This window comes from uncultured Gilliamella sp., assembly GCA_945271295.1.
In the GTDB taxonomy this organism is placed as follows: domain Bacteria; phylum Pseudomonadota; class Gammaproteobacteria; order Enterobacterales; family Orbaceae; genus Gilliamella.
In genome coordinates, this window is sequence record CALYPG010000024.1 from 1 (window position 1) to 42,542 (window position 42,542).

The following is a 42,542-nucleotide window of genomic DNA, read 5'->3' on the forward strand; positions in this document are numbered from 1 at the left end:
CAGGCCAACATGAAATATAAGGAATATAAGGAAAGAAAACAATGAAAAATCCTTACGCTGCTTATTATCCACTTTTTTCCGGTTAAGTCAACGTTTTTATTTTCCCACTATTTATTGACTAAACATCCAATCTTAATAAATAAATTAAATAAAAACAATGCACAACAAAGAATTTAGTACTTTTTTACAGCAAAAATATCATTGAAAAAAAATAAAACCGAAAATAAAAAAACGCAAAACGTTTAAAAATAAAACAATACGTCATGTAAAACAGAAACATATTAGCAGAAAAACAAGAAATAAATAATTTTAAAAACCAATATATCTACATTTTAAAACGTGAAATACCTCAAAATACTCAAATATAAAACGAATGACCACGCAAAAAAAAGAAAAATCCATACTTATATCCGTTTTTCAGCTAATTGATTTGTACAAAATCTATTAAATATGCACTATAATTAACCAATGGATAAAAAAGGAAAAACGAGTCAAAAAATGAATATGATCAAAAACAAAAATGTTAAAACATTTAAAGATAGATTACATAGCTCGATGCAAGGCTTGTCTGTTTCTGCTTTTGCTAAAAAATGTGACATGTCTGAGACAGTTATTAGAGATTATTTGTCTGGCAAAACCTATCCATCACTTACCCGTTTAGAAGTTATTGCCGAAAAATGTAATGTCTCTTATAACTGGTTGGCTACAGGTTATAAATTAGAAGTGCTAACCCCAAAAGATGATGACAATATTTATAACGAAAATATCTATCGCATTCCGGTTTATAAAAAACAGTTACCGACTAAAGAAGAAGCGCAAACACTACATTACATTCGCGAAACGCCATCAGTTATGAATTACCCAATTGTTGAAGGGTGGGCTGCTCACCGTGGATTAGATATAAAAAAATTAATTATCTATTGGGCTAAAGGTGATCTCATGTCGCCTGAAATAAAAAATAATAACGGTCTTATTATTAATACTGAAATAGCCGATATTGTTGATGGTGCAATTTATTTAATTGAATATGACAATATTACCTTACTAAGGAGAATTCGTTTAACTCTCGGTGGTTGGATATTAATTTGTAATAATAACCAATATCCCACTCTTGAAGTACCGAAAACTGATTTTGAAAAATACCATATTGTTGGTCGTGTTGTGCAAATTATTAAAGATGTTTTTTAGCCTAATTAATAGCTATAGATCACCTTTCAATATATAATCAATCGAGTGAGGGAAAATTAATCTAACATTTCCCTCCAATCCTTTTGGATAACTTCAGCAATAACAGGTAGAAATACAAGTGGCTAAAATTTAAAATTTTTACATAAATTTTTTGGTGCTAATAAGACATTAAGCTTTGTGGCACTCCCCCTCGCTTTTTAATGTCATTGATAAAATTATCAATGAACAATCTTTAATAATAAATTAGGTATGTTATGTATCGATTTTTTGAAAAAATGGTATCACCTTACCCTAAAGATGAGCCACAACCGACAGCTAAAAATATCTTTAGCTTTATTTATCAATCAACTAAAGGTATCCGCCTTTTTATATTTTTACTAATAATACTGAGCGCTATAGGTGGCGCTTTTGAAGCGTTTTTATTTGCCGCGCTCGGTAAAATTGTTGATTGGCTTGCTGTTGTTGAACCGGACAAGTTTTGGCAACAAGAAAAAGGCACACTAATGTTATTAGCATTAGTTATCTTAGCGAGCACATTAATAGTTGGATTACAAACGATCATTAAACATCAATGCTTGGCTGGAAATTTCCCCATGCGGATGCGATGGAATTTACATCGATTAGTACTTAATCAAAGCATGCGATTTTTTCAAGATGAATTTGCTGGAAGAATCTCAGCCAAAGTCATGCAAACAGCATTAGCTGTCAGGGATACCTGCTTTTTAATTGCTGATATTTTGATATTTGTACTTATCTCATTTATCACTATGGCTACTATAATCGGTCAATTAGCGTCTTGGTTATTACTCCCCTTCATTGGTTGGTGCGTTATTTATGGTCTTGCCATGTTTTATTTTATTCCTCGCCTTAGTGAAGTTGCGAGTATGCAAGCTGACGCTCGTTCAACTATGACCGGACGCGTAACCGATGCTTATACTAATATTATGACCGTAAAACTATTTTCCCATGCAGGTAATGAAGCTAAGTATGCACAAGAATCAATGGATGATTTTTTAGTCACCGTCAATAAACAAATGCGACTGGTGAGCAGTTTTGAAATAGTGAATCACTTATTAACCATTTCATTAATATTAAGTACCACCGGTGTAGCATTGTGGCTATGGACGAATCAATTAGTACAAATTGGTGCAATTGCCACAACAACAGCGGTCGCACTGCGACTAAATGGTTTATCACATTGGATCATGTGGGAAATAGCCGCCTTATTTGAAAATATTGGTGTAATTAAAGATGGTATTAATACTTTTTCAGTTACTAAAGCTGTTGTTGATTTACCTAATGCTACGCAACTAAAAGTTAACCAAGGTAAAATTGAATTCAACCATATCTATTTTAATTACGATAAAAAAACTCACAATGGTGTGATTGACGATCTAGATTTAACCATTAATCCCGGTGAAAAAATTGGTTTAGTGGGCCGTTCTGGCGCGGGGAAATCGACACTTATCAGTTTATTACTGCGTTTTTATGATTTACAAAAAGGGCAAATCAGTATTGATGGACAAGATATTTCCACAGTTACTCAAGAAAGTTTGCGAGCTCAAATTGGAATGGTAACTCAAGATACCTCTCTATTGCATCGTTCTGTGCGAGAAAATCTACTCTATGGCAACAATTCTGCCACTGAACAAGAGATGATAAAAGCGGCACAAAAAGCACAGGCAGATCACTTTATACAATCATTAGTCGATGCCAATGGTAGAAAAGGTTACGATGCATTTGTTGGTGAGCGAGGTATAAAATTATCTGGAGGACAACGGCAACGTATCGCCATTGCTCGTGTCATTTTAAAAAATGCACCTATTTTACTTTTAGATGAAGCAACTAGTGCTCTTGATTCTGAAATTGAACAAGCAATCCAAGAAAGCTTGTACACCTTAATGGAAGGGAAAACCGTTATTGCTATCGCCCATCGACTATCGACTATTGCTGCAATGGATAGATTGATTGTACTTGACCAAGGTAAGATTATTGAGCAAGGTAGTCATTCAGAACTTCTAGAGAAAAATGGATTGTATGCGCAACTTTGGAAGCATCAAAGTGGTGGTTTTTTGGGTAATAATTTATAAAAATCGCTTCTATTGTCAAAAAGTTTCAGGTCCGGTATATGTTTCAGTATAAAATATCTGACCTGAAAATATGTCATTAAGTATGATTATTTATTAATTAATAAAATTTTTATAAAACTCTGATTCAAATTGCATAATTGCACTATTTTTCGGTTCGCCTTGTCTATCAGCATGATATCCGGATAATAGTTGCACAAATGCAACATATTTACCATCGGGTTTTTGAATAAATCCGGCTAAATTATAACTACCTTGTATATAACCCGTTTTTGCTCGGATTACTTCTTTAAATGGAGGCTGACTAAAACTTTTACGATATTGTAAGGTACCATCGACCCCAGCTATAGGGAGTTTTTCAATAATTTTTAGTCGAGAATTATTATTTGAAATATATTGTAAGATCTCCATCAATTTCTCAGCACTGACTAAATTTAATCGAGATAATCCTGAACCATCAGCAATCACCAAATTTTCAAGATTTATCCCCGCCTTTTTACGTAAAATTTGTTTAACCGCATCACCACCATTACGCCATGTACCGGAAATATTATAATAATGAGCTCCCAATGTTCTAAAGATAGTATCGGCATAAAGATTATTCGATTTTTTTAACATTACAGTTAATAAATCAGACAGTGGTACTGATTGACTTGATGCTAATAAAGTTAATGATGTCGCTTTTTTTGAATTACGCTCAAAAATATTACCAGTGTAAGTTATTTTTTGCTGTATGAGTTGCTTCTTTAAAATTGAAGAAAAATATGCGACCCCATCAATTACTGCAAATTTTAAAGGTGTTTTTTGAGAACTAGCAGCAACACAACCAGATAAATGGTAATGATTTTTTTGTAAATAACTTACATCGAATTCACAATATTTATCAATTAAATCTTTACTATTCCCTGCAATGGTTTTGATATCACTTGTTAGTACAATTGGATAGTTTGAACCTATTGAAACGGTGGCTTTACCACCTACTTTACCTGGTGTGATTGTGGCATAAAAGCAATTATCATCAATACTCGCTGCTGATGGTGGAGCATTATAACAAGCAGTTAAATTATTCCAAGACCAACCCGATGCTTTATCATGGCTAGTAAAAATTGAAGTATCTAAAATTATATTTCCGACAATTTTTTCAACTCCTTTTTGACGCAAAGATGTCAACATATTTTTCAATCTTTCACGATTAAAAGTAGGATCACCACTTAATTGAATAATAAGATCGCCTTTTAACCGTTTATTACTAATTGAGCCATTAGTTTGCATGCGAGTGACAAAACGATAATCATTACCCAACTCAAGCTCAGCAGCTAATGCAGTAATTAACTTCTGGGTACTTGCTGGTTGTTTAAACTGATCACTTTTATATTGCGCTAACGTCTTGGGATTCTTACCCACTGACTTTATTAAAATTGATAAATCACTACCTTTTGGTAAAGAACTAATATAATGTTCAACAGATTGTGCAAGTAATGAACTCGAAAAAAGAGAAAGAACAAATAAAATAAATATTCTGAAATTTGTCATGAAAATTTGCTCAAAAAAGGATGATATTAAAACCGTTGTATAAAGGCATCAAATATATCTTTTTTTGTTTCCCCTATCAATATATACTCAATCACTTTTATAATCATGTTCTTTAAAAAGGTTGATATTAGTAGAACCAACTAGTTAAATTATTTTATAACGAACTATAAATTAGGTGGCTAAATATGATTCAAAGCTCATTGGGTTTTCCGCAAGAAACAGTGCTAGTGTTTATTATATTAGCATTTGTTGCAATAATTATTGATCTATATGCACACCATAATGATAAACCCATAAGCTTAAGTAATGCTATTGCCTGGTCACTTTTTTGGGTTGCTATCGCTTTAGGATTTACACTTTATTTATATTTACATCACGGCAGTGAAATAGCTAGTTTGTTTATTACAGGTTATGTGCTTGAAAAAGCGCTTTCTGTTGATAACTTATTTGTAATTATGGCGCTCTTTTCTTGGTTCGCTATCCCTAATAATTATCGTCATCGTATACTTTATTGGGGAATAATTGGTGCTATTATATTCCGTGCTATCTTCGTTGTTATAGGAACCGGACTATTATCTTTAGGGGCATGGATGGAGTTAGTTTTTTCGCTGATTGTAGCTTTTACCGGAATTATGATGTTAAAAAAACAGGATAATGATGAGATAACAGACTATTCTCGCCATTTGGCTTATCGTATAGCAAAACGTATATTTCCAACGTACCCTAAAATAGTCGGTAACCATTTCCTATTAAGCCAAAAACAACTCAATGCTGAACTTGCCAAATCGGAAAATAACAATTTAACTAATACAATCCCCAAAAGCGTTTTATATGCAACCCCTCTGTTTTTATGTACTATGGTAATTGAACTAAGTGATGTCATGTTTGCTTTCGATTCAGTACCGGCTGTAATAGCAGTTAGCCGTGAACCATTAATTGTCTATAGTGCCATGATTTTTGCTATTTTAGGGCTAAGAACAATGTACTTTGTACTAGAAGCAATGAAACAATATCTTGTTCATTTAGGAAAGGCTGTTATCTGCTTACTATTTTTTATTGCTATCAAATTAGCTTTAAATGCTAGTTACCATCTGTTTGGTTACGGCATCGATATTAGCCCAATTACCAGCCTTTACATAGTATTAGGCATATTAATGCTCGGAATCATCGCTAGTTTTATTTGGCCAGAAAAGAACAATTAGTAATGTTAACAAACCACTGAATATAATTTGGCAGGGAATGCCCTGCCATTATTTATTAACTTTTTTTACGTTTTAATGAACGAAAATAATAGTTTATACCTAGAATAACAAACCAAATTGGTGTTGCCATTAAAGCTTGGCAAGTATCCGTTTCAAAAGTAAGTAATACAATTACAAAGACAAAAAATGCCAAACACACCAAACACATTAAAATACCACCGGGCATTTTAAATTGGGATTGCTGATGTAATTGTTTTCTTTTAAAGCGGTAAACAATATAAGAGATAAGAATCATCGACCAAATAAACATAAATAAAATTGCAGATATCGTAGTTACTATGGTAAATGCTGCAATTACATTCGGAACTAAGTAAATCAGAACAACGCCACCTAAAAGGCAAGAACAGGAAAATAATAAACCATTGGCAGGAACTGAGCTATTTGATAGTTTACCAAAACGCGCTGGTGCATCTTGTTTTTTAGCTAACCCAAATAACATGCGACTGGTTGAATAAATCCCACTATTTGCCGACGATGCAGCCGATGTAAGCACTACAAAATTAATAATATTTGCAGCAGCGGGTAAACCTATTAATGTAAATAAATCAACAAATGGGCTATTATTTGGTGAAATAACATTCCATGGGGTTACACTCATAATGATAATTAAAGAAAACACATAAAAAAAGATGATACGTGCTGGCACAGAGTTGATTGCTCTAGGTAAGTTTTTATTAGGATTTACTGTTTCGGCAGCGGTTGTGCCTACTAACTCAATACCTACAAAAGCAAAAATAGCTATCTGAAAGCCAGCAAAAAAACCCATACTACCATGAGGAAAGAAACCGCCATACTCCCAAAGATTCGAAAACGCTGCTGTAGTATTAGTTTGTTCAGAATGAAATGAGGTAAAAATTAATCCAAGACCAATAATAATCAACGCCAAAATCGCAATAATTTTAATCATTGAAAACCAAAATTCTGTCTCACCGAACATTCTTACGGTTAATAAATTTAATATTAATAATACCGCAATTGTCAAAAACATGGGGATCCATGCTTGTAAATCGTCAAACCAATGTTGTGCATAACCAGCAATAGCTATTACATCAGCTATACCAGTAATAACCCAGCAAAACCAATAAGTCCAGCCGGTAAAAAATCCAGCCCAAGGCCCTAATAAGTCAGTGGCAAAATCACTAAAAGATTTGTAGTGTAAATTTGAAAGTAGGATTTCCCCCATTGCACGCATAACAAAAAACAAGATAAAACCTATAATCATATAGACAAAAATAATAGATGGTCCAGCTAGACTAATTGTCTTACCAGATCCCATAAATAAACCAGTACCAATCGCGCCACTAATTGCAATTAACTGAATATGTCGGTTGGAGAGATTTCGCTTAAGATCATGATTTGAATTTGTAACGCCCATCTTTATTATTACCTTTCTTTTTAACATTTCTCAAGTTTATATAAGAATATAGGACTATAAAGATTAAAGTATCAAATCGCAAGCTGAATTGTTATGAAAACTTTTTATAGTAACATACTAATTATTGGTAGTTTCTTATAATAGAAGAGTGTAGCATAACTGCCTAAATTCAATTATTTATTTTATTAACAACTAATATGAAAGAAAATCACCTTTATTCTCGTTTTTATGTTTTATGTATATTATTGATTTTATCGCTATTAACCGGTTGTCAAAGCAATTTGGCTAAGCCTAATAAGCAAGGTCAACAGTACATAGACGGGCGTCTTTCAGCTCCATTGAATATTAACTATCCCCAACTCACTACTCCTATTAATATTTCAGATTATATCATCCAAGTAGCAAAAATTAAGAGTGCATCACCATCTTTATATGTTAAAAACGAGCATATCTATAATGCAATAGATACCTGGATTAATCGTGCATTGGGTACAGATGAGTTTAAAAAAGTTGGATTAAATAGTTATGAAATGTCAGGACAAGATGACTTTGGTAATGTACATTTAACCGGTTATTATACCCCAATCATCAAAGCTAGATATCAACCAACTGCCGAATTTAAATATCCCATTTATGCAATGCCAAACCAAACTAAAAAACGCTTACCAACCCGTGAACAAATTTATAATGGTGCTTTAGCTAACAAAGGACTTGAACTAGCATATACTAACTCTTTGATGGATAATTTTATCATGGAAGTACAAGGTAGTGCTTACATTGATTTTGAAGATGGTAACCCATTAGTTTTTTTCAGTTATGGTGGTAAAAATGGTCATAGCTATTCAAGTATAGGACGATTGCTTGTTGAACAAGGTGAAATAAAAAAAGAAAATATGTCAATACAATCGATAAGAGAGTGGGCGAAAAATAAAAGAGAAAAGCAACTCAAAGCATTATTAATTCAAAATCGTTCATTTGTGTTTTTTAAACCGCAATATAACGCCGAAGTAAAAGGTGCGGCGGCAGTACCTTTAGTGGCAAACGCATCGCTAGCATCTGATAAATCATTGATTCCAACTGGTTCAGTGGTATTAGTTGATGTGCCACTTTTAGATAACGATGGTCGTTATCGTGGTAGACGAGAAACACGTTTAATGGTCGCGCTTGACGTAGGTGGCGCTATTAAAGGTCAACATTTTGATCTTTATCTGGGTGTCGGTGATAAATCAGGAAAAGTAGCTGGTTATTATAACCACTACGGTCGTGCATGGGTAATAAAGCCTTAAATCAACATCATCGACGCCATTAATATAACCTGCTAAAATGAAACGATAAAAGCAGATTTAAGGATAATTCATGAGACTTTGCGATCAAGATATTGAAGCCTATTTACGCAGTGGTAAACTGAAAATAACACCTCAGCCGGCATCAAGTTGTATCAATGGGGTGACTGTTGATGTACGATTAGGTAACCAATTTAGAACTTTCAAAGAGCATACTACCCCTTATATAGATTTAAGTGGACCAAAAGAAGAAGTATCTGCAGTTTTGGAACGCGTAATGAGCGAAGAAATAGTGCTTAGTGAAAAAGAGGCTTTTTATCTCCATCCAGGAGAGTTAGCTTTAGCGGTGACATTAGAATCAGTCACCATTCCAGATAATTTAGTTGGGTGGTTAGATGGTAGATCCTCCTTAGCACGACTTGGTCTTATGGTTCATGTAACAGCGCATCGGATTGATCCTGGTTGGCAAGGTCAAATTGTGTTAGAATTTTTTAACTCGGGTAAAATTCCATTAGCTCTTAGACCCGGTATGACAATTGGGGCTCTGAGCTTTGAAACACTAACCAACCCTGCAATCAGACCTTACAATCGTCGTCTGGATGCAAAATACAAAGACCAACAAGGCGCTGTCGCCAGTCGTATTGATAAAGACTAAAATAGTTTATTACCTTTATAAAGGAACATTAATATGATCAAAAAAATATTGGTTACCCTCTTTGTTTTAATTCTATTAATAACTATCTGTATCGTCTCATTGATCGTTTTTGTTGATCCTAATAATTTTAGAGGATTTATTTCTGATACGGTCAAAGACAAAACCGGTTATGAGTTAACGATTGAAGGGGATTTACGTTGGCATATATGGCCACAAGTGAGCATACTAACTGATTCGGTTAAACTTTATGACACAGGTGCGGAAAAACCAATTTTACTCGCTGATAATATGCGACTTGATGTTGAGTTATTGCCTTTATTTTCAAAAAAATTATCCGTCAAAAATGTCTTTGTTAAATCTGCGGTGATTAATTTCACTAACAACAGTAAAGGAAAAGTCAGTAAAAATAACGAAAATAACACCACAAATACGACAAACAATCAAAATCCAAAACCAGATGAACAAAAAAAATCATCAGATTGGACTTTTACATTAAACAAATTTGAAGTTAGTGATAGTACTGTTGTACTACAACATAATGACGATCTAATTAATTTTAGAGACATTAATCTAGTAATTGAACAAGATGCGAATAAGAAAGTTACCATTGATTTGAATGGGAATATTGATCGAAATCAACAAGATCTTTTTTACTCTGTAAAAGCTGATGTCGATTTAGCTCAGTTTCCGGCAAATACAAAAATTACAATAAACAAATTTGATTATACCTATAAAGCACCGTCTATAGCTACAGGGAAACTACAAGGGACTATAAATGGAGTATTTGATTATCAGCAAAGTCCATCTATACTAAAAAGTAAAGATCTGACTTTTTCAGTTAATGATAATAATTTTTCAGGTATGATTAATGTCAACCTCGATAAAAAACCTTATGCCGATTTACAACTTAATTCAAATAACATTGACTTGACTCCGTTTTTAAAACCAAAAGAAAAATCGAATGACAATGTCACTATTCAGCAAACTAAACCAGTGGTATCGAATGTTACCAATACAGCTAATGAACTTAGTTTTCTTAATAGTTTTAATGCTAACACTAAGTTAAACATCAAACAATTAACTGCCAACAAAATCGTATTAAACGACATTAACATTGACATCGTTAACAACGATGGGATAGCAACATTTAATGACATGAGTTTCAACTTTGCCAAAGGACATATTGCAACAACAGGATCAGCCAATGGTAAGCAAAAAAATGCTCAAATTAAGTTGAACACTAAAATTACTAATATCGATTTAAATGATTTTTTTAGCAAAATAGAAGTTTCAAATGATTTAGAAGGGTTATTTAATGCAACAGGAAATCTCGTCCTAAATAACTTGACAACATCTAAATTATTAGAAAATTTGCAGGGTAATATGGCTGTTACAGTAACAAATGCCAGATTAAACAATATTAATATTCCCGATATCATTGAAAATGCTGCCAAACAATTTACCAAAGATATCGCGACAGCTGAAGATCGCAAAAAATATACTGAATTTCATAAAATTGCGGCTAATGCCAATCTATCTAATGGCAATATGCAACTCACTTCATTAACCGCCAATTCCGAAACACTCGATGTGATTGATGGTTCAGGGCATGTTGGTATGATTAAAAAGGACCTAGACGTCAACTTAAACATTAAAATGTTAGGTGGTTGGAATGGTAAAAGCGAAACTATTGCAAAACTTCAACAATTAACTATTCCACTACGTATTTATGGACAATTTACTAATCTTAGTTACCAAATTGACATGAATAAATTAGTCAAGGATTTATTTGATAATAAATTGCAACAAGGTTTAGATAAACTACGAAATAAACTTGAACATCAAGATTCTAAAAATAATTCAAAATCTAAGTCTAAACAAAAAGCTATCGATATTTTAGGTGGACTGTTAGGTAAATAGGTAATTATTAATTAAAATTAATATACCTATATTAATCGGATATCAAAATTCGTTAACTTGTAAATGATTATAAAAAAAGGTGAGTTTAACTCACCTTTTTACTTTATTAATGTGGATGTTTGAAGGAATTATAAAATAAATTTACTCAGATCCTCATCAGCTACCAGTTTATCTAAATGATCACCAACATATTTAGCATCTATAGTAATAGTTTGTCCGTCAAGCTCACTGGCTTCAAATGACACTTCTTCCATTAACCGTTCTAATACTGTATGTAATCTACGAGCACCAATATTTTCATTTTGCTCATTAACCTGCCAAGCTGATTCGGCAATTTTACGTATACCATCTTGAGTAAAATCAATATTTACCCCTTCAGTTGCTAACAGTGCTTTATATTGAACTGTAAGTGAAGCATTTGGTTCAGTTAATATGCGCTCAAAATCTTCACTAGTTAATGCTTGTAACTCAACTCGAATTGGCAAACGCCCTTGAAGTTCAGGAATTAAATCTGATGGGCTTGCCGTTTGGAACGCACCAGAAGCAATAAATAGAATATGATCTGTTTTCACCGAACCATGTTTAGTTGATACAGTGCAACCTTCGACTAATGGTAATAGATCGCGCTGAACACCTTCTCTAGACACATCTGGTCCGGATGAGTTACCACGTTTACAAACTTTGTCTATTTCATCAATAAAGACAATTCCATTTTGTTCAACCGCTTCAACTGCTTCACGTTTGAGATCATCAGGATTAACAAGTTTAGCTGCTTCTTCTTCAATCAATTGTTTCAAAGCATCTTTAATTTTCATTTTACGAGGCTTAGTTTTTTGGCCGCCAAGATTTTGAAACATAGATTGTAACTGGTTAGTCATCTCTTCCATGCCTGGAGGAGCCATAATTTCTACACCTATATTTATGCCAGCTATTTCAATTTCAATCTCTTTTTCATCAAGCTCGCCTTCGCGTAATTTTTTTCTAAATGCTTGTCTAGCGGTAGAGTCAGTGTTATTTTCAATTTGTCCCCAACCATCTTTTGCCGGTGGAACTAGTACATCTAATATGCGATCTTCAGCGAGTTCTTCAGCGCGATTACGATTTTTTTCGATTGCTTCTTGTCGAATCATTTTTACGGCCGAATCAGTTAGATCGCGAATAATTGAATCAACTTCCTTACCTACATAACCTACCTCAGTAAATTTTGTTGCTTCTACTTTAATAAATGGTGCATGAGCTAATTTTGCTAAACGCCTTGCTATTTCTGTTTTACCAACACCTGTTGGACCAATCATGAGTATATTTTTCGGGGTAACTTCATGGCGCAAAGCTTCATCAAGTTGCATACGACGCCATCGATTACGTAATGCAATAGCAACAGAACGTTTCGCTTTATCTTGTCCAATAATATGTTGGTTTAGTTCGCTTACAATTTCGCGAGGAGTCATTTCAGACATAATTTATTTTCTCTTAATCGGATTAATTAATAATTGAGTTCTTCGATTGTTTGGAAATTATTAGTATAAACACAAATATCACCAGCAATCGATAAAGATTTTTGCACAATATCATGTGCAGATAACGACGTATTATCAAGCAGAGCTCGAGCTGCGGCTTGTGCATATGGACCACCTGAACCAATAGCAATTAAATCATCTTCTGGTTGAATAACATCACCTGTACCAGTAATGATTAATGATGCACTTTCATCTGCTACAGCAAGTAAGGCTTCTAATTTACGCAACATTCTGTCTGTTCGCCAATCTTTAGCAAGCTCTACTGCTGACTTAGTTAAATGCCCTTGGTGCATTTCAAGTTTGCGTTCAAATAATTCAAAAAGGGTAAAAGCATCAGCAGTTCCACCGGCAAATCCTGCAATCACTTTATTATTGTATAAACGGCGAACTTTACGCGCATTACCTTTCATAATAATACGTTCACCAAGGGTGACTTGACCATCACCGCCGATAACAACTTGCCCTTCACGACGAACACTAACAATTGTTGTCATATTCTGCTCCTTCTCTTACTAAATAACTTTATTGGGAATGAATAGAGGTAATATTGGGATGATTAACCTATTTTCAACATATTTATTCAAATATATTGAGGATTTTTTTTATTGTAAAGCCGTGTTAGGTTATTTTGATATTGTCGTTTCAAAAATGAGATAGACTAATTATTAATTTGGTTGAAATTCAATATTCATTATTTTAACTTCGTCATAAAAAGCACTTGATGGTTTAGGAATAATTGCCAATTTAGTAGCAGAAATAGCTTCCCGACATAAAGCCGGATCGCCACCTTGAGCTACCACATCTAATAATAAGCCATCAGGAGCAATCTGAATTTTTAAATAGCAAACTTTACCACTATATAATTTATTTGGATTAATGAATTTATTACTTATTGCGTTTTTTACCAAAGATTGATATTTGTTCAACTCTCCATCAGATACACCTTTCCGACTGGCGGTCTTGCCTGAAGAGTTAGGTTTGCTAGACGTTAATCCACCTAAAAGATCATTAATTACTTTATCATTTTTTGCACTCTCTGCCGCTTTTCTTTTGGCTGCTTTTTCTTTCGCGGCTTTTTCAGCGGCTTCTTTAGCCGCTTTTTCGGCTGCTTCTTTATCTATTGCAGTTTTTTCAGTGTCTTTTACTTCTGTTGTTTTTTCTTTCGCAACTCTATCTGCTGCTTCTTTGGCGGCTTTTTCTGCTTTTTCTATTGCCGCTTTTTCTCTCGCAGCTCTTTCTGCTGCTTGTTTAGCTTCTTTTTCTCTCGCCGCTTTTTCTCTCGCTTCTCTATCAGCCGCTTGTTTAGCTTCCTTTTCTATTGCCGCTTTTTCTTTTGCGGCTTTATCTGCAGCTTCTTTTTCTCTCGCGGCTTTTTCAGCGGCTTTTTCAGCGGCTTCTTTAGCCGCTTTTTCGGCTGCTTCTTTTTCTCTCTCCGCTTTTTCAGCGGCTTCTTTAGCCGCTTTTTCGGCTGCTTCTTTTTCTCTTGCTGCAATTTCAGCGGCTTCTTTAGCTGCTTTTTCGGCTGCTTCTTTTTCTCTTGCTGCAATTTCAGCGGCTTCTTTAGCCGCTTTTTCGGCTGCTTCTTTTTCTCTCTCCGCTTTTTCAGCGGCTTCTTTAGCTAGCTTTTCCTGCTCTTGTCTTTGTTGTTCAGCCAATTTTAAACGTTCTTTTTCTAATTCTTTGAGACGTTGCTGCTCTGCTAGCTGTTTTTCTTGCAATTGTTTAGTCTGTTTATCTAACTGCTGCTGTCTTTGCTGCTCTGCCTTCTGTTGACTCACTTTATTCTGTAATTGTCGCTGATATTGCTCTGTCATGACTGATGGGTCAACCATAATAGCATCAATAGATTGCCCATTTAAACTACCATAACTTGCATCATTATTGTGCATTGCTTTATAACTCAAAATAGCAATTAACACTAAATGTAAAATAATAGATACAGTTATTGGCAGACTTAACTTTGAGTTTGACTTGTAAGACATTGCTGACATTTTTAATATTTGTTATGGTATTTAAATTGGTTGAGTCATTAATCCAACAGATTTAACACCTGCAGATTGTAATAAATTCAAGGCTTTGATAATTTCTTCATAAGGAACATTTTTCGCTCCACCTACTAAAAAAACCGCTTTTTCATTAAGCGCTAATTGTTGTTTTACCTCAGCAACGATTTGTTCCTGTGGTAAATTAGCTTGACGATCTTGATCTATTATTAAAGCATATATTCCAATATCCGATACTTCAATAATAATTGGTTTATTTTCTGAAGGAGAAACAGTTTGTGATTCAGATGCTTCAGGTAAATCAACTTCAACACTTTGACTTATAATAGGTGCTGTCGCCATAAAAATAAGCACTAATACCAATAATACATCGAGTAAAGGTACGATATTGATTTCTGACTTAGTTGAATAACGTGAACGTCTACTCATAATTACTTCCTAACTGCAACAGCTTGACGTTGTAAAATAGCAGAAAATTCATCAATAAAATTAAGATAATTTTGTTCTATTCTGCTAACTTTCAATGATAAACGATTAAATGCCAGTACAGCCGGAATAGCTGCAAATAAACCAATAGCAGTAGCAATTAATGCTTCGGCAATCCCTGGTGCAACCATTTGTAATGTTGCTTGTTTTACCGCCCCAAGAGAAATGAACGCATGCATAATTCCCCAAACAGTACCGAATAAACCAATATAAGGACTAATTGAACCAACTGTCCCCAAAAAAGGAATATGCAGTTCTAAGTTGTCAAGTTCACGATTCATTGCCAAACGCATAGCACGAGATGCACCATCTAATGCAGCTTCTGACATATTGGGATTGATTTGATATAAGCGAGAAAACTCCTTAAAACCTGAATAAAAAATATGCTCTGTTCCACAAATTTGTTCTTTATTATATTTTGCTTTATCAAATAAAACATTTAAATCATCTGCTGCCCAAAAGCTATTATCAAATTGTTCAATTTGTTTTCTAGCTTGACTTAATAGTTTACTTCGTTGAAATATTATAGCCCACGACATTACAGAAAACGTAAGTAACAATAACATAACACCTTGCACTAAAAGACCTGCTTGTAAAAACAAATCAATAATATTCAGATTTTCCACTTATTTAAACTCCAAAACTAATAACTTCGGAAGCCCACACGGCTTCATTTTAGTAATATCTACACACGCAATAACCACATCAGCAGTGCTAATTAGCTGCTTATGTTGATTATAAATAGTCTGCTTAAAAATAATTGACGCTTTGCGTATTTGCTCAACTTTACTACTAATAGTTAGCATATCATCTAACCGGGCTGGAAATAGGTAGCTAATATCCATCTTTTTAACCACAAAAGCAATACCTTCTTGTAATAACTTTTGCTGATTAATATCAAGTTGTCTTAATATTTCTGTACGTGCTCGCTCAAAAAAAGCAAGATAGCGAGCGTGATATACCACACCGCCCGCATCAGTATCTTCATAGTAGACTCGTGCATTCCAATAGAATTCTTTCATATTCAAATTTCATATCAATTAATTAGTGTGCCATTATATCTGAATATGAATTCAACTGCATTATGATATAAAATCACTCAAATGAAATCAATTATCATTTACCATGATAAACAACTTAACTGAAAGAGGTGGCCTTTAACCACCTTAAGATTCTATTTTTACTTTTTGCCAGATTCACTTTCATTATTTATATGTTCGAATCTAAGTCCAGTAATAACAGCAAGCATGCAAACAGCAATAATTCCTACAAACCATAAAACATAATACATAATTATTCCTTAATAAAGAGAATGTTTATTATTCTCGATATGATTTTTATCAAGTCTTCCAAACATTTTGATATAAGACCAAATAGTATATGAAAGAACTATCGGCAAGAAGATCAAAACAACAATAAACATAATATTAAGTGTTAACTGACTCGATGAGGCGTCCCATATAGTCAAACTTGCATTAGGCATGATACTAGATGGCATAATGAACGGGAATGTTGCAATACCATAAGTAAACAATACACACGCAATAGTTAAAATTGATAAAATAAATACTAGGGCATTTTTATTTAAACCAGAACAAATAATATTCAATACTGGAAATACCATCCCTAAAATAGGTACTATCCATAAAATAGGATAATTAATATAATTAGTTAGCCATGACGCATCTGTCGTTACTGTTTTACTCAAAGGATGTGAAGTTGCATTATAATCAATAACACTAGTTACTTCATAACCATGAATACCAAAAGTTACCCAAACACCGGCTAATACAAAAGCAATCAACATAATTAGATTAGAAATTTGTGTAGCCTTTCTGGCTCTTAAATAAAGTTCACCTGATGTTTTCATTTGTAACCAAGCACCACCATGTGCAACAAATAACATTAAACTAACAACACCAACTAAAATTGCAAACGGGTTAAGTAAACCAAAAAAGTTACCCATATAAAAAACACGATAGGCATTATCGAACTTAAAGGGAACCCCTTGTAATAAATTACCAAAAGCAACACCAAATACAAGGGCGGGTACAAAGCTGCCAACAAAAATTCCACCATCCCATAAGCTACGCCACTTAGAATTTTCAAGCTTACTACGATAGTCAAAACCAATAGGTCTAAAAAACAATGCACAAAGCACTAGAATCATTGCAATATAAAAGCCAGAAAACGATGCAGCATATGCCATAGGCCAAGCCGCAAATATCCCTGCACCTGCCGTGATTAACCAAACTTGATTACCATCCCAATGAGGAGCAATAGCATTAATCATAATACGTCGTTCAGTATCAGTTTTGCCAATAAATGGTAGTAAAATCCCCACCCCCATATCAAAGCCATCTGTGACAACAAAACCGATTAATACAACACTAATCAGAATCCACCAGATAACACGTACAATTTCATAATCAATCATTGTGTATACTCCCTAATGTCCTATTCTGTTATCGGTTGTGTTTTTTCATAATGATAGTTGCCTGTACCTAATGAACTTGGTCCTAAACGAGCAAATTTGAACATTAAGAACATTTCTGCAACTAAAAATAGAGTATATAGTCCACAAATAAGCACCATCGTAAATAATACTTCACCAGCCGTTAATGATGAATTGGCAATACCTGTTGGTAATATATCTTGAATAGCCCAAGGCTGGCGTCCATATTCAGCTACAAACCAACCTGACTCACATGCCAGCCATGGAAAGGGTAAAAATAAAACTAACAAACGATATAACCAACGTTTTTCACCAATTTTATTTTTATAAGTAGCCCATAACGCAATACCCGTTCCAAGAATCATCAAACAACCCAAACCAACCATAACTCTAAACGCCCAGAATAATGGCCAAACCGCTGGAATCGAATCTTCTGTCGCCGCTTTGATGTGTTCTTCTGTAGCTTGAGGTATAGTGAGATTATCACGATCGGTAAAACGTTTAACCAAATAACCATAACCTAAATCCGCTTTATTTTTTTCAAAAGCTTCAATAATAGCTGGATCTTGATTTCCTTGTTGGATTTTGGCTAAATTGGCATAGGCTAAAATACCATTACGAATTCTTGCTTCATTATTAGCCAAAATATCTTTTAGACCTTTTACTTGTGTATCAAAAGAGCGAGTTGTCATTATCCCCATAAGATAGGGAATCTCAATGGCGAATAGATTTTCTTTATTTGCTTGTGATGGAAATGCAATGACATTAAAAGATGCTGGAGCAGGTTGGGTTTCCCATTCTGCTTCAATAGCAGCAAGTTTCGTAGGTTGAACTGTTGTTAATTCGTGACCGGCCTCATCTCCCATAATTGCAACTACAATCGACATAATAAAACCGAACATAGCAGCCACGGCAAAAGATCGTTTAGCAAATGCAGTATCACGTTTTTTAAGTAAATAATATGAACTAATGCTTAAAACAAAAATCGCTCCAGTTAAATACCCAGCCGCCACGGTATGAACAAACTTATATTGAGCAACAGAATTTGTAATTAGATCAAAAAAACTCGCCATTTCCATGCGAGAATTAATCGGATTAAAATCCGAACCTACCGGAAATTGCATCCAACCATTAGCAACTAAAATCCAAAGAGCAGATAGATTTGAACCAAACGCAACACACCAAGTAACCATTAAATGCTTACCTCGGCTTAATCTCTCCCAACCAAAGAAAAACAAACCGACCATTGTTGATTCTAAAAAAAATGCCATTAAGCCTTCTATAGCTAGTGGCGCTCCAAAAATATCACCCACGTAATGAGAATAATATGACCAGTTAGTACCAAACTGAAACTCCATGGTTAAACCTGTTGCAACCCCTACTGCAAAATTTATACCAAAGAGTTTGCCCCAGAATTTAGTCATATCTTTCCAGACTTGTTTTCCACTAACAACATATACCGTTTCCATAATTGCTAACAAAAACGCTAAACCTAGCGTTAATGGTACAAAAATAAAATGATACATTGCGGTGAGTGCAAATTGAAGGCGTGAAAGTTCTACTATATCTAACATATTTGCTCCCTAATCCTTGAATGCCCACAAAATTTATAACGTTATTTTGCGACATTGTACACCAATAATTTGAGAATAAAAATTGATATATGTCAAAAGCATTACATTTTAAATTGTTTTTTTACAGCCTCACCAATATCTGCAAGACTACTCACCACCGTAATACCCGCAGCTTGTAATATTTTAGTTTTTTCTGCTGCAGTACCTTTTTTACCGGAAATAATTGCTCCAGCATGCCCCATACGTTTACCAGAAGGCGCTGATACGCCAGCTATATAACCAATTACAGGTTTAGTTACGTGTTGTTTAATATATTCGGCAGCTTCTTCTTCGGCAGTACCACCAATTTCACCAATCATCACAATGGCTTGTGTTTTTGGATCTTGCTCAAGCAAAGCTAAAATGGTAATAAAATCACTACCTGGTATAGGATCACCACCAATACCAACACAAACTGATTGACCTAACCCAATATCAGTAGTCTGTTTTACCGCTTCATAAGTTAACGTTCCCGATCGAGAAATAATACCAACTTTGCCAGCTAAATGAATGTGCCCCGGCATAATACCTATTTTACATTCATCTGGAACAATAATACCTGGACAATTCGGTCCAATCATTATTACATCATGATGCTGTTTTAATTTCTCTTTAACAATTAGCATATCCAAAGTTGGAATACCTTCAGTAATGCACACAATCAATTTAATACCTGCTGCTATCGCTTCTAATATAGAGTCTTTACCAAATGCTGCTGGCACATAGATAACACTCGCAGTTGCTCCGGTAGTATCAACCGCCTCTTTAACGGTATTAAATACAGGCAAACCTAGATGAGTCGTTCCACCTTTACCTGGGGTAACGCCACCGACTAATTTGGTACCATATGCAAGTGCTTGTTGAGAATGGAAAGATCCTTGACTACCGGTAAATCCTTGGCAGATGACTTTGGTTTCTTTATTTATTAAAATTGACATTATAACTATTCTCCATTCCTTGTGTTGGTTATGCAACTGCGACAATTTTTTGTGCGGCATCAATTAAGCTTTCAGCAGTAATAACATTTAATTTGCTATCAGCAAGAATTTGTCTAGCCTGTTGTGCATTATTACCTTCTAAACGCACAACTACAGGGACTTTAAGACCTATTTCTTCAATTGCCGTAATAATACCATCAGCAATTAAATCACAGCGCACTATGCCACCAAAGATATTAACTAAAATTGCTTTAACATTATTATCGGATAAGATCAATTTAAATGCTTCAGCAACCCGTTCTTTAGTTGTGCCACCCCCAACATCTAAAAAATTAGCTGGTTCACCACCATAAAGCTTAATAAGATCCATTGTTGCCATTGCTAGACCAGCACCATTTACCATGCAGCCAATATTACCTGCTAGCGAGACATAACTGATTCCTTGTTTAGCAGCAATCGATTCACGTTCATCTTCTTGAGTCGTGTCCCTTAATACATTTAAATTTGGATGCCTAAATAAAGCATTGTCATCTAAAACAATTTTCGCATCTAAACAAATTAATTCTTCAGAATCGGTAATAACTAATGGATTAACTTCCGCTAAAGCAATATCATTTTCTAAAAAAAGTTTGCCAAAATTAACAAATAGTCGAGAAAATTGATTAATCAATTTACCATTTAAACCTAATTTAAACGCCAGATCGCGACCTTGAAAGGCACATGGCCCGGTTAATGGATCGAGTGAAACTTTATGAATTAAATGTGGTGTTTTTTCAGCAACACTTTCAATATCAACACCCCCTTCGGTTGAAGCCATAATCACAACCCGTTTAGTGCTTCGATCAACCACAGCGCCTAAGTAAAGCTCTTGTTTAATATGGGAGGCCTTTTCAATTAAGATTTTGTTAACTAATTGCCCTTTAGCAGTTGTTTGATAAGTAACCAGATATTGACCCAACCACTTTTCAGCAAACAATTTTATTTCGTTGAAATTTTTGGTACATATAACTCCACCAGCCTTACCTCGCCCTCCCGCATGCACTTGACATTTCGCTACCCATGCATTTGAAACAGTTTGAGATGATAATTCAGCTAATATATCTTGTATTTCATCAATTGAATTGCAGACATACCCTTCAGGAACGGGTAAATTATATTGTTTAAACAGATGTTTGGCTTGATATTCATGCAGGTTCATAGCGAGATTCCACAGCTTAATTTAATAAAAAACAGTAGGTAATTCTAATCTAAGATCATTAATTTGTGTAGTAAATAATAACCAATATTAGTGACAAATGAGAATTATTGCTGATAGTAATTGACAGTGTTATAATCCAATAATATTTCAATACGATAACTAATAGCAAAGGTAAAAAATATGGCAAAAGTTGGTATTTTTTTTGGTAGTGACACCGGTAATACAGAAAATGTAGCTAAACAAATCCAACTCATCTTAGGCAGTGATAAAGCAGATCTTTATGATATTGCTAAAAGCACTAAAGAGCATATCGAACAATATGATTATTTATTTTTCGGCATTCCAACTTGGTATTATGGTGAGTCTCAATGTGATTGGGATGACTTTTTCCCTAATTTAGAGCAAATTGATTTCAATGGCAAAACAGTAGCTATTTTTGGTTGTGGCGATCAGGAAGATTATGCTGAATATTTTTGTGACGCCATGGGAACAATTCGCGATATAATTGAAGCAAAAGGTGCTAAAATAGTTGGGCATTGGTCAACAAAAGGGTACAATTTTGAAGCTTCAAAAAGTTTGGTTGATGATTCACATTTTGTAGGCCTTGCAATTGATGAAGATCGTCAACCTGAATTAACGCAAGAACGTATAAATAACTGGGTAAATCAAGTAATCACTGAAATGAATCTTTAGTCTTTTAAAATGATTTTTTTATTTTCTGGGCATCGTTTCTATAATATATATTCAATTAACTAAAATAGGATGCAATATGGCAAATCATGATAATGATAATAATGCTGCACTGAAAAGTGCTGGTTTAAAGGTTACGTTACCACGATTAAAAATTTTAGAATTATTGCGTGATCCCTCCTGTCAACATATAACGGTAGAAGACCTCTACAAAAAATTGCTTGATATGGGGGAAGAAATTGGGCTTGCCACGGTTTATAGAGTTTTAAATCAATTTGATGATGCAGGTATTGTTACTCGTCATAATTTTGAAGGTGGTAGGGCTGTTTTTGAATTGGCTACACAAGAACATCATGACCATCTAATTTGTTTAGATTGTGGAGAAGTATTTGAATTTCGAGATGAAGTTATTAATTCTCGACAAAAAGAAATCGCTGCTCAATATGGTGTTGAGCTCACTTATCATAGTCTTTACCTTTACGGTCATTGTCACTCAGGTGATTGTAAAAATCATCCTGAACTTCATACCAAAAAATAAGCCTATTTCAATAGGCTTTTTTATTTATTCCAATGAAAAAATTTATCTTTTCTGATTAGGTTAATAATTAAATGAAACAACTTTTAAATTTTATTCCACTTATCTTCTTTTTTGTTTTTTTAACAATATATGATGTTTTTGCTGGTGTTCAAGCGCTAATGATCTCAGCAACAGTTTCATTTCTTATTCTTCTTATAATTTACCGAAAAATAGATAAAGTAGAATTAATATCTTATCTAATGATTATTGTGTTCGGAGGATTTACTCTATATACACAAAATCCGAATATCATCAAATGGAAAGTTACTATTATCAATTTCTTATTTGCGACAGCATTACTAGTTAGTCAGTGTATATTTCAAAAAAATCTGCTACAAACAATGTTAGGCAAAGAATTACAATTAGATTCAATTGTATGGAATAAACTTAATTTAATATGGGTTAGTTTCTTCATGTTTTGCGGAATAATTAGTTTGGGTGCAACCTATTACACATCAGATGACTTTTTTTGGAAATTCAAAGTGTTTATTTTACCTGGTGCTTCACTATTATTATCTTTTATATCAGGTATCTATATTTATAGAAACATGAACAAAAGCGCAAACGAAAGCAATTAATCTAGTCACGTAAGGTGGAGTATTTTAATAATGAAACAAGAAACAACTAAACCGCAAGGTCAATTGGTACTTAGAACATTAGCTATGCCCGCTGACACCAATCCTCATGGACATATATTTGGAGGCTGGATCATGTCACAGATGGATCTTGCTGGTGGAATTTTAGCTAAAGAAATTGCCAAAAAAAGAGTTGTTACTGTCAATGCTAGCAGTATTACCTTTCATAAACCAGCAATGGTAGGCGATGTGGTTTGTTGTTATGCGCATTGTATAAAAACGGGAAAAACATCGATTACAATCGGCATTGAGGTTTGGATCAAAAAACTAACCGATACCAACGCTGATAACCAACGTTTTTGTATAACCGATGCTACATTTACTTATGTTTCAGTAGATAAACATAACAATCCCAACCCTCTACCTGAGGCATTTCAGCATTACGACTGTAATAAAGATCCTATTAGTAAATTAAATTTAATTAATAGTTGATAAATATGCATTTTACTTCATTTCATGCATTAATAAGTTCACTAATTTTTCTTTTTTATTGGCTGATCATCGTAGCAACTACCTTGCGAGTTGTGTTCAAACGAAGGCCAACTACTTATGTTATTGCATGGATGCTAGTCATTTATATTCTACCCATTGTTGGAATTATTCTCTATTTCGCATTGGGTGAAGCACATTTAGGGCAACAACGCGTTAAACGGGCACAAAAAATGCGTCCAACTATCTCTAAATTTATTAATAAGTTAAATGAATTTTCGAATATTTTTACTAGTAATGTTAGTTCTGTGAGCAAACCTATTTTTCAACTTTGTAAACATCAAACCGGACTTGATGGCATTAATGGTAATCATATTGAACTTCTGAGTAACACTAATGACATCTTCGACCGTTTAATTGAAGATATTAATCAAGCAACTTCTAATATTGAAATGGTATTTTATATCTGGAATAAAGGTGGTAGAGCTGATGATGTCGAAAATGCCCTTATTCAAGCAAGCAAACGCGGAGTGGTTTGTCGGTTAATGGTAGATTCAGCTGGTAGTCGCCATTTTATCAGAACTGATGCAAGCAAAAGAATGCGTGAAGCCGGTATTATCATTATTGAAGTATTAAAAGTAAACTTATTCCGTTTTATGTTCAGGCGTCTTGATCTGCGCCAACATCGTAAAGTTGTCATTATTGATAATTATATCTCTTATACAGGTAGCATGAATATCGTTGATCCACGTTATTTCAAACAAAATAAACATGTAGGGGAATGGGTTGATATTATGGTAAGAATGAACGGCCCTATTACTACATTGATGGGAGCTATCTATGCAAGTGATTGGGAGTTAGAAACAGGTAAACGTTTGTCACTACCACAGATTACCGATTTTGCTGAACCGCCAGAAGAAAAAAAACACATCATGCAATTAATTGCCTCTGGTCCCGGCTATATGGAAAATATGATCCATCAGGTACTTCTGACAGCCATTTATTCAGCCCAAGAGCAAATTATTTTCACCACACCTTATTTAGTACCCAGTGATGATATTTTACATGCAGTTTGCACTGCGGCGCAAAGAGGTGTTGAAGTAATTATAATAATACCCAAAAAAAATGATTCACTAATGGTGAAATGGGCAAGCCGAGCTTTTTTTTCTGAGTTGTTAGATGGTGGCGTCAAGCTCTATCAATTTAATGATAATTTATTACATAGCAAAAGTGTTTTAATTGATAAACAACTAAGCCTGGTCGGAACTGTTAATTTAGATATGCGTAGTCTTTGGCTAAATTTTGAAATCACCGCCGTGATTGATGATGCAGAATTTGCTCAATCCCTGTTCACATTGTTACAAACCTACTTAGCAAATTCCGATGAAGTAAGTACAAAAGAATGGAAAAACCGCCCTGTTTGGCAACATGTTGTTGAAAGATTATTTTACTTCTTCGCCCCACTTTTATAATAGAACAACACGCCTGGTAGCTACAGACTTCATTTTATCTACTATTTAATAGCCATTTTTAGACAGATCTGGCAAAAACCGATTATTACTAATTCGATAAACCTCAGTTTTAAGTGTACCATCAGCATTTAAAGTGATTTCTCTCCATCCTGGCGCATCTTGATTAGATAATTGGAATTGAACACAATTAGGTTTAAATTGCACACAAGTAGATGGGGTTGAAAATACTGTGCAATTATGCCATTTCAAATCTTGTTGTTGATGAATATGCCCCCAACCTAGTCCTTTTATCATAGGATAATTTTCAATAATTTGTTCTAACTCATCACTATTTTTTAATATATGCTGATCTAACCAACTACAGCTAGATGTAATCGGATTATGGTGTAAAAACACAAGAGCAGTTCTATCAGAATGACGTTCTAACGTATTTTTTAAAAAGAGAAGCTCTGCTGGTGCTAAAAAACCGTAAGCTTGACCAACTACCTGACTATTTAATAAAACAATAAGCCATTTACTACCTAGTAATACAACTTTATTTTCAACAAGTTGATAATGATTAAAAACCTCTTGCATATAGATAAAATTATCATGATTACCGGCAAGCCAAACACAAGGAATGGCAAATTTTTTGATTTGAGAAGCAAATCGTTGATAAGCTTTTTTAGATCCATCTTGTACAAAATCTCCAGTGGCGACAATTAAATCATATTGCTCATGACGTTTATCAATTTCCTCAATAACCGATAAGAAACTGGCATTTGAATTAATCCCCAATAACTTATCATTATCATTAGCAAATAAATGCGTATCGGTGATATGTAATATTCTACCGTATTTTTCATTATTGACCGGAAGTTGTAAAAATGCCCCCAAAACCTACCTCAATTATTTATCAATATTAATATTTTTTATCAAAAATATATTTCGTTGACTATTTGATTAATTATAAATACAGAACTCATCTTAAAAGTGTAAATTAGATCACATTTTTATAAAAGAAATTATTGATTTGCCTCACCAAAATTGTTTAATTCCATTCATTTTTCAATAAATGATGATTAAGTTGCAACCATTGAAGTGCAATAATTGATGCGGCATTATTAATCACGCCATTTTCAACCCATTGATATGCTTGTTCACGACTTACAACATGTACCTTGATATCTTCATTTTCTTCTGCAAGTCCATGAACACCAATTGCTGTTGACGAATCAACTTCACCGACCCAAATATGTAACTTTTCAGTTAATCCTCCTGGTGAAGCTAAATAACTAATAATTGGCTTACAACGACCAATAGTAATTCCAGCTTCCTCGATTGCCTCACGTTTTGCAACTTCTTCAGGTGATTCATTTTCGTGATCCATCATACCTGCAATCAATTCTAACAGCCATGGGCTATCTTGTGTCTCAATAGCCGCAATCCGAATTTGTTCAATCAAAACTACTTGATCTCTTTTAACATCATAAGCTAAAAGAACAACAGCATGACCACGCTCTAGAATTTCGCGGGTGACAACTCCGCTCATTGAACCATCAAATTGACGATATTGAAAACGGTATTCAATCAGAGAGAAAAACCCCTGATATAATTTTCGTTTGGTTAAATTAAATACATCGTTCTTGTCAAAATGTACCGGACTACTATTAATTTTCATATTAGATCTCGATTTTTTTTAGCCAAATTTTAATAAAAAGTGCGAATAGTATACTAAGCATGCTTTCTATATACTAATTATCTGTTAAAATTAAGCAATTGGAAATACTACTATTATATTTTAATGTTTTTTAAAGAGAAGCTTAATGAAAAAAACTTTAACACTTTTAATCGGCTTAGTATTAAGCCAATCTGCCTTCGCTGAGAATCTGGTTCAAGTTTATGAGCAAGCAAAAGAAACCAATCCCGATTTACGTAGTTCATTAGCTGAAAAAGAGAAAGCCTATTCAGCAATTTCAGGTTCACGAGCTAGCTTATTACCGCAAGTTGGTCTAAGTGCTTCTTACGGTGTGACTCATGGGCGCCGTGATACTAGTGGTACAAAATCAAAAAGCGGCAATTTATACCAAGTTACCTTATCTCAAAGTATTTTTAATTTCTCTAATTGGAAAGCTTTAGATATCACTAAAAAACAAGCTAGTATAGCTGATATTTCTTACCAATACCAAGGGCAAACATTAATCTTAAATACTTCGGTTGCCTACTTTAATGTGTTAAAAGCACTTGATGCGCTCAGTTTTATTGATGCACAGAAAAAAGCAATCTATCGTCAATTAGAACAAACACGCCAGCAACATCAAGTGGGTCTGGTTGCCATCACGGATGTACAAAATGCTAAAGCGAATTATGATCTTACTGTGGCTCAACAAGTTAATGCATTAAATGATTTAAATAATGCTATTGAAGATCTACGTCAAGTAAGTGGTCGTTTTTATTCGAAGCTATCAACAATTAACACTGATGCATTCAAAACACAAGCACCGACGCAAATTAGTACATTGCTAAAACAATCTGAAACTAGCAACCTTAATCTATTAACCATGAAATTAAATCAGGATATCGCACGTGATGAGATAAGACTTGCACAAGCAGGTCATTTACCTACTGCTAGCCTAGATGCTTCTACTAACTTAAACAAAAACGAAAAATATGGTAATTATTCGACACCAAGGAGCGCAAATAATGGTAAAACTTTTTCAGGGAATAACTATGTAGGAGTTAGTGTTAATATGCCTATCTTCTCTGGTGGTGCAACTATGTCTAAAGTTTCACAAGCCCAGCATAATTATGTTAGTTACAGTGAGAAACTTGAAAGCACTAACCGTAGTGTAATTAACCAAATTCGTTCTTCATATAATAATATCTCTTCTTCCATTAGTGCTATTAATGCATATCAACAAGCAGTGGTATCTGCACAAAGTTCATTAGAAGCAACCTCATCAGGTTATCAGGTTGGTACACGAACTATTGTTGATGTATTAAATGCTACAACCCAGTTATATAGCTCTAAAAGGAACTTATCTGATGCAAAATACAATTATTTAACTAGTTTATTACAGTTAAAATATGCGGTTGGCACCTTAACTGCTGATGATCTTGTTATTCTTAATAATATGTTAGGTAAAGATGTAAGTACACTCGTTACGATAAATTAGTTCATCGTAAGATGATGGCTTTAATCCATTAAAATAAAAAGGCGATTTGATTATCGCCTTTTTATATTTTTTAGCTGTTTTTCAAGTTTAATTACTATTTAAATTAATTTTGATTGTTAATTATTACTATTATTCAATTAATAACATTAATGATACAGACGCTAGATGTTAGAATCTAACACAAATTCAATAAACAACTTCAGTTTTGGTAAGCGTTGTGCATCAGCAGTATAAATCAAATGCATTTTTTTAGCCGGTGGCAAATACCCTTGTAATATTGGTAATAATTTTTTTTGTTTAATTAGATCACCAAGCATAAATTCTGATAACATCGTGATCCCTACCCCTTCAACCGCGGCCGACGCTAACACCGAAGTATCATTACTCTTAAAAGCACCGGAGATAGGAATTTGCACTAATTTACCGTTAATAGTAAAAGGCCAAATATTATCATTACCGTTACGATTAACATATTGATAAATCAAGCATTGATGATCTTTTAGTTCATAGGGGGTTGCCGGAATACCATACTCAGTGATATAACTCGGTGATACGGCGAAAATGGGCTGATAAGGACTAAGTTTACGGGCAATTAACCCTGAATCATTCAATTCACCGACACGAAAAGCAATATCAAATTCCTCTTTAACTAAATCAACATAACGATCACTGAGTTGAACATCAACATTAATTTTTGGATAGCACTTCATAAATTGGCTAATTAAAGGTATCAAAGTAAACCGACCAAAACTTAGTGGCGCACTAATTCTAATTCTCCCCTTAGGCTCTTCACTAAACTGCTGTGCCAAGGTTTTAGTCTTCTTAACTTCGCCAAGAATAACTAAACAGCGATCATAATATTGTTTGCCAAATTCAGTTAACATTTGTGAACGAGTCGTTCGATTAAGTAATTTTAATCCTAAATAGCTTTCTAAAAAGGCTATGTATTTAGCGACCATTTGTGGTGAGGTATTTAACGAAATGGATGAAGTAGCAAATGAACCAGTCTTTACCGTTAATACAAATGCTTCCATACATCTAAATAGATCCATAATTACTAATTCTCAGTTGTTAATAAATCAATTATAACTATATTTATTATCTTTTAATTTACAAAGATAATACACCATTATTATCAGGAATAGGAAATATTACAGTGAAAAAAATTGGTATAATTGGAGCTGGATTTGTTGGTCAAGCTTGTGCAACGCTATTTATGCAGGCTGGTTACCAGGTCATGTTGAGTAATTCAAGAGATAAAAATACACTATTTAGTGTAACTAGAGGTATAGGCTGTGAAATTGGCAGTCAACAAGAAGCTATTGAATTTGGCGATATAATCATGGCTGCAATTCCATTCATCAATTATCCACAACTACCAACTGAACTACTCGCCAATAAAATCGTTCTTGATACCATGAACTATTATCCTAAGCGTGACGGACAGTTCCAACAATTAGATAATTATGAAACCACAACCAGTGAATTAGTTGCTAAGCATCTAAATAAATCTAAACTTATCAAAGTGTTTAATGCCATTCTGGCAAAAGATATCGTGAAAGATGCAAAACCAAACGATAAATTAAATAGACGCGCAATTCCAGTTGCAGGAGATGACTTATTAACCAAACAAGTAATATTTGAGTTACTCGATCGTGTGGGCTTTGATTATGTTGATGTCGGATCTTTAGCTGTAAGTTGGAAATTTGAACGAGCTAAACCAGCTTATTGCTTCCCATTTAACCGCCAACAATTACAAGAAGCTTTAATGCAAGCACAAAGAGACATTGAGTTACCAGAAAACTTATGGAACAAGTTATTACAGATTTAAACAACAATAATTAATATATAAAAACATTTTAATGAAAGGTAAATTGATATGCAAAATATAGATAAAAAATATACGGTTATAACCGGTGCGAGTTCAGGAATAGGTTATGCAACAGCCATCGCTTTTGCTAAACGTAATAAAAATCTTATTGTGATTGCCAGAAGAGAAGAACAATTAGCCTTATTAAAACAAAAAATTGCTGAAATTAATCCACAATTAGATGTAGTGATTAAAGTGTGCGATATATCAAACTCAGCCAATGTGCATACACTTTTTAATCAATTGGATAATTATTTTATTGAAACTTGGATCAATAATGCCGGATTTGGACACTATGGAAGTGTGGCTGATCAGGATTTAGATAAAATTGAAACAATGTTACATTTAAATATTGAAGCTTTAACCATCTTTTCTACTCTCTATACCCGAAAATATCACAACCAATCAGGCACACAAATTATTAACATCTCATCACGCGGTGGGTACATCATTGTTCCAAATGCTGTCACCTATTGTGCAACTAAATTTTATGTCAATGCCTTTACCGAAGGACTTGCACAAGAGTTAAAACAAAGCCAAGCTAAATTAGCCGCCAAAGTTCTGGCTCCAGCGGCAACCCAAACTGAATTTGGTCAAAAGGCCAATAATGTTAGTGAATATGACTACGATAAAAGCTTCGCTAAATATCATACCGCAGATCAAATGGCTGAATTTTTGCTAGCATTATATGATAGCGATAAAGTTATAGGTGAAATCAATACTAAGGATTTTTCATTTTCTTTAAAAGATAGTATATTTCCTTATTCTGGTGATCCTAAACAAAACCAAAAAAGTTGATCAAAAATCGATTTATCTATTAATCAACAAAGAACATAACGATTGAATTTTGGTATCATTTTTATATTAAAACGTATAATACACAGGGAACATCTTGGCAGAATTTCAAGCAATAGCATGAATTTGTTTTAGTTCTCCCCTGCCTTAAGTTGTGTGTGCCAATGGAATTAATTGGCATAGAACATTTGGCAGGAAGCGCACCATTAACTCAGTCAAATTAGTTGCTCCCTACAAGGAGTAACTTTTCTTTTTTTGTTTAATTTTATTTACTCCGTCTTGACTTGCCGCCTAATAAATTAAAAAAAGACCTAAGTACTAAGGATAGGTGCAAACTCCATAGTACTCAGGTCTTTCAGAATTGTGAGTAGAATTGAAGCTATTAACGTAACCATAGTTCGAGTAGACATAGAACTGTTTTGTACCGAAATTATCACTTGTCCAATAGTTGAAGGCAACGAAGCCGGCTCCAGTATAATTGTCAATACGCCCCCATTCAGAAAAAAAACCTGCTCCAATGTAACGCATGTAATTGTTAGTACTTGATGATGGTGTGGCACCGACTGAACCTTGACACCAAGCGGCCGAATTAACACCTAAACACACAGCATTGGTTAGATCTTTTACATTGGACATACGATAACCGAGGCTTGAACACCAAGAGGACATGCTAGCAGCAGTGTCTATTTTATTTCCTGAGTTGACAAACCACTTCTTTAATACAAAACCATATTTTACTACTGCTCTATTACTACTATCATAACCCACTAACTCAAAGGTTTGAGGCAAAGTGATTGCACCAAGCCTACTTGGTGAATTTGAATTGATTTGAGGTTCAGATGCCGACGGGCCGGTAAGCGTAACGCGGACAGATGCATCTCCATTAGGATTAAAATTATCTCGTGGTGGATTCAGCGTCATGGTAGCAGTAATACCGCCTTTGGTTACAGCTGGCCAAGTCAAAGGCCCATTACCACCTATGAGTAAATCAAAATACAGATTATTAGCACCTGTAGTCGGGAAGTTGCGACTGTATGATGATGGCTGAGTTGATTGAACAAGGAACCCCATAGACAGGTTCCATATATTTGCAGGTCCGGTGAAATTCCATCTTGATATTTCACCCCCATTTGTGCCAAATTGTAAACTTGGCCTGACGTAGCAGATAGAGGGAGGAGAGTTTGGCTTAATATAATAAGTTGCACTACTACCAGTGAAATTACTACTATTAGGCAATCCATACTGGGTGTTTAAACTACCATTGGTACTAGATAGCACCACTTTATAAGGGGCATTACAAATATTTAACACGGTACTACGACTAACAGCTTGGTTATTTTTATCGGTAATACTAACACTTAGACTTCCAGTTGCGGTTATACCATTTACCCCTTGACCGTCACCATCATCGTCACCCCAATAATTATAAGGCGCACCAATAAGATCATTTAATGTTATTGAGTCAGTAGTGGTGGGAATCAACATACCAATATCCGCAAAGCTTTGCCCATCTTTGGGTAACTTTATTGGGTTTGTAGAAGTTGAAGTATTGGTTCTTGGGGTAATGCTAGTACCGTCTGATAAGGTAATACCCAACAAACCTTCGGTAGTGGTCACCTTGGTGCGACCATTATCAAACGTTAAATAGGGATTAGTACCATTAATAACTTGTGCGATATGGGCTGATAATGCTTGTGTATTAGCTGAATATGGCAATAATAACAAAGGTATTAACGCTAAAGCTACTTTAGATAAACATTTTGAATTAAAAAAAAATAGATGCAACAGCGGCAATAAAATCCAATTGTTGAGAACTAAAATAATTCTTGGATGAGGATACCTAACTATAATGTTGTTAAGAAGATTTAAGCTATAAGGTTTCCAAGCCTGATGCCTGATGCCTGATGCCTGATGCCTTAAATTATATTGCATAACATCCTACCTGTCAATTAATTTATCGTTTTTTTCGCATTTTTATGCGAGTTTGCTTATAAATAAAGCTAAATCAATTTATTAGCTTTATAATTATAAAATCTTAAAAATAAATAACCACCTTTTAACGTAAAAAATTTGTAAAGAATAGTAAAGGAAATTCGATTTACACTTTTCGGAAAGGAGTTTTTGTTTTCTACTTCTGAGGTAATTCAAATATTTTGACATTTATTATAACGTTTTCTGGTTAGTAATACTTGGTATTGTTATCAAATAGACAAAGCAATAACACCCTAACCTTTCATTGAACCTAGAAATGGCAAATATTTGCTCTTGGCGGGTGAAATGGGTGGGTGGTGTGGCTATATAAAGGGTTTTAACAGCCACCTAACCTATTCAATTAACTGATATTATTACTATTAAACCATTTACTTACTAAAAAGTGGTTAAATTATATCGCATATTAGTTTATACTTTAATTATGTTATCTTTTTAGTTTATGCTCAAAACAGCATTAAAACGCTGTAGCAATAATAAAATTATTAATAATGGAATGTATTGATTAAGAAACAGGAGAAGCAGATGGCGAGCAAAGTTAACCGTCTAATTGGTCAATTAGGTGCAGAATTGGCAGGCGGATTAGTTGGTAGTTTGGGTGGCACTAGCCACAACCGTTATACCTTAACGGTGGAAAGCGTGAGTTCGCCGGTGTCTGTTTTATACATTGAGGGCGAAGAGCAGTTAAATCAACCCTGGCGTTATACCATCAGTTTTACCAGTTCAGACAAAGCCCTGTCTATTGATTCCCTTCTCAATCAAAAAGCATCATTATCTTTTAATCCGGTTATCAATAAATCTTTAGGTTCAGCGATTCGTTCGTTAAGTGACTTCCCGTCGGTCAGTGATACCCGCACATTATATGGTGTTATCACAGCGTTTAACCAGTTATCGGTCAATAAAGATGAAGCTCACTATCAGGTGACCTTATCGCCACGTTTAGCCAGACTGGCAACAGGACAACAGAGCGGCATATATCAACACCAAAGTGTGGTGAGTGTAGTTGAAAGCGTATTACGAAACCATGGCTTTACCGGAATCGATTACCGCTTAGCACTAAAGGACAGTTACCCCATTCGAGAGTTTATCACGCAGTGGCAGGAGAGTGACCTTGAGTTTATTCAACGGTTGCTTGCTGATGTGGGGATATGGTTTCGATTTGAAAGTCATGCCGAACACCATTGTGATGTGATGGTATTAAGTGATTATGAGCAAGGCTATAATAATGTGGGTAGCATTGACTACAAATTACCGACCGGGACAATTGACGGTGGCACCGAAAGTGTGTGGGATATGACTTTACATAGCGAAGTGGTGGCATCATCGGTCAAAGTACAAGATTACAACTACCGCGATGCACCAGCTAATTTACAGGATGAAGTTAACACCCAACCGCAAGACCAGACTACCTATGGTACAGACTACCGTTATGAAGAGCATTATAAAGGCTTAAATACTAATGGTCAGGGAAACACGCATCCCGGCGACGATAACGATGAAAGCGATAATGATAATAGTCATAATAATAATGATATAGAAAGTGGTCACTGGTATGCACAAATCCGTCACGAGCATGCCATCAGCAAACAAATTATTATTAGCGGTAAAAGTAATCACTACAATCTTGCTCCGGGTCAACATATTAACATTAAAGGCAGTCCACTTTCAGGGATTAATCAAGGGGTAATCATTTTAAGTGTGCAGGGGCAAGGTAACCGCACCGATGCATACGAACTGAGTTTTACCGCGATACCTTATCAGGTATTAAAGCCGTATCGCCCGGCGCCGATAGCCTGGCCACAAGTCGGTGGCACATTACCTGCCAGGGTGACCAGTCCGGATAATGATACTTATGGTTATATTGATACGCAAGGGCGTTATCGGGTCAAACTTAACTTTGATTTAAAGAGCTGGAAGAAAGGTGAGGAGAGCTTATGGGTACGGCTGGCTAAACCTTATGCCGGTGCAACTTACGGTTTTCACTTTCCGCTAATTGATGGTACAGGCGTTGCGATTGCTTTTACGGATGGCAATCCAGACCGACCGTATATTGCTCATGCGATGCATGACAGTAGCCACCCGGACCTTGTTACAACGGTCAATAAACACCGTAATGTTATCCGTACACCGGCTAACAACAAACTGCGCATGGATGATAAGCGCGGAAAAGAGCATATAAAACTGGCAACCGAATACGGTAAGACACAGCTAAATATGGGGCACTTAGTGAACCAAAACCGGGAGCTACGCGGGGAAGGGTTTGAACTGCGCACCGATGAGTGGGGTGCTATAGCGGCAGAAAAAGGGTTATACCTGACAAGTCAAACCGAGCCGAAAGCGCAGGGTAAGCAGCTGGATATGCAAGCGGCTATTACCCAGATTGAAAATGCGCTATCCATTGCTAAAGCCCTGCAAAATGCCGCAACTCAGTCTGAGGCCCACAGCGCAGATACTGACAGTCAGGAACAACTCAAATCATCCCTGACCGGGCTAAGTCAAAGTAGGATACTTGCTTATGCACAAGAAGGGATAGCGTTAACCAGTCCGGAAGATATTCAACTGTCGAGCGGTAACAGTGTGACTATCACCAGTGAAAATCAAACGGATATAAGTGCATTAAAAAACATCACGTTATCGACCAGTGAAGCAATAGGTCTGTTTGCTCAAAAAGCCGGGATAAAGCTGTTTGCCAATCAGGGTGATGTTGAGATGCAGGCCCAACATGACAATCTGAATGTGGCGGCGAAACAAGATATCAAGGTAGATAGTGTAGACGGCAGTGTAACGGTGACAGCAAGCCAGGATATCACCTTAATTTGTGGCGGCTCTTATATCAAAATCAGTAGTCAAGGGATAGAGCTTGGAACATCAGGGAATATCTATTTGAAGTGTAATGCTATGCAAAAGATGGGGGCGGCAACGATGGATGCTCATCAACCGAAACTATCAACGACAGAACTTAAAGTTGCACTTATGCGAACAATAAAGAGCAAAAAAATGAATTTTTCAGGTTAAGGGATTACATCATGGTATTATCGAAAATAAAAAAATGGCAATATCCGGTTATTGCGAAATCGCCCGACGATTCAAAAGATAAAAAGGACATAACAGCTAAGCTCTATTATAAAGCATTACTCTCTGCTAAAAATGGATTTTATCCGGTCGGTCTTACTAAACTTGTGCATACGGGCGTTCATTTTGACAAAGATGCACTAGAAAAATTAGGCATTACTAAACCAATTAAAACTAAGGTGAATTGTATCGCTGATGGGGAAGTGATTGCTTATCGCGTCAATGGCCATTACCAAAAAATTGATTATGATGAAAAAGTCGCTTTTTTCTCAACGGGATTTGTATTAGTTCGACATTTACTTGAAATGGAACGCGTACCAGAAAAAAAGGCTGAAACAACCGAAAGTACTCCTCCAGCTGACAACAACAGTACGCCTTCTCAGGCACCTAATGCCGACACAAATTCAGCATCCAATCCATCACCCGCTATAGCAGAGGTGACACCAAATCAGTCTCCTGCCACAAATGCAGAGACAAGTCCCGCTACTACCCCAGCACCAACCCCCTCAGAAACAACGGAAAATGAGAAAAAAGAGCCGGGACATCAACTCTATTTTTACAGTCTTTATATGCATCTGGCCGATTCGGCTTATTATGATAAATATCCTGACGAACCGACACCAGCCTTTTGGGAACAAGATATTTATCGGGTGATTGATAAACAACTTCAAAATATTGTGGGATTACGTATTCGTGAAAAAGCAAATGGTTCAATTAAAGCCGTTTTGCAAAAAGGAACAAAAATAAACTTAAATCTTAATTTACACGATGACAACAATAAATGGTATGCAGTGACTTCTTTAGTAGATGGTTATACCTCTATTCCGACATTGATACCTTTTGAATATAAAAATGGTAATAATATCGAAAAGATTTTAGGTTGGGTTTATACCGGTAAAGCAGTGGAGCAATCAGAATTCGAAATTCAAGGTAAGGATTCAAATTTAGCAAAATCAAAAGGATTGACAGTAAATGATGAAAATGGAAAAAACGTTATTTCAACATTACCGATTGGCACACAAATTAAGATTACCGGAACCAAAAATAAAAATGGTTTAATTGAATTAACCGAAATTATACGGGATGGAAAGCCAACAATTCCGTTACCGGAAGCGAAAAAAATGGTTAATTTGGCTTGTTTAAAGAAGATATCCAGAGGCAAAAAATATGATGAAGTGGTGGTATTAGATACACCCTTCCCAATTAAAGCCGGTGATTTAGTTGGGCATATTGGAAACTATCACGATTATGAAGCTGGAATCGATAAAGAAAAAGATAAAGAAGGGAAACCACAAGATATTGAAATTTTACCGGACGATACCTTTAAAGATACATATTTTAACCCATTGTTGCATGTGGAATGTTTTACCTGTGAAGATTTAACTAATTACATTACACAAACTCAAACAGAAGCGAATAAATTAGTTGATGCTGACAAATCCTTCTTAGCCATATCAAAAGGCGCGAAATTACTGGCGACGCCGAATAAAGGAGATACCACCGTAGGTAAACCTTATACCGGCACAAAAATAAAGGTAAAAAGTAAAAACGTTGGTATCAATTGGATACAAATTGAAATCAAAACTTCAGATACCGAAACCAAGACATTATGGATAGAAAATAATGAAGAGGTGGCTAAAATAGCCAAGCCAAATGGTGAAATCACATTAAATGAAACAATGGTTGCCTGGAGTAAACATCCTTTACAAGCTAGTGAGTTGGCAAAAAGCACTCAAATAACAGATTTACCATTACTGTTATCGCTAAACGATGAAACACTCACCTCACGAGATAAACGAGCGAAAGATGAACAAGACACTTTATGGTGGAAGGTTGCAGCTCTTGACGCGAGAAACCTCCCAATTGTCGGTTGGGTGTCAAACAAAGATGAGGGAGTAAAAAAGGTGAGTGCCTGGGATTGGTTTGATTTTTCCCGATTAACTGAAAATGCCAGCTTAGTGGAGTTTTATAAGGATGTGGAATTATCAGAAAAACGAAATAAAGATAATCCATCATTAGATAAATACCAACTAACTTTAAAGACAACGTTATCTATATTAGACAGACAATATACGACCGACTCGCCAGAAAACAAGAAGTATGCCTATATAAAGGATAAATGTTTTGAAGGAGTAAAAGAGAAACCGATATTATTTGAGGCGTTAGGGCGTTTATTAGTTAACTATAAAAGTGAATGGTACAGTGAAATCAATACCGAAGGCAAGATGCCGGACTGGGAAGCGTTAAATAGTGTGATGACTGAGGATGCTGAAAATGTCCTGGGTTATTTAAGGGATGGCGATGAAGCAAAACGTGATGCCCACTTAAAGAATATCGGAAAAACCGCCGACTCAGAAGAAGCAGCAGGATTACAAGAGCGACGCGATAAAATAAGTCAATTTCCGGCAGATTATAAACAAAATCCAAAAGAAAAGCTCAATCCAGCACAGCTTGAACAATATTATTATATGCAAAAGCTAGAAACTGACGTAGCAAAGTGGGAAAAAGAAAAAGAGAAAATCAAACAGTGTTTATGGTGGGATGATGTGGTTAAAGGGTTAGCCAATCAAAATCAATCAACAACCGACTCAGGTGCGATAAGTGAAAATGAAAGCACCCCAAGCACCCCGACCGAACAAAACGAACCTGAAGCCCCACCACCAGCCACACTAAACCCAAACGGCAAAGCTTGGTTTATCCATCCTATATCAATGATGATGCTAACAAATTATAAAAAAGATGTTATTTTCCCTTTAAAATTAAAACCAATAAATAATTTTGATATGCAATTTGGTGCTAATTACAATTGGACTAAAAATAACAACCAGACAATGTTTGGATGGGGGCGTAGTGGTGGTACAAGAAAACATGCCGCAAGGGATTTATATACAGAACCATATGCAGAAATTGTTGCGGTTAGTGATGGTGTTGTTTTAGAGGTGAAGAATTTTTACTCTCAAACACATCAAATAACCATAAAGCATGAAACATGGAGTGGAAGACAATTTATTATTCGTTATGGTGAAGTAGATAAAGAAAGTATTAAAGTTAAAGTAGGTGATTTTGTCAAACAAGGTACAGTAATCGCGAAGACAGGATTATTACTAAAAGAACTTGCAACCGGTGAAGTAAGTAAACATACTATTGAAATTAAAGTCAATGCTAAAATAACAAAGAAATATAAACCTGAACTAATTATTAATGGAAAAATAATTTATATGTTGCATTTAGAATATTATTCAGGAGCAAGTGGATTAAACTTGAAAAGTTCGTTGAGTAATAAAGCTAATAAACCTTATGAACGACGTAAAGATCTATTAGATCCTCTGGAATTATTAAAAGAGGGATATCGTAATACTTTTAGGACTGAACCTCAATAATTTGGAGTGATAACATGAAAAATTTATTATTGGGCTGTTTATTATTAATTTCAGGTTCAAATTTTGCTCATGCATCAAATAATGATGTGGTTAACAACAATTATTATACATTAATGAAAGATAAGTTAAATAAACAAGTCACACAAACAAAAGCAGGTGAACAATTAGTTAGAGAATTAGAACAATTGGTTACTTATAATCAACAAAAAGTAATTTTTTGGGGTTGTGATTTTAAACCGATAGAAGGAAATAAAAAGGATATTATTAATATATTAAACCAAAATCATTTTTTTGAAAATTATGGCAAACAGTTAAAAGAATACCACTTAACATTATCTAACTTTAGTATGGTTTATACTAATGATAGATCTAGTTCATCAGATCTTTGTAATAGTAATAATTATATGAATATCATTCAGCTTGATAGCGATCAATTAATGGTTCCATATGAAAGTCAATTAATTTTTTATAAACGTTCTTCTGCACAAGAAGAAAAAAATATTAGGAATTATTATAATGGGAAATGTCATGAATTAGAACAGGTTGATATGGATTCTATTGATATTTGTTATTATAAAAATATGACCATTTTGGATGTTTATAATGTTATGAGTTTTGACTCTGAAAAAATTTTTAGAAAAAAAATTAAAGTAGGAAAGAATTTTTCTGTTACTTATAATGATGAAGATATGCATGTGGAGGTAGAATATAAATGGTCTGGTAAAAATAAGTTAAAAATCACACAAAATTTTGATGGTGGTGTCACTACTTATACTTTTATTTATCAAGGCAATAAAACCAAAGTAATAACAGTCTATTCTCCTGATTAAAATGTAGTTTTAAAGTGAAATTCGCAATATTCTACGGCGATCATCCAAGATAGTTTATAAATCCAGACTGTTTTGAATGTCTACTTGGTGCTATGTTGGAGTTAAATTGTACTAGCTCAAATCTAATCCTAATGGTTATGATCATCATCACCATTTACATATCTGTGGTTTTGATTTTAAACGAATTATTAATATAAAGGATTAACGGATGATTAAATTTAAATTTTTTTCTATAGGTATTTTAATTATATCGTTCTTTTCTTTTGCTGAAACCCAAAGTAGAACTCATAAGGACGCTATCCTTTATGAATTCAAAGAATATCCAAAAAGCATTTTATCCGAAGAACATTATTCTTTGAGACAATTTTTTGCAGATAACAAAGAGATTTACGATGAAAATAACTCGCTAAATTCATTTTTTAATTCTGACACTCCCTTACAAGGTATGGTTGAACACAGGAAACCTTATACAGATAAGGCTATATTGTTTAAAAAAATCCCACTTGACAAAAATCTAAACATATTTCTTTTTGCCTATTGGGATCATAATGACCAAGACTCATATTATAATCTTCCCACACTGGAAATGCAGATTTTTGATAAAAATTACAAATTTATCAGTAAAATTATTGCAGTTGATGGCGCAGCCGCTGAATGTTCATATCGAAAAAAAATAAGAATTTATAAAAATAAAAAATTTGAAATAACAGAAGCAGAGTATTGCATAGATATTGAAACAGACAAACTTATGACTGAGCAACACAAAACAAGTTATTATTTTATTGATGATAAAGGAAATATTAATTTTGAATAATAAATGAGATTAAGTATAAATTAGAATGATTAAAAGATATTTTCTTCATTAGTTTTATTAGCTCATCCTAAATAATATTTCTCATAAAATAAAACCAGAAACCAACAACCACTTATATGTTGGATTTGGCATGAATAAAATTAAGGGAATCATATAATGAGAGTATTTAGAGATTTAATTATTATCTCTTTGTTAATATTTTGTTCTGTTGACATCGCATTTTCAGAAAATTTAAGTAGTGATTTACGTAACTATCGTAAAATAAAATTACCTTATTCTTCTGATGAATTAAAAAAATATTATTATTGGGGTGAATATGGTTTGTATCTTTCACCTAATATGCCATTTCCATTTAGATTTTCAAATAAAGAATTTTCATTTAGACCAAAATTATCCGAATATGTGATTAAAACTACTTTTTATTTCCCGCATTGCTATTTTTATTATAAAGATATTTTATATAAAGGGATTATACAAATGGCTATGGGTGAGAATGATGAAAAGGTTTTTACTTTTCAATTAAATAGTTACGACTCTCAAGGCATTCTAATTGATGCAATATTACTTTATCGGATACAAAGTGGAGAAATATCATATTGGGATGATTTTGTAATAAAAACCAATGGCAAAATTTTGATAAAACAACATCAAAAACAAAATCTTTTTGAACCTGACGAATTTCCCAAAGATGATAAAGTTCACACAACCAAAGTTGAATATCAAATGAATAGATAAAGAAAACTCGCAATTTCAACTTAAAGAATTATTAGTTAGCGAAGATTATAAATATCAAATTATTTATCCCAATCAATTTAAAATTTTAGAAAGATCTTTAGAAACATCAAAGTTTAACAGTGATGAGCTTAAAACTTGTTATCAAAACGAATATAATGCTATATGTAATTTAGATACCTATCATTATTACCATGATATTTTATCTCAAAAGCTAATATCCCTTGCAGAAAAAAATCCCACTTTTAAAGAGGCATAAACATAATTGATAAAAAGATAAATCAAATTTGTTTAACATTCCCTCCACCTGCCTATCATACTGAAACAACAGATTTCACTCATAAAATCACAAAATGCTTAGTGGAACAAATGAAACAAAAAATAGACAAAATAGATGATGAACTCGCTAAATAAAATAGCAATCCGTAACATAGAAGCAATCTATGAAAAAATAAACAATTGTCGGTTGGGTGTCGAGCAAAGATGAGGGAGTAAAAAAGGTGAGTGTCTGGGATTGGTTTGATTTTTCCCGATTGTAGTAGCTCAAACCTGATCTGACAGTTACCAGTTTTTTATAGGTGCCTGTCAG

The 42,542-nt window shown here is 34.5% G+C and carries 36 protein-coding genes; 19 read left to right on the plus strand and 17 right to left on the minus strand.

The genetic code is table 11. The features are described 5' to 3' along the window. The first annotated feature begins 498 nt into the window (after positions 1–498). Together Q0K76_RS10630 and Q0K76_RS10635 are read left to right on the plus strand one after the other, a co-directional pair. On the plus strand, positions 499–1,188 hold the full coding sequence (locus Q0K76_RS10630; RefSeq protein WP_294615488.1) for a LexA family transcriptional regulator: 690 nt from the start codon (positions 499–501) through the stop codon (positions 1,186–1,188). Positions 1,189–1,442: 254 nt separating this feature from the next. Then, positions 1,443–3,278, plus strand: coding sequence for an ABC transporter ATP-binding protein (locus tag Q0K76_RS10635; protein WP_294615490.1), 1,836 nt, complete (start codon positions 1,443–1,445; stop codon positions 3,276–3,278). A gap of 93 nt (positions 3,279–3,371) precedes the next feature. Here Q0K76_RS10635 and dacB read toward each other — a convergent pair whose 3' ends face one another. Then, positions 3,372–4,808, minus strand: coding sequence for a serine-type D-Ala-D-Ala carboxypeptidase (gene dacB, locus Q0K76_RS10640; RefSeq protein ID WP_294615492.1), 1,437 nt, complete (start codon positions 4,806–4,808; stop codon positions 3,372–3,374). Between the two features lie 185 nt (positions 4,809–4,993). Here dacB and Q0K76_RS10645 point away from each other — a divergent pair, with 185 nt between their 5' ends. Then, the gene (locus Q0K76_RS10645; RefSeq protein ID WP_294615494.1) at positions 4,994–6,010 is read left to right on the plus strand and encodes a TerC/Alx family metal homeostasis membrane protein; all 1,017 of its coding nucleotides are present in this window, start codon (positions 4,994–4,996) and stop codon (positions 6,008–6,010) included. A 55-nt stretch (positions 6,011–6,065) separates the two neighbouring features. On the opposite strand, the gene cycA is transcribed toward Q0K76_RS10645, so the two are convergent. Continuing rightward, entirely contained in the window at positions 6,066–7,445 is a 1,380-nt protein-coding gene (gene cycA, locus Q0K76_RS10650) for a D-serine/D-alanine/glycine transporter (protein ID WP_294615496.1), read from the minus strand. A 197-nt stretch (positions 7,446–7,642) separates the two neighbouring features. Here cycA and mltA point away from each other — a divergent pair, with 197 nt between their 5' ends. The 3 genes from mltA (at position 7,643) to asmA (ending at position 11,303) form a co-directional block, all read left to right on the plus strand. Continuing rightward, entirely contained in the window at positions 7,643–8,731 is a 1,089-nt protein-coding gene (gene mltA, locus Q0K76_RS10655) for a murein transglycosylase A (protein ID WP_294615498.1), read from the plus strand. Between the two features lie 70 nt (positions 8,732–8,801). Then, positions 8,802–9,383, plus strand: coding sequence for a dCTP deaminase (gene dcd / locus Q0K76_RS10660; RefSeq protein ID WP_294615500.1), 582 nt, complete (start codon positions 8,802–8,804; stop codon positions 9,381–9,383). A gap of 33 nt (positions 9,384–9,416) precedes the next feature. After that, positions 9,417–11,303, plus strand: coding sequence for an outer membrane assembly protein AsmA (gene asmA, locus Q0K76_RS10665; protein ID WP_294615502.1), 1,887 nt, complete (start codon positions 9,417–9,419; stop codon positions 11,301–11,303). A 128-nt stretch (positions 11,304–11,431) separates the two neighbouring features. Here the strand turns inward: asmA and hslU are convergent, their stop codons facing one another. From hslU to sucC, 11 genes are all read right to left on the minus strand, one after another. Further along, positions 11,432–12,760: an HslU--HslV peptidase ATPase subunit gene (hslU, locus tag Q0K76_RS10670; RefSeq protein ID WP_294615505.1), complete on the minus strand. Its 1,329-nt coding sequence runs from the start codon at positions 12,758–12,760 to the stop codon at positions 11,432–11,434. A 26-nt stretch (positions 12,761–12,786) separates the two neighbouring features. Continuing rightward, positions 12,787–13,314 (minus strand): ATP-dependent protease subunit HslV, encoded by a 528-nt coding sequence (gene hslV, locus Q0K76_RS10675; RefSeq protein ID WP_065556332.1) that lies wholly within the window; start codon positions 13,312–13,314, stop codon positions 12,787–12,789. A gap of 171 nt (positions 13,315–13,485) precedes the next feature. Continuing rightward, positions 13,486–14,802, minus strand: coding sequence for a cell envelope integrity protein TolA (tolA, locus tag Q0K76_RS10680; protein WP_294615511.1), 1,317 nt, complete (start codon positions 14,800–14,802; stop codon positions 13,486–13,488). A gap of 30 nt (positions 14,803–14,832) precedes the next feature. Continuing rightward, positions 14,833–15,252 carry a colicin uptake protein TolR gene (tolR, locus tag Q0K76_RS10685; RefSeq protein ID WP_294615513.1) on the minus strand — a complete coding sequence of 140 codons (420 nt, stop codon included), beginning with the start codon at positions 15,250–15,252 and terminating at the stop codon, positions 14,833–14,835. Positions 15,253–15,254: 2 nt separating this feature from the next. Continuing rightward, entirely contained in the window at positions 15,255–15,935 is a 681-nt protein-coding gene (tolQ, locus tag Q0K76_RS10690; RefSeq protein ID WP_294615514.1) for a protein TolQ, read from the minus strand. Beyond that, on the minus strand, positions 15,936–16,331 hold the full coding sequence (ybgC, locus tag Q0K76_RS10695) for a tol-pal system-associated acyl-CoA thioesterase (protein WP_294615515.1): 396 nt from the start codon (positions 16,329–16,331) through the stop codon (positions 15,936–15,938). Between the two features lie 158 nt (positions 16,332–16,489). Further along, positions 16,490–16,600: a cytochrome bd oxidase small subunit, CydX/CbdX family gene (locus tag Q0K76_RS13060; RefSeq protein WP_363322474.1), complete on the minus strand. Its 111-nt coding sequence runs from the start codon at positions 16,598–16,600 to the stop codon at positions 16,490–16,492. A gap of 9 nt (positions 16,601–16,609) precedes the next feature. Beyond that, positions 16,610–17,746, minus strand: coding sequence for a cytochrome d ubiquinol oxidase subunit II (gene cydB / locus Q0K76_RS10700; RefSeq protein WP_294615516.1), 1,137 nt, complete (start codon positions 17,744–17,746; stop codon positions 16,610–16,612). Positions 17,747–17,766: 20 nt separating this feature from the next. Next, a complete protein-coding gene (locus Q0K76_RS10705) occupies positions 17,767–19,338 on the minus strand; it encodes a cytochrome ubiquinol oxidase subunit I (RefSeq protein ID WP_294615517.1) in 1,572 nt (523 codons plus the stop codon). A 101-nt stretch (positions 19,339–19,439) separates the two neighbouring features. Next, positions 19,440–20,315 (minus strand): succinate--CoA ligase subunit alpha, encoded by an 876-nt coding sequence (sucD, locus tag Q0K76_RS10710; RefSeq protein WP_294615519.1) that lies wholly within the window; start codon positions 20,313–20,315, stop codon positions 19,440–19,442. A 28-nt stretch (positions 20,316–20,343) separates the two neighbouring features. Next, positions 20,344–21,513: an ADP-forming succinate--CoA ligase subunit beta gene (gene sucC, locus Q0K76_RS10715; RefSeq protein WP_294615520.1), complete on the minus strand. Its 1,170-nt coding sequence runs from the start codon at positions 21,511–21,513 to the stop codon at positions 20,344–20,346. A 180-nt stretch (positions 21,514–21,693) separates the two neighbouring features. Between sucC and fldA the strand changes: the two genes are divergently transcribed. The 5 genes from fldA to cls all read left to right on the plus strand — a co-directional run bounded on the left by fldA (position 21,694) and on the right by cls (position 25,316). Further along, on the plus strand, positions 21,694–22,206 hold the full coding sequence (fldA, locus tag Q0K76_RS10720; RefSeq protein ID WP_294615521.1) for a flavodoxin FldA: 513 nt from the start codon (positions 21,694–21,696) through the stop codon (positions 22,204–22,206). A gap of 76 nt (positions 22,207–22,282) precedes the next feature. Next, entirely contained in the window at positions 22,283–22,741 is a 459-nt protein-coding gene (gene fur / locus Q0K76_RS10725; protein ID WP_294615522.1) for a ferric iron uptake transcriptional regulator, read from the plus strand. Between the two features lie 71 nt (positions 22,742–22,812). Next, positions 22,813–23,358, plus strand: coding sequence for an inner membrane-spanning protein YciB (locus Q0K76_RS10730; protein ID WP_294615523.1), 546 nt, complete (start codon positions 22,813–22,815; stop codon positions 23,356–23,358). Between the two features lie 30 nt (positions 23,359–23,388). Continuing rightward, the gene (yciA, locus tag Q0K76_RS10735) at positions 23,389–23,847 is read left to right on the plus strand and encodes an acyl-CoA thioester hydrolase YciA (RefSeq protein WP_294615525.1); all 459 of its coding nucleotides are present in this window, start codon (positions 23,389–23,391) and stop codon (positions 23,845–23,847) included. A 5-nt stretch (positions 23,848–23,852) separates the two neighbouring features. Further along, positions 23,853–25,316: a cardiolipin synthase gene (gene cls / locus Q0K76_RS10740; RefSeq protein ID WP_294615527.1), complete on the plus strand. Its 1,464-nt coding sequence runs from the start codon at positions 23,853–23,855 to the stop codon at positions 25,314–25,316. A gap of 45 nt (positions 25,317–25,361) precedes the next feature. On the opposite strand, the gene cpdA is transcribed toward cls, so the two are convergent. Further along, positions 25,362–26,192, minus strand: coding sequence for a 3',5'-cyclic-AMP phosphodiesterase (gene cpdA / locus Q0K76_RS10745; RefSeq protein ID WP_294615529.1), 831 nt, complete (start codon positions 26,190–26,192; stop codon positions 25,362–25,364). A 154-nt stretch (positions 26,193–26,346) separates the two neighbouring features. Beyond that, positions 26,347–26,976, minus strand: coding sequence for an ADP-ribose diphosphatase (gene nudF / locus Q0K76_RS10750; RefSeq protein ID WP_294615531.1), 630 nt, complete (start codon positions 26,974–26,976; stop codon positions 26,347–26,349). 145 nt (positions 26,977–27,121) lie between these two features. On the opposite strand from nudF, the gene tolC reads away from it, so the two are divergent. Beyond that, the gene (tolC, locus tag Q0K76_RS10755; RefSeq protein ID WP_294615533.1) at positions 27,122–28,471 is read left to right on the plus strand and encodes an outer membrane channel protein TolC; all 1,350 of its coding nucleotides are present in this window, start codon (positions 27,122–27,124) and stop codon (positions 28,469–28,471) included. Between the two features lie 161 nt (positions 28,472–28,632). On the opposite strand, the gene Q0K76_RS10760 is transcribed toward tolC, so the two are convergent. Next, positions 28,633–29,523, minus strand: coding sequence for a LysR family transcriptional regulator (locus tag Q0K76_RS10760; RefSeq protein ID WP_294615535.1), 891 nt, complete (start codon positions 29,521–29,523; stop codon positions 28,633–28,635). A 104-nt stretch (positions 29,524–29,627) separates the two neighbouring features. Between Q0K76_RS10760 and Q0K76_RS10765 the strand changes: the two genes are divergently transcribed. Beyond that, the gene (locus Q0K76_RS10765; protein WP_294615537.1) at positions 29,628–30,302 is read left to right on the plus strand and encodes an NAD(P)-binding domain-containing protein; all 675 of its coding nucleotides are present in this window, start codon (positions 29,628–29,630) and stop codon (positions 30,300–30,302) included. 48 nt (positions 30,303–30,350) lie between these two features. Continuing rightward, positions 30,351–31,139: an SDR family NAD(P)-dependent oxidoreductase gene (locus Q0K76_RS10770; protein ID WP_294615539.1), complete on the plus strand. Its 789-nt coding sequence runs from the start codon at positions 30,351–30,353 to the stop codon at positions 31,137–31,139. Positions 31,140–31,454: 315 nt separating this feature from the next. On the opposite strand, the gene Q0K76_RS10775 is transcribed toward Q0K76_RS10770, so the two are convergent. Then, a complete protein-coding gene (locus tag Q0K76_RS10775) occupies positions 31,455–33,068 on the minus strand; it encodes a hypothetical protein (RefSeq protein WP_294615541.1) in 1,614 nt (537 codons plus the stop codon). 582 nt (positions 33,069–33,650) lie between these two features. Between Q0K76_RS10775 and vgrG the strand changes: the two genes are divergently transcribed. From vgrG to Q0K76_RS10800, 5 genes are all read left to right on the plus strand, one after another. Then, complete coding sequence (vgrG, locus tag Q0K76_RS10780) at positions 33,651–36,140, plus strand: type VI secretion system Vgr family protein (protein ID WP_294615543.1); 2,490 nt, start codon at positions 33,651–33,653, stop codon at positions 36,138–36,140. Positions 36,141–36,151: 11 nt separating this feature from the next. After that, positions 36,152–39,577 (plus strand): peptidoglycan DD-metalloendopeptidase family protein, encoded by a 3,426-nt coding sequence (locus Q0K76_RS10785; protein ID WP_294615545.1) that lies wholly within the window; start codon positions 36,152–36,154, stop codon positions 39,575–39,577. 14 nt (positions 39,578–39,591) lie between these two features. Further along, positions 39,592–40,407 (plus strand): hypothetical protein, encoded by an 816-nt coding sequence (locus Q0K76_RS10790; RefSeq protein WP_294615547.1) that lies wholly within the window; start codon positions 39,592–39,594, stop codon positions 40,405–40,407. Positions 40,408–40,615: 208 nt separating this feature from the next. After that, positions 40,616–41,221, plus strand: a complete 606-nt coding sequence (locus Q0K76_RS10795; RefSeq protein WP_294615549.1) for a hypothetical protein — start codon at positions 40,616–40,618, stop codon at positions 41,219–41,221. Positions 41,222–41,377: 156 nt separating this feature from the next. Then, positions 41,378–41,956 carry a hypothetical protein gene (locus Q0K76_RS10800; protein ID WP_294615551.1) on the plus strand — a complete coding sequence of 193 codons (579 nt, stop codon included), beginning with the start codon at positions 41,378–41,380 and terminating at the stop codon, positions 41,954–41,956. The last annotated feature ends 586 nt before the right edge of the window (positions 41,957–42,542 follow it).

What these genes read in the sequence shown, in the direction of transcription:
- Q0K76_RS10775 (WP_294615541.1), bottom strand. Translation starts at nt 33,068, where the DNA reads ATGCAATATAATTTAAGGCATCAGGCATCAGGCATCAGGCATCAGGCT.
- Q0K76_RS10635 (WP_294615490.1), top strand. Translation starts at nt 1,443, where the DNA reads ATGTATCGATTTTTTGAAAAAATGGTATCACCTTACCCTAAAGATGAG.
- dacB (WP_294615492.1), bottom strand. Translation starts at nt 4,808, where the DNA reads ATGACAAATTTCAGAATATTTATTTTATTTGTTCTTTCTCTTTTTTCG.
- nudF (WP_294615531.1), bottom strand. Translation starts at nt 26,976, where the DNA reads ATGAAAATTAATAGTAGTCCGGTACATTTTGACAAGAACGATGTATTT.
- Q0K76_RS10795 (WP_294615549.1), top strand. Translation starts at nt 40,616, where the DNA reads ATGATTAAATTTAAATTTTTTTCTATAGGTATTTTAATTATATCGTTC.
- tolA (WP_294615511.1), bottom strand. Translation starts at nt 14,802, where the DNA reads ATGTCTTACAAGTCAAACTCAAAGTTAAGTCTGCCAATAACTGTATCT.
- hslV (WP_065556332.1), bottom strand. Translation starts at nt 13,314, where the DNA reads ATGACAACAATTGTTAGTGTTCGTCGTGAAGGGCAAGTTGTTATCGGC.
- yciA (WP_294615525.1), top strand. Translation starts at nt 23,389, where the DNA reads ATGAAACAAGAAACAACTAAACCGCAAGGTCAATTGGTACTTAGAACA.
- fldA (WP_294615521.1), top strand. Translation starts at nt 21,694, where the DNA reads ATGGCAAAAGTTGGTATTTTTTTTGGTAGTGACACCGGTAATACAGAA.
- tolC (WP_294615533.1), top strand. Translation starts at nt 27,122, where the DNA reads ATGAAAAAAACTTTAACACTTTTAATCGGCTTAGTATTAAGCCAATCT.
- fur (WP_294615522.1), top strand. Translation starts at nt 22,283, where the DNA reads ATGGCAAATCATGATAATGATAATAATGCTGCACTGAAAAGTGCTGGT.
- ybgC (WP_294615515.1), bottom strand. Translation starts at nt 16,331, where the DNA reads ATGAAAGAATTCTATTGGAATGCACGAGTCTACTATGAAGATACTGAT.
- cydB (WP_294615516.1), bottom strand. Translation starts at nt 17,746, where the DNA reads ATGATTGATTATGAAATTGTACGTGTTATCTGGTGGATTCTGATTAGT.
- Q0K76_RS10730 (WP_294615523.1), top strand. Translation starts at nt 22,813, where the DNA reads ATGAAACAACTTTTAAATTTTATTCCACTTATCTTCTTTTTTGTTTTT.
- mltA (WP_294615498.1), top strand. Translation starts at nt 7,643, where the DNA reads ATGAAAGAAAATCACCTTTATTCTCGTTTTTATGTTTTATGTATATTA.
- hslU (WP_294615505.1), bottom strand. Translation starts at nt 12,760, where the DNA reads ATGTCTGAAATGACTCCTCGCGAAATTGTAAGCGAACTAAACCAACAT.
- Q0K76_RS10770 (WP_294615539.1), top strand. Translation starts at nt 30,351, where the DNA reads ATGCAAAATATAGATAAAAAATATACGGTTATAACCGGTGCGAGTTCA.
- dcd (WP_294615500.1), top strand. Translation starts at nt 8,802, where the DNA reads ATGAGACTTTGCGATCAAGATATTGAAGCCTATTTACGCAGTGGTAAA.
- cycA (WP_294615496.1), bottom strand. Translation starts at nt 7,445, where the DNA reads ATGGGCGTTACAAATTCAAATCATGATCTTAAGCGAAATCTCTCCAAC.
- sucD (WP_294615519.1), bottom strand. Translation starts at nt 20,315, where the DNA reads ATGTCAATTTTAATAAATAAAGAAACCAAAGTCATCTGCCAAGGATTT.
- Q0K76_RS10760 (WP_294615535.1), bottom strand. Translation starts at nt 29,523, where the DNA reads ATGGATCTATTTAGATGTATGGAAGCATTTGTATTAACGGTAAAGACT.
- vgrG (WP_294615543.1), top strand. Translation starts at nt 33,651, where the DNA reads ATGGCGAGCAAAGTTAACCGTCTAATTGGTCAATTAGGTGCAGAATTG.
- Q0K76_RS10800 (WP_294615551.1), top strand. Translation starts at nt 41,378, where the DNA reads ATGAGAGTATTTAGAGATTTAATTATTATCTCTTTGTTAATATTTTGT.
- Q0K76_RS10705 (WP_294615517.1), bottom strand. Translation starts at nt 19,338, where the DNA reads ATGTTAGATATAGTAGAACTTTCACGCCTTCAATTTGCACTCACCGCA.
- Q0K76_RS13060 (WP_363322474.1), bottom strand. Translation starts at nt 16,600, where the DNA reads ATGTATTATGTTTTATGGTTTGTAGGAATTATTGCTGTTTGCATGCTT.
- Q0K76_RS10790 (WP_294615547.1), top strand. Translation starts at nt 39,592, where the DNA reads ATGAAAAATTTATTATTGGGCTGTTTATTATTAATTTCAGGTTCAAAT.
- sucC (WP_294615520.1), bottom strand. Translation starts at nt 21,513, where the DNA reads ATGAACCTGCATGAATATCAAGCCAAACATCTGTTTAAACAATATAAT.
- asmA (WP_294615502.1), top strand. Translation starts at nt 9,417, where the DNA reads ATGATCAAAAAAATATTGGTTACCCTCTTTGTTTTAATTCTATTAATA.
- cls (WP_294615527.1), top strand. Translation starts at nt 23,853, where the DNA reads ATGCATTTTACTTCATTTCATGCATTAATAAGTTCACTAATTTTTCTT.
- Q0K76_RS10785 (WP_294615545.1), top strand. Translation starts at nt 36,152, where the DNA reads ATGGTATTATCGAAAATAAAAAAATGGCAATATCCGGTTATTGCGAAA.
- tolR (WP_294615513.1), bottom strand. Translation starts at nt 15,252, where the DNA reads ATGAGTAGACGTTCACGTTATTCAACTAAGTCAGAAATCAATATCGTA.
- Q0K76_RS10645 (WP_294615494.1), top strand. Translation starts at nt 4,994, where the DNA reads ATGATTCAAAGCTCATTGGGTTTTCCGCAAGAAACAGTGCTAGTGTTT.
- Q0K76_RS10630 (WP_294615488.1), top strand. Translation starts at nt 499, where the DNA reads ATGAATATGATCAAAAACAAAAATGTTAAAACATTTAAAGATAGATTA.